The following is a 57671-nucleotide window of genomic DNA, read 5'->3' as shown; positions in this document are numbered from 1 at the left end:
ACTTTTAAATCAATGATGATCAATATGGATATTGAACGCTTTTCTGCTAATAGTTACACCACCGTACCTGGCGTACTGACCGGCCAACCAACAACCATTGAAATGACCGGATTTAGTGATAGCCGTTGTTACCTTGAACAACAAACCGGATTACGTCGTTGCCCTGCAGATGAATCAGGTGTTTGGGGTTCACCGCTCGATAATTAATTTAAATTCTAAACAGCACTCATATAATGCAGTGCTGTTTTCTATTCTTCGAGACTTGATCCTATGAAGTTAAGGTTCATCTTTTAACTGTCCGTACTTTCAAATATCTTATTTGCTGAAGCTGTAACAAAGCCTAAATATAACTCACCATTAGGTTGCGGATAACGTTTAGCAAATTCATAAAAACCACCCGGAATCTTATGAATACCATCTCGAAAACTGACACCAACGACATCTGCCATCGTAGCTGATTGCTCTAACATTACTTCTGCATTACCTTTTATCTCGCCGCCTGATTGATTAATCACAAACTGGTTATGACGTAATAAATGATTAACCTCTTCAAGATTAGAGAACTGTTCTAATTGATTAATACTCACCGTGAAATGATTGGCCCCAAAACCATGGGCTGCCACCCATGCCGCATATTCACTTTCAGCAGCTAAAAATTGATAAGTTGCAAAGTCAATTTGCCATGGACGCCCACCATAAACAAAATCAGGCTGGCAAAAATAATCATCATCCACCTGATCTAGCAATCCTCGTATCGCACGCTGTAATTCAGCCGAACACCCTGCTAATTGTAATTCACTAATAAACACTTTTGGCAGTAAAGGATTAGCATGAATAAATGACTCGGCATACAGCTTCTTAGCACTGAAATGATATTTTGCTTGCGGTTGATAGCCCAAAGCAATAAATGGTGCGGCAAGCACTGCTAACCCACACTTAGGCAACCCAAAACTACGCAACGCAATATGGTCATTGAGCAACGCGGTATCTTCAGTTAACAACTGCTGTATTTGAACTGCAGAAGGGCATAAACGTCGACTATAATCATGCCATAAGCCATCAAAAATTTGTGTAATAGATTCCATAATCAACCTGCTTATTAAAAGCATTATCAGTCATTAAACCTTAGCTCAAGCTCACTCCTGGCGCTAATTGAGCCGGCAACTGTAATTGCTCCCCCTCAATCGATGCCATCGGATAAGCACAATAGTCTGCAGCATAATAAGCACTTGGACGAAGATTACCTGATGCACCAGGACCACCAAAAGGGGCATCGCCACTCGCGCCTGTTAATGGTCGGTTGCGATTTACAATTCCAGCACGAATATGCTCAACAAAATAGTGCCATTGTGGTGTATCAGTTGATATTAACCCTGCAGCCAAGCCATAACGGGTTTGATTTGCACTGACCACCGCTTGAGTAAAATCAGCATAACGACTGACCTGCAATAATGGTCCAAAATATTCTTCATCTGCAAGTTCACTGATCGCACTCACATTAATAATCGCAGGCGTAACAATGGCACCTTGCCCACGGGTCGCCGTTAATAAAGCCACACCACCAGCCAGCAATAATTGTTGTTGATGTTCAATCATTTTATCCGCTGCCACAGAAGAAATTAAAGGTCCCATAAAGGGGGCTGGCGTTGCAGAAGGATCACCAACCAGTAATTGTGAGGTAACAGCAACTAAGCGAGCTAACAGAGCGTCCCCTGCTTGTCCATTTGCAATATATAATCGGCGGGCACATGTACATCGTTGTCCCGCACTTAAGAAAGCCGATTGAATAATGGTATATACCGCGGCCTCAATATCACCATAATTTTCACCAATAACTAATGGGTTATTGCCTCCCATTTCTAATGCCAACATTTTTTGAGGCTGCCCTGCAAACTGCTGATGTAATAGATGTCCGGTTTGTGCACTACCAGTAAACAATACTCCATCAACACCTGCAGCCATCGCTAACGCCGCACCCGTTTCTTTTCCTCCTTGAACAAGATTTATAACGCCATCAGCAATACCCGCTTGTTGCCACAGCTCACACATTAATTGTGCTGTGTTAGGCGTTAATTCAGAAGGTTTGAAAACCACGGTATTACCGGCTAGTAAGGCTGGAATAATATGTCCATTAGGTAAATGGGCAGGAAAATTATACGGTCCAAACACCGCCATAACCCCTAGCGGACGATGACGAACAACCATAGTCGTTGCACCTTGCTGGCGCTGGCGAGTCCCCGTACGCTCATGATATGCGGTAATTGATAAGGCAACTTTACCCATCATTGCTGCGACTTCAGTGGTGCTTTCCCATAAGGGTTTTCCGGTTTCTGCGGTAATAATTTGAGCAAGCTGAGATTGGTGTTGATGCACTAATTGAGCAAACCGTTCTATCACTACGAGACGTTCACTAAAGGTTGTATTACGCCACATTAAAAACGCATCCTCTGCAGCAGCAACCACAGCATTAACTTGCCAATTCGTCGCGGCATTACCTTGCCAAACCACAGTACCATCATAAGGATTAAGTGATTGAAACTGCTCACCATCGCCAACTAGCCATTGATTATTAATCCATAAGCTCATTTGATTCTCCTGTTATGATTGCGCCACTAACCGCACTTCATCACCAACATCAACATTCAGTGCAGCAGCAACATCGGTGGTCATTAACACTTGCCCTTGAGCATTTACCGCTAACGGTGCAGCAACTGCGCGAAATCCTGCTAACTGGCAATTAGAGACTAAATAACATTGCTTGTTGGTATGTTCACCAATCTCAACACGATACCGCTGCGAATGACGTACAGTTTCAATATTACGAACATCACACTCCACGCTTGGACCTGCATCAAAAATATCAACATAACCGCGACAACAAAATCCTTCTTGTTCTAATAGCTGTAATGCTGGGCGAGTATTTGTATGCACTTGTCCAATCACGGCCTGTGCTTCTTTACTGAGTAAGTTGACATAAATCGGTAATTTCGGCATTAAATCAGCAATAAAACCTTTATGACCAATCCCCGTTAAATAATCTGCATAAGTAAAATCAATTGAAAAAAAGTGCTCTTTAAGCCATTGCCAAAAAGGAGAATTCCCCTGCTCATCAGAGACACCTCGCATCTCAGCAAAAGCAACGTCTGCAAATCGCTGCCGATGATCCGCCATCAATAAAAAACGCGACTTCGACAGTAACCGTCCATTGACACCTTGGCGCCACTCAGGCAATAGAAATAAACTACATAGCTCAGTATCACCGGTATATTGATTGCCCAACGTCAATACTTTCACTATGTTATGTACCCCTAACTGCCGTGAAGCATGAGTTACGGTACTTAAATGGTAATTATAAAAAGGCACATCAAGCCCAACAGTGGCTTCAATAGCTGTAGTACCGACAACTTGGCCGCTGTCACTATCAACAGCCACCAGCAAATAACTTTCTTGCCCAGCCGAGGTTACATGAGTATTAAAACTCACTTGAGAATGTTGAATTCGAGTACGAAGTAAATCTTCATTGATAGGAAGTGAGGTAAAACCATGACCTGATGCTTCAGCACACTGCATCAGTGCTGGATAATCAGCATTAGTGATAGGACGAATAATGAGCATGACATTTCCTCCTGATATAGGCAATGGCGACCACCATTGCCTTGGCATAAATCAGCGGTTACTTTTGAGCATCAATAGCAACCGATAATCATTAAAGCTCTGCGTGATATAAGGTTGCTATTGCGGCCTCTAGACGTTGCATTCCTTCGTCAATATCAACTTTATCAATCACTAATGAAGGAGCAAAACGCACCACATCAACACCAGCGACTAACACCATTACTCCTTGTTTACCTGCTGCAACCAAAATATCTCGAGCCCGCCCCTGCCATTTAGGAACAAGTACCGCGCCAAGTAATAATCCTTTACCTCGAATATCACTAAAAATAGGATAGCGATGGTTAATTTGCGTTAATCCCTCTCTAAACCATTGTTCACGCTGTTTAACACCCGCTAATACTGCTGGCTGACTAATGGTATCAATCACCGCCTCAGCAACAGCACACGCAAGGGGATTACCGCCATAAGTTGAACCATGCGTACCAACTTTAAGGTGAGCAGCAAGCGCTGTGGTTGTAAGCATGGCAGCAACAGGGAAACCGCCACCTAATGATTTTGCAGTGGTTAGAATATCAGGTATAACCCCAAGGCCTTGGTAAGCAAACAAGTCTCCTGTACGTCCATTACCCGTTTGAACTTCATCAAAAATCAATAATGCTTGATGCTTATCGCACAGTTCACGCACTCCTTGCACAAACTCAATCGTTGGACTAATTACCCCACCCTCACCTTGTAAAGGTTCCATCATCACGGCACAGGTTTTATCTGATATTAATTCAGCGATCGCCGCTAAATCATTATAAGGAAGATGGGTAACAGCTTGCGGTTTAGGACCGAAACCATCGGAATAACTGCTTTGGCCACCGACAGTAACGGTAAAAAAGGTTCGCCCATGAAAACCATGATGAAAGGCAATAATTTGGTCTTTATCAGCGCTGAAATTATCAACCGCATAACGACGCGCTAATTTTAATGCCGCTTCATTTGCTTCTGCACCCGAGTTGGCGAAGAAGACTTTATCAGCAAAGGTGAGTTGGGTTAGTTTCTCAGCCAAACGCAATGCAGGCTCATTAGTCATCACATTACTTAAATGCCATAGCTTTTGCGCTTGTGCTGTTAATGCTGTCACCATTATTGGATGGCAATGGCCTAAACAACTAACGGCAATTCCACCAGCAAAATCAATATATTCACGTTGCTGTTGATCCCACAACCGTGAGCCTTGCCCTCGAACAGGAATAATCTCCATTGGCGCATAGCAAGGTACCATAACTTCATCAAACAATGATCGTTGTCGTTTTTCTTCAGTTGCCATCACACTATCCTTCTGTGTTTGATGCCTTATTATTAGTATTTACATTTTATTAACCTTTGCCAACAATAACAGCTATTTTTATTAAAACTAAGGTGTTAACTAATAAATACACCTGTAATAGTTATGCATTATTAACGAAAGATTATTGACGACTATCTATTATCTGTACGCTTTTCGGTATGGATAAAGGCCACTAAGTGCATAAGGTTGCACTATAGCGAAAAAATCGAATCTAATAGTGAAGACGTGATGTGATAAAAACGGAAGAAACGTACTTATTCACACAGTAATTAAGTACGCTAGCAAAGCAATAACAGCGGTATTAACGGCGAAGAAAATTAGCCAGCAATTGATGACCTTGTTCAGTCAAAATGCTTTCTGGATGAAATTGTACCCCTTCAAGTGCCAAAGTTTTATGTCGAACACCCATAATCTCATCAAACTCACCGTTTAATTCTGTCCAAGCGGTGATCTCAAAACAATCAGGTAATGTTGCTGCTTTAACGACCAAGGAATGATAACGCGTAACTGTTAATGGGTTATTGAGCCCTTTAAACACGCCACAATCAGTATGGTAAATCGGAGACGTTTTACCATGCATGACTTGTCGTGCCCGTACCACATCACCACCAAATACTTGCGCTAGCGATTGGTGACCAAGGCAGACGCCAAGAATAGGGAGTTTACCGGCAAAATATTCAATGGCTTGTAAAGATATACCCGCCTCATTAGGCGTACACGGTCCAGGAGAGATAACCAAATGTGTTGGTGCTAAAGCCTCAATGGTCGCAATATCAATCTCATCATTACGCACGACAACGACTTCAGCGCCTAATTCACAAAAATATTGATAAAGGTTATAAGTAAACGAATCGTAGTTATCAATAATTAATAGCATATTACAACTAAGCTCTTATTTTAGCTGTCTGTGACAGCCATTTTCTCGCTACAAAAAAGCAGAGCCTAAGCCCTGCTTTGTTATAATAATAATTGCTAACGCTTATGGGCGCGCAACAAAACCTACGGCATGGTAGGCTTTTTTCAATACTTCAGCAGCACGAGCAGAGGCTTTATCAGCACCGGCTTTCATGACGCTATCAAGATAAGCACGATCACCACGAATACGATGATATTCAGCTTGTACTGGCTCTAGCATTGCCACTAACGCTTCACCCACATCTTTCTTAAATGGGCCATACATCTCAACCCCAGCATACTGCGCTTCAATTTCAGCAAACGTCTTGCCCGTTGCGCCAGAATACAACCCCATTAGATTTGAAATACCTGCTTTTTGCTCAATATCATGTGCAATACGTGGTGGCATTTCAGCATCAGTTTGGGCTTTATTAATTTTCTTAAGAATTGACTTTGGATCTTCAAGCAGCGTAATAACATTCTTACGGTTATCATCTGACTTCGACATTTTCTTAGTCGCATCTTGCAAGCTCATTACACGTGCGCCTACCGTTGGAATGTACGGTTCAGGTACTTGGAAAATTGGGCTTTGTTCTGTGCCATAAAGATTATTAAAACGGGTTGCAATATCACGAGCTAACTCTAAATGTTGCTTTTGATCGCTACCCACTGGCACTTGATGTGCACCATATAATAAAATATCAGCCGCCATCAGTACTGGATAACCAAATAAACCTGCATTAACGTCATTGGCATGACGAGCTGATTTATCTTTAAACTGAGTCATACGACTTAGCTCACCCATTTGGGTATAGCAATTTAATAACCAACCTAGTTGTGCATGCTCAGGTACATGAGATTGTACAAACAAAGTACTTTTCTTGGGATCAACACCGACAGCTAAACAAATCGCAAGAGCGTCTAGAGTAGCTTCATGAAGAGCTTTAGGATCTTGACGAACAGTGATGGCATGTAAATCAACCACACAGTACTGACAATCATAATCATCCTGCATCTGTTCCCACTGACGCAGCGCGCCAAGGTAGTTGCCAATACTCAATTCACCAGAAGGCTGTACGCCACTTAATACAATGGGTTTACTCATGATCAGGTTGTCCTGTTAATATCTTTAATTGCATTGACGAAAGGTACTAATAACGCGGTTATCAGTACCTAATGTTGTTTTTTTTAGTGTACACCGTAATGTACTAGCAGCCTAGTTTAACCACATCAAGTAATTGTTTGAAGTGATCACAGACAACATCGGGCTGACTGTCACTGATCGGTTGACCATAGTTATAACCATAAGTCAGCCCTAATGAACGACAACTAGCAGCTTGAGCGGCTAAAATATCATTACGCGAGTCACCGACCATCAACAGTTCAGCAGCTGCAATATGATGTTTTTCCATTAACCAATGCAAAGCGTAAGGATCAGGCTTTTTCAATGGAAAAGTATCACCACCGATAACATCAACAAAATAGGTACTCAAACCATGTTCTTCAAGCAAATGTGGCACAAATTGTGACGGTTTATTAGTCACAATAGCCATTGGTACACCTGCTTGATGTAAGCTTGCTAATGTTGTTTTAACTTCAGCATATAATGCACTTTTTTGGTGGCCACCAATAGCATAATAATGATCAAACAATTCTCGAGCTTGACGCTGTAAAGCGGGATCTAACTCTGGGTCAATATCAAAACTACGGCTTAATGCACGACCAATTAAAATATCAGCGCCATTACCAATCCAAGTGATAACTTGCTCAACTGTCACACCTTCACGACCAAGATGACGCATGGTCAAATCAGCCGCTTCAGCTAAATCAGGTACGCTATCTAATAACGTACCGTCTAAATCAAATGCAATAAATTTAATATTTTCAATCATATTTTCAGAAACCATTAACGCTTAGCCTCAGCTAACTGTGCTCGCATCTTATCAATCGCGACTTTATAATCAGGCTCATTAAAAATAGCAGAGCCAGCAACAAACATATCTGCACCTGCAGCTGCAATTTCAGCAATATTATTTACATTAACACCACCATCCACTTCTAAGCGAATATCACGACCAGAAGCATCAATACGCTGACGAACTTGACGTAATTTATCTAGCGTAGCAGGAATGAAAGATTGACCACCAAAACCTGGATTAACCGACATGATCAAAATCATATCTACTTTATCCATAATGTAATCAAGATGATGCAATGGCGTTGCTGGGTTAAACACTACGCCCGCCTGACAGCCGTGTTCTTTGATCAATTGTAATGTGCGATCAATATGGTCAGTCGCTTCAACATGAAACGTGATCATACTCGCTCCCGCTTTAGCAAAATCAGGAATAATACGATCGACAGGTTTTACCATCAAATGAACATCTATCGGTGCTGTAATACCATAATCGCGTAACGCTTGACAGATAGGCGCTCCAAACGTCAGATTAGGGACAAAGTGATTATCCATAACATCAAAATGAACCACATCAGCACCCGCAGCTAATACGTTTGCTACATCTTCACCTAAACGGGCAAAATCAGCAGACAAAATAGATGGAGCGATCAAAAAGTCCTTCATGTTTAGCCTCTCTACACTAGCGATAAAAAACAACAGGCTCGGCTTACCAAGCGTCTCAATTGTTGTCAGTTTACCCGATCCCCTAAGTGTTGTCTTAATGGATTTATCTATTGCTGTTGTTAGCCATAATTATCAGTACGGCTATCAACATAACCACTACAATCAAAAATAATATGAATCACAAATAAGAAAAGCTGATGGATAAAAAGAAAATTACCGTATGGGGAATAATAAAAAGTGTATTGGCGGCATTATTTGGCGTGCAATCACAACAGCAGCGCCAGCAAGACTTTAACTATTCAAGTCCATGGCCATTTATTGTCATCGGGGGGATTGTTATTGTGCTCTTGGTGATCATAATGATTGCTATCGCTCATCAAGCAATAGCAATCTAAAATCAGAATTATTAGTTATCTGTCGCGACGGGAGTTTTAAATAACGCCAGTAATTCATCGACTTTATTACGACCACCACCATTACGACTAATGGTACGTTTAACTCTAACGACTGACAGATCAGCCCCAGTGTATAAACGGCGGGTTAACGGCGTATCATGATTAGAGATTAACACTGCAATATCACGTTCAGTAGCTGCCTTCTCGGCAATATTTGCTAATGTTGCCTGATCATCCAAACTAAAACCATTACCAGAATAAGAGGTAAAGTTAGCTGTCGTCGATAATGGCGCATACGGTGGATCGCAATAAATTACGCTACCTTTACGTGCCCGCGAAAAAGTTTGACTATAACTTTCACAAATAAACGTCGCACGTTTGGCTTTTTCTGAAAAATAATACATTTCAGCTTCAGGGAAATACGGTTTTTTATATGAACCAAAAGGAACATTAAACCCACCCTTTTTATTATAACGACACAAACCATTAAAACCGTGGCGATTTAAATACAGAAAATAAATTGAACGCTGGTAAGGATCAGTACTGTTATTAAAATCTTCTCTAATACTTAAATAAGCCGCTTTAGTATTATATTCAGGCGTAAATAATCGGCGTACATCTTCAATGTATCGCTCAGGCTCTTGCTTAATAATATTATATAAATTAATCAGATCTGGATTGATATCTGCCAGTAAGTAATGCTCATAATCTGTATTTAAAAACACAGAACCAGCACCTACAAAAGGCTCAACCAATTTACGCGCAGGCGGTAGGTGTCGTTTGATTTCCTCGACCAGAGAATACTTACCTCCAGCCCACTTCAGGAATGCACGATGCTTTTTCATTAAGCTTACCCACCACCACTTACAAGAATGTCACGAAAGGTCGCGGATTGTACCTCATTTACACCCTATGCTGATACCAATTCACAGAAATAACTCACATTAATGACCTTATTTTAAGCGATCTATTTCTTGTGCAATCTTACGATAAGATTTTAACCATGGTTTTAGCTGTTGTAACGATGGGGCTAATTGACGCTTTGCAGTACGAGCCAGACTAGCTGTCGCATAATTCCCCGTAACCACAATAAACCATGACTGCTGATTACGTTCAGTTTGATAGAGCATAACATCTGACAAATTATGTGTTGTTATAAACGCTTTCGCAACAGCCAAACTTTGAGTAGCAGCCAGTTGTATCGCATAATGTTTAGGGCTAGCTAATAACAATTGTTTTTTATCCGCCGCTAATTTGAGTGACCAATCTAATTTAGATGTCGATGATGACATATTTTTTATTGCTTTATTCACAATACCAGTATCTTCGGCTGTGACAGAATGCTCATCTAACATATGATCATCAATAATGGCATCAATTTGCTGATCTGAGATGACTATTCGCTCTTGGCCTTTAATATCATTTTGACGTCCTACGGTTAACCCTTGTGGATTAACTTTAAGTTGTGGTGGTAAAGGATTTTTATCCATCGTGACCACTGTTGATACTGCCGCTGAAGGTACAGCTATAGATGTAGTCTTACTACTCGAACTCGGTGCCATAAAAAGATAACTACCCGCAATTAAAACAATAACCCCCCCACCAATCACAATCGGTAATAATGGCTTCTTGTTTATATTTGAATTCATGGTTATTCCTTCTACTTGTGGTAGATTATGTAAAATAATATTTTGATGACAAGAATCATCAATATCTAATTCTACTGGTACTATTCCTGAACCATGTGCAACATGGGTTAAGGTTTGATTTAATTCATTGCGATTTGCAAATAACACAATATTAATTTGTAACTCAGAATGTTGATTTGCATACAGTGCTAACGCCCATAATTCAGCAATTAAAGTTGAACTCAAAAGATGAGCATCATCAATCACCACCATTAATTTATGTGGTTGATGTGCTAACAAATGTTCAACACTTTGGCATAAAGAATCATGTTCATTAAACATCGCTTGATCAACAAATTGTTGTAGCAATAAAGTACGATGTTGAATATCAGTTTGTCCACGCTGGCACATCAATAATACTTGATGACAATCGGTGGCATAATCTTCAAGAAAAGTGTGCGCAAGCCAAGTTTTACCTGAACCTTGAGCACCAGAGAGGTGAATAAGATGGGAGCTAAACCGCGTAATAAATTGTACTCGAGTCAGCAACTGGATCTGGCTTTCCAGATCCAGACTTTTTCGTTTTGTCATGCGAGAATCATCAATTGGTGGCAGCTTAGCAACCAATAACGTCCTGAAGCACATCAAAAGGAACATCAGCCACAACCTCAGCACGACCAATTGATGTTGGTAATACTAAGCGCAGCTGACCTGACAATACTTTTTTATCTCGCATCATATGCTTAATAAAATCGTCAAAAAACATCGTTTCAGGCGCAACAACGGGCAAATTAGCTCGTTGATGTAATGTAATAATGCGCATTACATCAGCATCACTGATTAATCCCTGCTTTGCGGCAGTCTGTGCTGCGAGAACTGTACCTGCTGACACCGCTTCGCCATGCAGCCAATTACCGTAGCCCATTTCTGCTTCAATAGCATGGCCAAAAGTATGACCAAGATTAAGTAATGCTCTTACTCCTGATTCTTTTTCATCAGCAGCAACAACATCAGCTTTAATTTGACAGCAACGGCTAATGGCGTAACACAACGCCTCGTTATCCAATGCATGTAACCGCTCAATGTTGTTTTCTAGCCAAACAAAAAAATCATGATCGGCAATAATGCCGTATTTGATAACTTCTGCCAATCCTGCTGCCAACTCTCGTTGCGGCAAGGTCTGTAAACAATGATTATCAATAATCACCGCTTTAGGTTGGTAGAAAGCACCAATCATGTTTTTACCCAGACGGTGATTAACCGCAGTCTTTCCACCCACCGATGAATCAACTTGTGCTAACAGCGTGGTTGGCACCTGAATAAAATCAACCCCTCGTTGATAACTCGCAGCAGCAAAGCCGACGATATCACCAACAACGCCGCCACCTAAAGCGACTAAAATCACATCACGACCATAATTACCTTCCAATAAAAATGTCATAATCTGATTAAACGTATCAAGGGTTTTGTACTGTTCACCATCAGGTAGAGAAAGTAGTGCCACTTGGCACGATAATGAACTGATGGTCGCCATTACCTGATCCGCATATAACGGGGCAACAGTGTCATTGCTGACCACAACTACTCGCTTGCCTGCAGATATCACAGATGCAAACAACGCCGAGTTGTCGAACAACTCGGCGCCAATTGAAATAGGGTAGCTTCTGTCATCTAAATTGACATTGATCCGTTCCATGGTCAGCTTCTCTTTTTAATTAATTAACGCTCTTCCAGCATCTTGATGATTTGGTTAGCAACTACTTTCGCACTTTGATCATCAGTACGAACTACGTAGTCAGCAACCTCTTCATACAGTGGATTACGCTCAGCTGCTAGTTCTTCAAGTACTTCACGAGGAGTGTCAGTTTGAAGTAATGGGCGTTTTTTATCACGTTGAGTACGAGCTAATTGCTTTTCAATAGTCGTCTCTAGATAAACAACAATACCACGAGCAGAAAGGCGATTACGGTTCTCTTTATTAATAACAGAGCCGCCACCTGTTGCCAGAACAATACCTTGCTCTTGTGTTAGGTCATCAATTACAGCTTCTTCGCGAACACGGAAACCGTCTTCACCTTCCACATCAAACACCCAACTAATATCAGCGCCAGTACGTTCTTCGATCACAGTATCTGAATCAAAGAATTCCATATGCAGCTGTTGTGCAAGGTGTCTACCAATAGTGCTTTTGCCGGCTCCCATAGGGCCAACCAAGAAAATATTTCGTTTTTCAGCCATTTTTAGCAATTTACGCGCGGTTAATAAAACGACACCACCCGCAGGCTCTATTTAAAATAAGCCCGAGGCGCCAAGTTCCTCACATATAATTCGTGATAAGACATAAAATTATCTCAGGACTGACTACTATTTTGCAATAGCTAGTCGACATCAATCGATATTTTATTAATCCTGTCTTACCCACAGAGGTTGCCATAATGGCTTACCCGAGGTCAGAGGTCAATCGTATTAAGCTCGTAAATATCCTAATAATTGTCAAATAACATGCTTAACACCCACAGAGCAACTCAAGATAAGCCATAGAAATTAAAAGATTTTTACCTACATCAAGTCTGCTGGAGCATTGTTTATAAGCACTATCAGCAAAGTGTTAAGCTTAGTGAAAAATTATTGCATCACAATTTTTGGCGTCACAAAAATCAATAATTCACGTTTTCCAAGTTCTTCCATTTTATGTCTAAATAATGCGCCAAGCACTGGAATATCACCAAGAATAGGCACTTTACGAACGGTATTATTAACTTGGTTTTGATAAATACCACCTAATACGACTGTTTCGCCATTATTCACTAACACTTGCGTACCGATACGTTGCGTTTTAATCGCTACCGCTGTACCAACCCCTGTTGGCACCTCTTCCCCTTTACTGTCTTGAGTGACTTCTAGATCAAGTACCAGCTTATTATCGGGGGTAATTTGAGGTGTTACCATAAGGCTTAATACTGCCTTCTTAAAATCAACGGATACTGCACCACTTGATGATGCCTCTAGATACGGTATTTCTGTGCCTTGTTCAATATAAGCGGTTTTTTTATTGGTCGTCATTAAGCGTGGGCTTGAGATAATTTCAGCTTTACGCTCTGACTGTAACGCTGATAATTCTAAATCAAGTAACACATTACCTAACTTTGCTACTTGAAAAGCAATACTTGCAGCTCCCGCTTGAGTTGCCCCTAAGTTAACGTTAAGAAAATCATCAACAGTGGTGTCATCTAATAATCCAGAACTACCAAGGTTACCTTCAATCGAGCCACCGATCGTTGTGTTACCATCAATGCTAGATACCCCCCAACGAACCCCTAATTCATCGATATTACCTTCATCAATAGTAACAATTCGAGCTTCTATTTGTACTTGCTTAATCGGAATATCAAGCGCTAACACGATATCCTTAATACTGGCAATATTTTCTGGTGTATCTTTAATTATCAATGCATTAGTTCGATCATCAACATGTAACGACCCCCGTTCAGATAACATTCCAACACCATCACTTGAGCCACTTAACAACTCTGAAATATCTGTCGCTTTTGCGTAATTTATTTGAATCAGTTCAGAGCGTAGACTCGCTAATTCTTGCTGTTTCCGCGCGGTTTCCATCACTTGTTGTTCATTAGCCGCGAGTTCAGCCTTAGGGGCAACCAAGAGTACTGAACCACGCACTCGCTTATCTAACCCTTTTGCTTGCAGAATAATATCCAGCACTTGCGGCCATGGCACATTATCTAAACGAAGCGTGACGTTACCACTGACAGTGTCTGCAACGACCAAGTTAAAATCATTGTAATCGGCAATAAGCTGTAAAACATTACGCACGGGAATATCTTGAAAGTTAATTGAAATTGGCTTGCCCTTGTAAGAGACCTTACTTTTGTGTGTCGTTGATGTCGCTTTAGGGGGCGTTCGTTTAATTAAAGTCACTTCCAGATTATTACCTCGAATACGGTAATCGTAGTCATAACGACCCGTCATATTAAATACAAACCGTGCTCCACGAGGCACGTTGCTGGTATCAATGCTATTTACAACTGTCGCAAAATCAGCCACATCTAAAGTATGTATTTGTTCGTTGGTTAATTGAGTATCAAAAATATCCAACTGTAATTTTTTACCTTGGCGGCGAATATCAACTAATGATTGCGGCTGTTTTAAGCTAACAGTAAATATGCCTCGATCTTTACCATCACGATGGAATTTAATATCTTGAACTTGATTAGTAATACCACTTGCTGGCGTAGCTGCTGCGCTCGTTACCGTCAGTAATCCCCAGCATATTAACCATACACTGACGAAAATCTGGCGGCTAAGCCCCCATGTCTGCCCTTTCATAACTCATCCTTGATTAATGCTGAACTAAAGCCAGCTTTGCAGGCCGTGTTAGCCAACAACCTTTGCCATCGGGTAATGTTTCTTCTATTTCAATGAGCTTATCACTCACCTTTATCACCTTGCCGCGATTAAGCCCGACAAATTGTCCTGGCTTAATTTTCACTAATTCACCTTTTGGAGTGTAAACCAAACCCCATAATTGACGCTGATGTCCAATCACCCCTTTCATTGACAATTGTTCTAATGGAAACGTTTCTAACTGAGTCGGTTTATGATCAAATAATGGTTGCCAACAGCTACTATTCGCTTGCTTCGTTAATAATAACTCTGGCCTCGGTCGTAAAAATGGCACTCGTTTACTGGTCATCACAAACGACTCAGCAACAAAAATATAAGGCTCTGCTAATGGTTTTACTTTTGCTTTAGCGTGAGTGTGTGTTTGAGCAATAAACTGCTCAACTGAATCAGTATTAGCCTGACACCCCATTAAACCGAACCCTAACGGTAACAGCCATAATAGTGCTCTCATAGAATCCTCATTTACTGCGGTGTTTTAAAACGATAAGTGGTTGCAGATACAGTCAGAGACAACAACTCATCAAAACCTTGATTATCTGCTCGAGCTAACTCTACATTACGTAAATTAACAATCCGTGGCAGTTGTGCTATCGCTTCGGCAAACTGACCAACTTGCTGGTAAGATCCGGTAATCTGCATATTAAGCGGCAACTCATAATACAAATCATGCTCTATCCGTGAAGCCCACTTAATAGACTGAAAAATCAACCCATTTTTGACACCAATATCATTAATGCTCGCGAGTAAACTGGCTAATTCTTGTTCTTCCGGTAACTGTTCTATCACCTCTTGATAACGACGATTAAGCTCTGCAACTTGTTCTTTAACTCGTGGTAAGGCTGCCACCTGAGCGGCACGGCTAACTAACTGACTTCGAAGGGTCATTTCCTGTTGTTTTTGCTGTTCTAGGGTCTCGGTTAATGGTGTTAACCAATACCAATAACCAAATGCTGATAACAATAATGACAACACTAAAGCAATCAAACACTGTGGTAACAGTGGCCATTCAGTGACTTCATCCAGTTCTAACTCACGCCAATCAATCATGGGTTTTCTCCACTATTGCAGTAGTAAAGGTTGGCTTTGTTGGCTGCTTATTAATAGCTGGCGCGGTTAAATCAAAAGAAGCATTAAATTGTGATTTTGGTTGTTTATCTGCGCTTTTGGTCGTGACTAAAGAGTGCATTTCAATATTATTGAACCATGGTGATTGCTCTGCTTTTCCAAGCAAGGCGGCTAAGTGGCCATTGGTATCACCAAAACCATTTACTCTCACTCGTTGAATGGCAAGATTAACCTCATCAAGATATACCCCCGCAGGTACCACTTCAGGTAATTGATTAAGCAGTTGTGTAACTCGATTGCGCGATAATTGAATATCAGCAATCACTTTTAATCGCAGTTCAATAGCATGTCGCTGCTTATCTAATTCAGGCAAAAAGGCCAACCGCTGCTCTAAACTGGTTAGTTCTTGTTGAAGTTGATTATTGCGGCTTTGTTGCTGCCATTGCTGATTTTCAATATATTCACCAATTGCAGCATTTCCGACAACAGCCACAGCAACACTCGCCATCAACAAACCAACAAAACGCTGTTTATGTTGTTTCCGTCGTAGCTCTCGCCATGGCAATAGATTGAGTTTATCGATCATGCTAGCCCTCGTAATGCTAATCCGGTAGCAACGGCATATTGACTTGACATTAAGTGGGGTAATTCAACCTTCTTAGCACAACTAAAGTGCTGAAATGGGCTCACCCACACCACATCCAGACCAATCAAACGTTGTAATAATGATTCAGACACTAAATGTTGGCTACCACCACATAACCATAACCCTTTGATACCACTACGAGGATGGGTTGAGTTATATAGTTGAATTTGGCGCTTCAACTGTTCTGCTAATTGTTTAGTAAATTGTTCGGCATGATTACAACCAAAATCAACAGCTCCATCTTGATGGTCAAACATAACCGTACCAAATCGAATCTCACGATGATAAGCCGCACTACCTTGTGGTTTCATGCAAAACTCAGTATGCCGTTTTCCAATATCGACAACACCCCATTGGTTATAATGGCTGCCCATCTCAGCCAAATATTCTGCCAACCATAATAATGCATGGGTTTGTAACTCCATGATTTTAGTTTTAAATCCCAGTTTCAGTAACGTATTAATACGGTTATCTATTGTTTCTCGGCGTGAAGCAAATACTTGGAATGGTGTCGTTGACGCTGAATCACTAAAACGATCACTGATCAAAGGAAAGTAATCAAACCATAACTCTTCAACCGGAAATGGCGACGCCGCACCCAATGCTTGCACAATGGCAAACTCAGCCTCCTCTTCACTGAGACTGGTACCTAATTGAACAACCTTGCTGATCACTGCGCTATCAGGTAAGGCCAAAGTGACGGCTTTGGCTTGCCATGGTAATTGCTTTTTAATTTGACGCATTGCTGACAACAGCTCAGCATTATTCACACTATGCTGATCATTTATGACTGTTTTAGTCAATTCAACTTCAACAAAGGCAGTTAACTCAAACTGCTCTTTTTTTTGTTGCAGCACCACAGCTTTTATACTGTGATTACCAATATCTATCCCAACACTTAATGGGTTCCGAAACATCCGTGTTATGCTCCCATGTGGCGAAAAAACAAACTATTTCGAATAAACATCATCAACGGCATTATTAAATTTTTGTTATCTTTATACCTAAAGGTAAAAGATAATAGATAATGACCGTCAGAACGATGGCGTAACGGGAAATCTCAAGTGAAGTTCATAAAGCGATTACTAATACTTGCAATAATTTGCATCACTCTTGGAGTGGGTACAATTTTTGGTTTTTATTTATACCTAAAACCAGACCTACCAGATGTTGCTAAATTAAAAGATGTAGAACTGCAAACACCATTAAGGGTATATAGTGCTGATGGTGAATTGATCTCACAATTTGGTGAGAAACGTCGTATACCATTAACACTAGAACAAATACCACCACTGCTAGTCGATGGTTTTATTGCGACCGAAGACAGTCGTTTTTATGAGCACCACGGTGTTGATCCCATTGGTATCGCTCGCGCCGCTTTTGTGATGCTAACCTCTGGTCATGCTCGTCAAGGTGCCAGTACAATCACACAGCAACTTGCACGTAACTTTTTCTTATCCAATAAAAAGACATTTTCTCGTAAAATTCGAGAAGCTTTTATTGCGATTCATATCGAGCAAATTTTAACAAAAGATCAAATTCTTGATCTTTATCTAAATAAAATTTATCTCGGTTACCGTGCTTATGGTGTTGGTGCCGCGGCGCAGGTTTACTTCGGTAAAAGTGTTGATCAGCTAACATTAAGTGAGATGGCTGTGATTGCGGGGTTACCTAAAGCGCCATCAACTATGAACCCAATTTATTCCATCGATCGCGCGACAACTCGTCGTAATGTGGTTCTTGATCGTATGCTTAAAGAAGGATATATCACTAAAGCACAAATGGATCAGGCACGTTCAGAGCCAATTGTTTCCCATTACCATAGTGCCGAAATTCAACTTTATGCACCTTATGTTGCAGAACGTGCTCGTGCATGGATGGTTAACCGTTACGGTGACGATGCGTACACCAAAGGTATGGACGTCTACACCACCATCAATGCGAAACTACAGCATGCTGCTCAGCAAGCTGCCGTTGATAATTTACTAAATTACGATGAACGTCATGGTTATCGTGGAGCAGCGGCAGTGATTTGGAAGCCGGGTCAAACACCACTTAATGCAAATCAAATCGTTGAGAAACTAAGTAGTCAGCCAACCTATGGTGAATTGATTCCAGCGGTCGTTACTAACGTTAGCCAACAAACGGCAACAGTCGTTACTAAGCAAGGTCAAACGGTCACCTTAAATTGGAATGGTATGAAATGGGCGCGTAAGTTCCAGACCAATAGTTCTCAAGGACCAGCACCAACAACAGCGGCTCAAATATTAACAGCCGGTCAACAGATCTGGGTTCAAAACAAAGCAACAACAGTGGCAGCAACAGCAGATACTGCCGCAGTAACCACTGACCACTGGGTATTGAGTCAAGTACCAGGTGCCAATACCTCGTTTGTTGCGATGTCACCAAACAACGGTGCAATATTGGCGATGGTCGGTGGTTTTAACTACACCCAAAGTAAATTTAACCGTGCGACTCAATCTATTCGTCAAGTAGGTTCGGGGATTAAGCCGTTTATTTACTCGGCAGCCATTCAAAAAGGAATGACGTTAGCAACCCTTATTAATGATGCGCCAATCACTAAATGGGATAAATGGCAAGGCACCGCATGGCGACCAAAGAATGCCGATGGTCGTTATGGTGGCCCTACCCGTGCGCGTATTGGTCTGGCTCGTTCTATCAACGTAATGGCAATTCGAGTATTACGACTCGCTGGTTTAGATTACACCATTAATTATCTAACCCGTTTTGGCTTTAAACGTGCTGATCTTCCTCACGCAGAACCATTAGCATTAGGTGCAGGTAGTTTAACACCACTAGAGTTGGCACAAGGTTATTCTGTATTTGCTAATGGTGGTTATGCTGTTAAACCATTCTTAATCAATAAAGTTGATAATAGTGATGGTGAATTAATTTACAGTGCTAACCCTAAAATTGCCTGTAATGATGTTTGTCAAAGCCAAAATCCACAAGCAAAAATGCAAGTGGCATTAGCAACAGCAGCAGCCACTGCGGCTGAAAATACACCTGCAGATCAAAAACCAGTAGCACCTGTAACAGCAAAACCGACCTTAGCAGAACTTGAGCAAGTGATCACACCACCAGCAGTACGTTATGCGCCGGAAGTGATCAGCGAGCAAAATGCGTTCCTTGTCCGTCAAATGTTAAACAGTAATATTTGGGGTGAACCTGGTCATCTTTACGGTACAGGCTTTAGAGCTCGCGTATTAGATCGACATGATATTGGTGGTAAAACAGGTACCACTAACGACTCAAAAGATGCTTGGTATACCGGCTTTGGTCCTAATATTGTCGCTACAACGTGGGTGGGTTTTGATGATCACCGCCACACACTTGGACGCACGAGCTTTAATAAAAACCTCGGTAAAAACCAAGTGACGGGCGGTGAATACGGCGGTAATGCAGCCCAACCAGCATGGATCAGCTTTATGCATACTGCACTGAAAAATACACCAGAGCAGCCTCCGCAAATTCCAGCTGATATCGTTAAAGTACGAATTGATCGTGCGACAGGTAAATTGTCTGATAGTGATGGCTCAAACTCAATGTATGAATACTTCATCAAAGGCACAGAGCCTACGCAATCAGCAAGCCAAATCAATTCTGAACAGAAATTTGATACGGAAACAGCAGAAGAGCTATTCTAATTACGGTTGCTAATCACAATCAAAAAGAGCGCCAAATCGGCGCTCTTTTTTTATGTAACTATTATGATTAATCGTCACTATTTAATATTATTGTTGTACATGCTTCTCAAAAATATCAGGCATCTTAGATTTTATCACTGCGGCTAATTTCTCATAACGAGATTTCAGCGGTGAACCAGGGCGATAAGCTAACGTAATTAGCCGTGTTGGTTGCGGATGTTCTGCCGCAATATAACAAACACCATCACGACAATGCTCTTTCGGGGTTGCCAACTGAGGTAATAACGTGATGCCACTGCCTGCAGCAACCATATTACGTAAAGTTTCAAGACTGGTCGCTTTAAAACGCCCATCATCACGCGCTCCCGCAGCAAAACAAAATCCTAATGCTTGGTTACGTAAACAGTGACCATCTTCTAACATCAGCAATGTTTCACCATGCAAGCGTGACATATCTATTTCTTTCTCTTGTGCCCATAAATGAGTTTCAGGTACGGCAAGCATCATCGGTTCATCATATAATGGCAGTTCAATAAACGGTTCACTTTCTTTTACCGCCGCTAAAATCATACAATCTAGCTTACCTTCTTCTAACTGCTGCACCAATTGATGAGTTTGTGCTTCATGTAAAAACAGTTCTAGATCAGGAAACGCTTCTTTTAAGGTAGGAATAATTTGCGGTAATAAATATGGACCTACTGTTGGAATAAAGCCAATATGTAACGGACCGGCCATGCTTTCTCCTTGTAAACTAGCAAGTTCGGTCAGTATTTTGACCTCAAGCAACACTTTTTGCGCTTGGGCGACTAAACTCAATCCCGCATCGGTAAAAAGTACGCGACGACTGGTTCGTTCTAATAGTGATACGCCTAATTCATCTTCTAATTTACGAATTTGACCACTTAGGGTTGGCTGGCTGACGTAACATGCTTCAGCTGCTTTACGAAAATGCTTATGTTCAGATAGGGCGACAAGGTACTCAAGATCTCGAATATTCATTAGCTATGGGTTACCGATAGGAATTAACTATTAAAACCATAGCAGTAAACGATTAGAACTATCAAGCGTAAAGTTACATAATTACTTCATCAATATGGAGAACATATTTACGAAGCTCCGATTGCATTAAATTAATTTATATTTTTTAAGGAATCACATTATGTTCGCATCTAAAGAAGGTCAGCCAGTTCCTCAAGTTACTTTCCACACTCGTCAAGGTGATCAGTGGGTAGATGTAACAACTGATGAGTTATTTGCTAATAAAACTGTGGTTGTATTTAGCCTTCCTGGCGCATTTACACCAACATGTTCTTCTAGCCACCTACCTCGTTACAACGAGTTAGCACCAGTATTTGCTGAAAATGGCGTTGACGACATTCTATGTGTATCGGTTAACGATACGTTCGTAATGAATGCATGGAAAGCAGATCAAGAAGCAGAAAATATTACTTTCATTCCTGATGGTAATGGTGAGTTCACTAACGGCATGGGCATGTTAGTTGAAAAAGATGACCTAGGTTTTGGCGCACGTTCATGGCGTTACAGCATGCTAGTGAAAAACGGCATCGTTGAGAAAATGTTTGTTGAAAACGAAGAACCAGGCGACCCGTTCAAAGTATCTGATGCTGATACAATGTTGAACTACATTGCACCTGACCAAAAGCTACAAGAATCAATCACTGTATTCTCTAAGCCAGGTTGTCCTTTCTGTGTGAAAGCAAAACAGAATTTAATCGACAAAGGTCTACAATATGAAGAAATCGTATTAGGCAAAGATGCAACCACGGTTTCTCTACGTGCAATTACAGGCCGTAGTACGGTTCCTCAAGTATTCATTGGCGGTAAACACATTGGTGGTAGCGAAGAATTAGAAATTTTCTTAGGCTAATTTGTCACCACAAAAATTGCCAATAAAAAGCCCTCACTTTAGATGAAGTGAGGGCTTTTAGTTTTCTTATAGATGATACAAATCAGCAGTAACACTCAATTAAGCGACATTAATCGCCTCTATTCGCTGCGCTTGATCAAGCCATACCTCTAATGCCACTTCATCACAGGCATGCTGTCGAGGGCAGCGCTCACAATCTTTCATCACTTTTTCTGGCAACAATGCTTTTGAGGTTGGCGTAAAACTGTGCTTCATAAAGAATTCAGGTACTCGCGTTAACACAAACACTTTTTTAATCGCCATTTGAGTCGCTTTTTCTAGCAAGTGTTCAACAATCGCTTTTCCTTGACCTTGCTGTTGCCATCCGGCTTCGACGCCTAAAGATCGAATTTCAGCGAGCCCAGAGTCATAAACATACAGTGACGCACACCCTGTAACCACACCGTGATTTTCTGCTACTGCAAATGAGCCAATATCACGCACTAACTCATTACGGTTGCGCGGTAAATTCTCACCTAATCCAGCCCAATAGACCACCATCCCCTCTATCGCATCGAGATCCGTTAGCCGCGCACCACGTACCTTCACATTTGGTGAATAACGCTTATCAAGCCGCTTTTCAGCCTGTCCAATCGCGTAATCAACTTGGTTTGGCGCAACACCACCTAGGGCGCAACGTTTATCTAAACATGACTCAATAGTGAGGATTGGATACACATCAGCTTCAATAACCGCTGAGAATTGTTTCATTTCATCCAGCGACAATTGTTCCAATGCACAGCCTTTAGCAATTGCCGCCACCACCGCAACACCAACAATATGGTGCGCTTCACGGAATGGAATGCCTTTCGCTACTAAATAATCAGCAAGCTCTGTAGCGTTAGAATAGCCTTGCATTGCAGCTTCTAAAGTACGGTCTTTATTAACCTGAATACCGTCAAAACAAAGCGCCGCCATTTCCATGCAATCATGCCAACTATCTAACGCATCAAATAAGCCTTCTTTATCTTCTTGCATATCTTTATTGTAAGCCAGCGGTAATGCTTTAACCGTCATCATCATCGCCGTCATCGCACCATACACTCGGCCACACTTACCACGAATAAGCTCAAGGGCATCCGGATTTTTCTTCTGCGGCATCAATGACGAGCCCGAAGTCACCGCATCATCAAGTTCAATGAAATTAGATTCACCAGAATTATAGAAAATTAGATCTTCCGCCATTCGCGATAGGTGCAACATTGAAATCGAGGCTGTGGATAATAGCTCCATCACATGATCACGATCAGACACTGAATCAAGACTATTACGGGTTGCGCGCTGAAAACCAAGACTATGAGCTAACACTTCACGATCTATTGGATAAGCCGTTCCAGCAAGAGCACCAGAGCCTAATGGACAGGTATCTAACCGCGTCATGGCATCATTTAAACGTGAATGATCACGCTCTAGCATTTCAACATACGCTAAACACCAATGGGCAAAAGTAACTGGTTGTGCCCGTTGCAAATGGGTATAGCCAGGTAATACCGTCGCTTGATGCTGGCGAGCAACACAAACTAATTGCTGTTGTAATTTATCGAGCATTAATAAGAGTTGCTGCCCTTGCTGACGACACCAGAGCTTTAAATCAGTAGCCACCTGATCATTACGTGAACGACCAGTATGAAGTTTTTTACCCAGATCACCCACTTTGGCAATCAACTGTTGTTCAACCCAACTATGAATATCTTCAGCATCAGAAGCCAGAATTTGCTCAGGATCTTCCATTACTGCTAATTTGAGCTCATTTAATGCCAATTCAAGCTGCTGTTGCTCTGTTTCAGTAAGCACATTCACTTGGCGCAGGGCTTTTGACCAAGCTATTGAACCGACAATATCTTGCTCTGCGAGTCGATAGTCAAAACGCAACGAATCATTAAATTGTTTAAATCTGATGTCAGCTGCCTGACTAAACCGCCCACCCCATAATGCCATGCTGAATCTCCTGTTACTGTCTAAACGAAGTCATATTGAGAGGCTTACGTTGCAATGAATAGCGCAATCATTACAGCGTAAGTAACAATATTGATTGAGTTATTTATTTTTGACTATTAAGCGCACGAATACGGCTCGCCAAAGAATACAAACGAATAAAACCACCAGCATGGCTATGATCATAAACATCATCTTCACCAAACGTCGCAAACTCTTCCGAGTACAAACTATTAAGTGAACGCTTTTGAATAACGGTAGCTTGGCCCTTATACAATTGAATCACCACTTCACCAGTTACATCTTGTGCGAGTGTGTCTGCAGCAGCTAATAACGATTGGCATAATGGTGTAAACCAGCGGCCATCATAAATAAGGTGTGATGCTTTAAGTCCCAATGTTTGACGAAATTCAAATGATTCTTTATCTAGCACCAATTGCTCAACCGCACGTAATGCTTCCATCATGATGGTGCCACCAGGGGTTTCATAGCAACCACGTGATTTAATTCCTACGAGGCGGTTCTCAACAATATCAATCCGTCCAATACCATGCTCTGCCCCTTTTTCATTGAGGTAATTTAATGCGTTATAAGGCGTCATTGGTTCACCATCAACCGCAACCACTTCACCATTTTCAACTAAAATCGATACTTTTTCCGCGACATCAGGTGCTTGTTGTGGATCTTTAGTCCATACCCAGCACAAGTCATTAGGTGCATTCCAGGTATTTTCAAGCACACCACCTTCAGTTGACACATGCCATGCATTAGCATCACGCGAGTAAATTTTCTCTAGCGATGCAGTACAAGGAATGTCACGCTCAGCCAAATAATCAAGTAGAGCTTCACGGCTACGTAAATTCCATTCACGCCATGGTGCAATGACTGTCAGTTGTGGCGCAAGTGCAGCAAAAGCCCCTTCAAAACGCACCTGATCATTACCTTTACCCGTACACCCATGACATAACGCATCGGCGCCAACCTCTAATGCACATTCAACTTGTGCTTTGGCAATAATTGGACGCGCCATTGAGGTTCCCAATAAATATTTACCTTCGTAAATAGCACCTGTTTTAAGCGATGGATAAATATAATCTTTAACCATCTCTTCTTTTAAATCTGCGATGTAACACGCCGATGCACCAGAGGCGAGTGCTTTAGCTTCAATGCCCACCAACTCTTCTTCACCCTGACCAACATCTGCCACAAACGCGATCACTTCGCAGTCATAGTTTTCTTTTAACCATGGAATAATGGCTGAAGTATCTAAACCACCGGAATAGGCCAATACCACTTTATTAATCTTGCTCATCTGCTGCTCTCCTTTTCAGCCTTGTCGCGGTCATCCCGTTTAGGCACTATTTTCAAAAATATTAATTCGTCGTAGTCAATCAATCAGTTTTTATCAATACCGCTTTAATCGCCGATAGCTGACGGTGTAAATCGAGTCCCAATACTGTCGCCACCTAATAAGGCATTAAGCTTGTCGGGATAACGCCAACTCGCTACTTCAATCGCACGCCCTAGTGCTTTAGCCGCCGTAAATGCCGCACGAACTTTGACGATCATGCCATCAGTGATCACAGCTTGTGCAATTAACATTTCAGCTTCAGCTTCTGTTAACCGCTTAATTAGATTACCTTTACCATCCAACACCCCCGTCACATCGGACAGTAATACCAACTCACCATCAACCGCTGCAGCAACTGCAACTGCGGCTTGATCAGCATTAACATTCATCATTTCACCCTGAGCATCGAGCCCAATAGAACTGATGATTGGCACAAAACCTAACTGCATTATTTGATGAACTAAAGCACCGTTATTAGGTTCAGCATGACCAACAGCACCAAGCTCAGGATCTAATTGACTGACAGTACACAAACCACCATCAGCTAAACTTAGCCCTACAGCAGCAACCCCTGCTTTAACGGCTTGCCCTTGCAGCATTTTATTAGCAGTGCCTGCTAGTGCGCCGGTAATCAGACCGATTTGGTCAGTTGGTGTAACCCGTAACCCTTGTTTTTTAACTGTCGGTAATTGCAATTTTTTCATAAGTTCATCAACGAGATACCCTCCACCGTGAACAAATAATATTGGTCGTTGTGAGCGTGATTGATACGCATTGATGGTTGAAAACAATCGCTCTAAGGTGACATTACATTCCAATGCTGCACCGCCAAGTTTGATCACTAAAGGGACTTGACTCATTGTATTACTCCTACACCAACGCGGTTAACTGAGGAAAACCATTACGAATATTTATGCACTGAACTGCTTGTGACGAAGCCCCTTTCAATAAATTATCAATCGCGGCAGTTAAAATAATATGCTCGCCTTGCACCTGCCAGCCGATGTCACAAAAGCAACTACCGACAACGTCATCCAGTTTAGCCGTGTTATTGTTAAGCAACCGTACCGCATGTTGATCCGCTGTATTTAAATAAGCAGATTCCATTGCCGCCGTTACTTCTTCAGCAGTCACACCAGGCGCTAACTTCGCAGTAATAGTCGCTAAAATTCCGCGTTTAAAATTACCCAAATGAGGCGTAAAAATAACATCACAGTTAAGATGATGAGAAATTTCAGGCTGATGTCGATGAGTAAATAATCCGTAAGCCTGTAAGCTCACCTCACAAAAACTATTGGTCATGGTGGCTTTTCGTCCAGCACCAGAAACACCACTGACCGCATTAATTACTGGCCATTGATGGCTATCAAGCAGACCAGCCATAAGTAGCGGTTTTAGCGCTAATTGAGATGCGGTGGGATAACAGCCAGGAACCGCGATTAACTGTGCTTGACGAATTTGATCATGATTCCATTCCGCTAAGCCATAAACAGCACGGTCTAGCAATGCGTCATATTGGTGCTTAAAACCATAATATTGATCATAAAAACCATCCGCTTTCACTCTAAACGCACCTGATAAGTCAAACACCTGACAACCCATATTTATAAACTCAGCAGCAATATCATGACTCACTTCATGGGCGGTTGCTAACAACACAATATCGATATTCGTCGCAGCCGTTTTAATATCCGTTAACGGCTGTAACGGTAAATCCACCACACCGTACAGTTGACCATGCAACGCACTTAATGGTTTTCCAGCATCAAAACTGGTGGCTGAAACATATAAACCGCTAAGCGTTAACTGCGGATGACGACTCACTATTTTTGCTAGTTCTGCGCCGGTATAACCACTAGCGCCAACAATAACCGTGTTTAACATTGCTAATTCCATATCGTAGTAGTGTTATTGAGCCGTCATTAAAAAATTGGAGCTATGGCTAAATAGAGATAATTGTCATAACGGCTAACAGAGGTGTGCTGTAAACAGCATAGAAAAGGCACGTAAAAGCACCTAAGGCTAAAGAATTAGCGTCGTCGAAGGGAGATAAAGGCAGATGTATAGATTTGGTTCATGATAATAACTTCCTGCATTAAACAATAAACCCAGAGCGTTCCGTTGCTCAAGGATAAATAAACAACCAATGGCATTTATTCATAAATTTGAATTAATATGTTTACTGGTTAAATTACATACTGTCAATAGAATATTGATAAAAAAATATATTTCGTTAGCATTTGGTTAACTTATTTACACGTAAAGTATAACACATGTGATTATTTAAACAGCAAAAACAATCTTTAAGTTATTAATAATAAACAATAATTTCAAAAAACACTGCCAGAACTGGAACAAAATTACAAAATTCAAGCAAGATTATGACCAAAATCAATATCACTCGTTTTTATTGACTATAAATACAATCCCTGTTGACCTGTTACTAACTTCACAGCTAGATTGTGGGGTAAAGGTTAAATTGGATGTAACAAAATTACGAGATGGATACGATATGAACGAGAAATACAGTGCACTAACAAGTAATGTCAGTATGCTTGGTCATTTGCTGGGCAATACAATCAAAACAGCCTGCGGTGATGAACTATTAGAAAAAGTAGAAACTATCCGCAAACTGTCTAAATCAGCAGGTAGCGGTAATCAAGATGATCGTGAAAAACTGATTGCCGAATTACAAAATCTACCAGATAATCAATTACTTCCTGTAGCTCGAGCTTTTAGTCAATTCCTTAATCTCACCAATATTGCTGAGCAATACCATACAATTTCACGCCAACGTGAAACGACATTATGTAGCCCAGATGCGCTCGATGAGTTATTTACTAAATTAGTCCAGCATGATGTTAACCCTGCCGATTCTTTCGTGGCGATTAATGAATTAAACATTGATTTGGTTCTCACCGCTCACCCAACAGAAATTGCACGTCGTACCATGATTCATAAATTGGTACAGATTAATAAATGTTTATCACAATTAGAATTAAGCGAATTATCAACCGCAGAACGCGCTCGCATTGAACAACGATTAGAGCAACTGATTGCTCAAGCATGGTATTCCGATGTTATTCGTCAACAACGCCCAACGCCAATTGATGAAGCAAAATGGGGTTATGCGGTAGTTGAAAACTCATTGTGGCAAGCCGTACCAGAATTTGTACGCCTGTTTGATGAAAAACTGCAACAGCATCTAGATAAGAAATTACCATTAGATGCCGCCCCTGTTACCTTTTCATCATGGATGGGTGGTGATCGCGATGGTAACCCATTTGTCACCTCTACTGTTACCCATGAAGTTTTGCGTCTTTCGCGTTGGAAAGCGGCTGAACTTTACCTTGGTGATGTTCAAGAGCTCATCAATGAATTATCAATGATTCAATGCAATGATGAGGTACGTGAACTGGCAGGTGAAGAACACGAACCTTATCGTGCAATTTTAAAACAACTGCGTACCAAGCTAATCCTCACTCGTGATAGCTTAGAAGCCCAAATTAATGGCCATACCCCTCTCACTAAGAACATTATTAATGATGTAGCTGAACTATGGGATCCACTGTTTGCGTGCTACCAATCATTACATCAATGTGGCATGGCTATTATTGCTGATGGCTTACTGCTTGATTCATTACGCCGCATAAAATGTTTTGGGGTTCATCTGGTTAAACTTGATATTCGCCAAGAAAGTACTCGCCATGAAAATGTAATTTCAGAGCTAACGCGCCACCTTGGTTTGGGTGATTACAGTCAATGGTGTGAGCAGGATAAGATCGCGTTCTTAGTCCGCGAATTATCATCAAAGCGTCCATTACTGCCACGTAATTGGGAACCATCAGCTGACGTAAAAGAAGTACTAGAAACCTGTAAAGCAATTGCAGAGCAACCCCGTGAAGCCTTAGGTGCGTATGTCATTTCAATGGCACGTACAGCATCAGATGTATTAGCAGTACACCTATTATTACAAGAAGCAGGTTGTCCTTTTAGAATGGATGTTTGTCCATTATTTGAAACACTTGAAGACTTAAATAATGGTGCCGCGGTTATTGAACAATTGCTAAACATTGACTGGTACCGAGGCTTTATTCAAAACCACCAAATGGTGATGATTGGTTATTCCGACTCAGCAAAAGATGCCGGTGTAATGTCTGCAGGTTGGGCGCAATACAGTGCCATGGAAAAATTAGTCGACGTTTGTGAAAAAGCAGACGTAGAAATCACCTTATTCCATGGTCGTGGCGGTAGTATTGGTCGTGGTGGTGCACCAGCACATGCGGCATTATTATCTCAACCACCACGTAGCCTAAAAGGTGGCTTGCGAGTAACAGAACAAGGCGAAATGATTCGCTTTAAGCTTGGACTGCCTGAAGTTGCCATCAATAGTTTAAGTCTTTATGCAAGTGCGACATTAGAAGCGAATTTACTGCCGCCACCAGCACCGAAACAAGAATGGCGTCAGATTATGGACCAACTTTCTGATGTTTCATGTGAGGCGTACCGTAATATAGTTCGTAACACGCCGGAATTTATTCCCTATTTCCGTGCCGCAACGCCAGAATCGGAACTGGGCAAATTACCGCTTGGATCTCGACCTGCAAAACGTAATCCAAACGGCGGTGTTGAAAGCTTACGTGCTATTCCATGGATTTTTGCTTGGAGTCAAAATCGTCTCTTATTACCAGCATGGTTAGGTGCCGGTGAGGCGATTCAGCACTCAATTGATAATGGCGATACTGCACAATTAGAAGAGATGTGTCGCGAATGGCCATTCTTTTCTACGCGATTAGGCATGCTAGAAATGGTATACAGCAAAACTAACCTTGGCATTGCAGAGTACTATGACCTACGTCTAACCGATGAAGCCTTATGGCCATTAGGCAAACAATTACGTTCGCAGTTACAGCAAGACATTAAAACAGTCTTAACCGTTGAAAATAATGACCATTTAATGCAACAAGATCCATGGGGTGCTGAATCTATTCGCTTACGTAATATTTATGTCAAACCACTTAATATGCTGCAAGCTGAATTACTTTACCGTACCCGTCAGCAGAAAGAGTTACCAATAGAGCTTGAAGAAGCATTAATGGTCACTATTGCAGGTATTGCTACAGGTATGCGTAACACTGGTTAATCAACAAATACTCATCATAAGGCTATCTTCGGATAGCCTTTTTTTTGACAGTTATTTATAAAATTGTTAAAAAATATGAGTTAGTCTCACTTTTGATACAGCATTGCATTGCCTATAAAGACTAAGATAGAAAAGTATCAATATGAGAAAAGATGAATATATTTCAATCAAATTATTATTTTTTTAGTGCTAAATCAATGTCGCTATTATTCACAAGATAATAAATTGAAACGCCTCAGTAACAGATAATTGAACTAGAAGTATCGATATTGAGCAAATTAATGATATTCTATGCGACCGCAATTAGGTAGTGCAAAAGCACGATTATAAATTAAAAACGTCATTTGAAGCGTTACATAATCTAAGCCCTATTGTGTTTTTTTATTTTATATATTTAACGGATAGAAGAGATGTCACTACCACATGTAATTTTAACAGTGCTTAGCACTCGAGAAGCAACTGGTTACGATATAACCAAAGAATTCTCACACAGTATCGGTTATTTTTGGAAAGCGAGTCACCAGCAGGTGTATCGTGAACTTAATAAAATGGCAACTAACGATCAAGTAACCTGTCGTCTTGAACCTCAAGACGGTAAGCCTGATCGAAAAGTATATTCAATTACCGATCTTGGTCGACAGGCATTATTTGAGTGGTTCCAAGAACCGGCTCGTAATCCCACAACTCGCGATGAGTTTTCTGCAAAATTACTGATTTGTGGTGTCCACAATTCATTACCAATGCAGCAGCAACTTGAAGCTTTAATTGATGAATCACACATTTTGATTGGTCATTATCAAGAGCTAGAACAAATTCATTTTGGTGATTACAAAAACATGGATCGTCAACAACGTCTCGACCGTTTAACCTTGCGTCGTGGTCTTCATAACCGCCAAGCTTGGATATTATGGGCAGAAGAAGTATTAGCTGAACTGAAAGATATGGACAGCGAAGGTAGCTCAGTCGCTATCAACTAAGTTTATATTCTATAAAAAACCGCAGTTCAAACTGCGGTTTTTTATTAAAATCAGATCAATATATTCATACCAAATAATAAATAGCAGCATTTAATCGTAATATTATCGACTACAACATTGTCGCTAAGCGATTAATATCAGAAATAAGAGCGCCAGCAGTGATCTCTCGCCCAGCCCCAGGACCACGAATAACTAAGGGATTCTCCCGATACCACTGACTTTCAATCGCAAAAATATTATCGCAGGGTAATAAATTTGCCAACGCATGTTCATTCGGCAATGCTTCTAATCCAACATATGCTTTACCATGGCGATCTAATCGTGCCACATAACGTAATACTTTCTCTTCACGAACAGCACGAGCTAACTTTTCCGCTAATAACAAATCAAGATCAGCCGTATGTTCAAAAAAATCATCAACACTTAGGTTCTGCAAACTTGGTGGAACTAATGATTCAACTTTTACCTGCTGAGGTTCAATCTCAAACCCAGACTCACGTGCTAAAATAACTAATTTCCGCATCACATCAGTACCATCGAGATCATGACGAGGATCCGGTTCAGTTAGCCCCTGTTGCCACGCTTGTTCAAGCAATTCAGAAAACGGCAAACTACCATCAAATTGTTGAAACAACCATGATAACGTCCCTGAAAAAATACCAGAGATAGCTAAAATACAATCACCACTTTCACGTAAATCACGCACAGTATAATTGATAGGCAATCCCGCCCCGACAGTGGCATTGTATAACCAATGACGGCTACTTTTAGCAAAAGCATCAACTACGGTTAGGTATGTCGCTGTGGCTGCCGAACCTGCAATTTTATTTGCTGAAATAAGATGTAGCCCACTCGCGGCTATCTGTGGATATAACGCCGCTAAGTCGTGACTAGCGGTTACGTCAAGAATAACAACGTCATCATAATCAACCGCCGCAAGCTGAGATAATAAGTGTGGTTGCTGATAATCAGTCGCATGCTGCTCAAATTGTATTAATGCAACAGCAGGATCGATACCCTGACTGTCAATCCAACATTGTTGCTGGCCAACAACGCCAATTAAACAAAAATGCATTCCATGACGCTGCTCAAGCGCCGCTTTTTCACGACTAAACAAGCTTAACCAATGTTTGCCAATATTACCTTTACCGCACAGAACAATACCCACACTTTTTTGTGCTTGAAATAATGCTTGATGGATATCATTAACAAGTTGATCAGTTTCTGCTCCCCGTAGTACGGCAACTAAACTAAGATCCGATTCAGATTCTGTCATAAATTCAACGGGAAAGCCTTTTAACTGCTGATAAAACCCATGACAATGATTAGGGTTATTCAACACTCCAGCACCAACGGCTGCAACCATTGAAAAACCTTCACGTAATCGAAGCTCTGCTGCAACCCCACTATCTTGTAATAACCCAAGCACGCTATTTACCATCTCTTGAGTATAAGCCAGAATAATTCGCCGCTTTCCTTTATCAATGGTTTGAGCTAGCGGTTGAAATTGAGCTTTATCTAATAATAATTGCACATCACGCTGAATAGCTAACAGCCCTATCCCTTGTGGTATTTCAAGTTCTATTAAACATACGTCATTTAATGATGAAATAATTTTAGCCCCACGACCGGATGCTAATACCCGTTCAACCCGTGTTGAACCAGACTCTGGTTGATGACTACAACGTAATGTTAAATCAAGAGTACTTTGGGCAACAGGCTGTAATGTACGGCTATGTAAAACAGGGGCAGCAAGACGAGCTAACTCATTTGCTTCATCTAAGCGTAATAAAGGAAGTAAACACGCATTAGTCACTTTATGCGGATCTGCACTGTATACACCAGCGACATCACTCCAAATGGTCACTCGCTCAACCTTCGCTAATGCACCGATCATTGTTGCTGAATAATCAGAACCATTACGACCGAGCAATACTGTTTGTTGATGTTGATTCGCAGCCATAAAGCCGGTGATCACTAATCGCTGCTGCTGATATTGTACAAATAACTGCTCAAGCAATGGCTCTGATAATCGTGTATTAATTTCAGGCTGCACAGCATGCTCTGCGCGTAAAAATAACCGCGAATCAATCACTGCTGCGGCTAATTGTTGTTGATTAAGTAATGCGCTTAATAAGCGGGCTGACCATAACTCACCATGCCCCAAAATCGCATTTTTCATCTCAAGGGTTAACGTTGATTCACCCCATTTAGCTATTAACGCCAAATCTACAGATAACTGTTGCTGTAATAACTCGGCTTGATCAGTTGTTAATAATTCAGTGATCAATTGTTGTTGAAAAGCTCGAATAGACTGTAATGTTGCATGAGCTACCCGTCCGTCAGTAACTAACTGTTCTAACCATAACAATAATTGATTGGTTGTTTTACCTGCAGCGGAGACCACGACTAAATCGTTAGTATTAGAATAAGCACTTAAAATTTCAACAACTCGACGATAACAACTTGAATCAGCAAGGCTACTCCCCCCAAATTTATGTAACTGGCGTCGTTCTTTTTTCATCAACATAACTCCTCAGCAGCCGCAAATGCTTGAGTAAGATCAGTAATTAAATCACGAGGATCTTCTAACCCAACCGATAACCGTAATAAAGACGTTGAAATTCCAGCCGCGTGTTGTGCTTCATCAGTCATCGCACGATGAGTCATTGATGCCGGGTGAGCAATTAAACTCTCCGTTCCCCCTAATGATTCCGCCAATGAAAACAGCTGAAGTGTTTTAACAAACTGTTCCAGTTGCGAATAACTTCCCACAAACTCAAAACTCATCATTGAGCCAAAACCACTTTGTTGACGCTTAGCGATCTCATGCCCTGGATGGGTAGGTAAACTTGGGTGGTAAATAGTGCCAACTAATGGTTGCTGCTGCAAATAGGCTAATACCGCGGCACCATTTTCTTCATGCATTCTCATTCTCGGTGCTAAAGTACGTAAACCACGCAACGTCAAATACGCATCAAAAGGAGCCCCGGTGGCACCAATACAATTAGCCCACCACGTTAAATTTTCTGCGGCTGATTGTGCTTTAGCAATTAAAACACCACCAACAACATCTGAATGGCCATTGATATATTTAGTGGTTGAATGCACCACAAAATCAGCACCAAGTGATAAAGGTTGTTGTAATAACGGCGACAAAAAGGTGTTATCGACAGCAACTTGGCAACCAACAGCCTGTGCTTGCTGACTGATAGCCTTAATATCTATCACTCTTACCAAAGGATTTGATGGCGTTTCAAGCCAAAGTAAAGTTGGTTTTTGAGCTAAAGCAGTCGCTAGCGCGTCGGGATCAGATTGGTCAATGAACAGTACTTTAAAATCCCCTTTTTGAGCGCGCGTATTAAATAAACGATAACTACCACCATAACAATCATGGGGGGCAACAAGCAGATCATTTGGTCCCAACAATGCTGACACTAATAAATTCATCGCAGCAGTACCGCAACTTGTCACCACTCCACCCGCGCCACCTTCCATCTCACTCAAAGCATCGGCTAAGGTATTTCGAGTTGGATTACCTGAACGAGAATAATCGTATTGAGGTAACTCACCTAAAGCCGGAAAACTGTAAGTCGAGGTAAGATAAATAGGAGGAACAACAGCATTAAACTGTGAATCAGTATCAATGCCCGTACGAACCGCAATAGTTGCAAGCTGCTTATCACTCATAATAACGTTCCTTGTTATAAAGGGGTGAACCCTGTAAATAAATAATGGTCGTTGTAAACAACCTTAACCACATCAAAATAAGACGTCAACACTTCTAGACATCTATATGTCTTTGCTTATAGCAGTAAATCCCGCTAAAATTCAGTCATTGAAAAAAATAGTCGTGATCTAACAACGGTTGTATGCCACGGTAGAGGACAAACTAGCGATGTTCACGTAATATCGCCGCCTATCATGACTATGTACTAACAACCGTCATCGCGACATTGTTATTATTATTAATTAAACATCGCTGAGAAGGTAAAACATGGCAAAGTGGAATGGCGAATATATTAGCCCTTATGCAGAACACGGTAAGAAAAATGAACAAGTCAAAAAAATTACAGTGTCTATTCCATTAAAGGTTCTCAAAATTCTTACTGATGAACGTACTCGTCGTCAGGTCAATAACCTGCGCCACGCTACCAATAGTGAACTACTTTGTGAAGCTTTCTTACATGCCTATACAGGCCAACCACTACCTACAGATGATGATATCCGTAAAGACCATCCCGACGATCTTCCTGCAGAAGCTAAATTATTAATGGAAGCGATGGGTATCAGCTACGAAGACATTAATGAATAATATGTACATGAAATAGCAAAAAACCAGCATCAATGCTGGTTTTTTTATATCTTACAAATTTAAACAATAAAAAAAGGGATGCTTGCGCATCCCTTTTTTTTTAAATTCAGCTGGCAAGTAATTACTTGCTAGTAAGCGCACCAAAACGCTTGTTGAATTTATCCACACGACCGCCAGAGCTAACTTGACGTTGCTTACCAGTGTAGAATGGGTGACACTTATCGCATACATCAAGGTTGATGTCTTTGCTCATAGTAGAGTTAAATACGAAAGTGTTGCCACAAGAACAACGTGCGTTTACTTCTTTGTATTCTGGGTGGATACCTTGTTTCATGGGGAAACCTCAAGTTAAGGCCGTGTCGCTCTCCCGATCCAAAGCCGGGCACCACACGTGGTTAATAAAATAGTCTATCGTAAAATTACGACAAATCAGGCGGCGTATAGTAATCAATCATTACTCATAGATCAACTCAGACACTGTTTTTTTATTGCTCTTTTATTCATCGTTAAAACAGTCAATAATGATTGCGGCATCGCAGTACTTATTCCCTATCCTGCGATCTGTTACTATTTAGTGCAAGCTCAATTAAAGCGATAAAATATGACCCCCTCAATAGCACGCGTTGCTTTACCTGTCCCACTTGATAAAACATTTGATTATTTAATCAAACCTGATACCACCCCAGTTATCGGTGGACGCGTGCTAGTGCCTTTTGGACGCCAACGATTAGTTGGAATCGTTGTTGCTATTGGTCATGATTCTGATTTTCCCATTCAACAGTTAAAGCCTATTCAACACGTTTTAGATAACCAGCCGTTATGGCAACCCGCTTTATTTGCATTATTAAAATGGGCCAGTCGTTATTACCAATATCCATTAGGTGACACTCTCGCCAATGCGATGCCCGCTTTACTGCGGAAAGGACGTGAAGCCTCAACCGCAAGCCTAAAATTTTGGCACCTTACCGAGACGGGTCGAGAACAGCCCTTAAATGGTTTAAAGCGCGCACCTAAACAAGCTCAAATTCTAAATCTATTACGCAATGGTGCACTCAGTCACGAAAGTTTACTCGCGCATGACGTTAGCAGCGCAACACTAAAAGCTGTCATGCAAAAAGGCTGGATAAACCAACAACAACAGCAACCAAAACAATATCAATGGCAGCCAAAATTTGCCATCACAGAACAGAAACCACGCTTAAATGAAGAGCAAGCATTAGCAATTGCAACGGTTAACAGTAACCCAGGATTTGGCTGTTATCTGCTAGATGGTGTTACTGGTTCGGGAAAAACTGAGGTCTACCTAAATTTACTTGAGCCTATTTTAGCGGCAGGTAAGCAAGCGCTAATTTTAGTACCCGAGATTGGCCTTACGCCACAAACAATCAATCGCTTTAAACGCCGCTTTAATGTTCCTTTAGAAACCGTTCACTCAGGTCTAAATGATAGCGAACGTATGACAGCATGGCTTGCTGGACGTGATAATCAAGCCGGGATTATTATTGGAACACGCTCAGCATTGTTCACCCCATTTGCAAACCTTGGCATTATTATTGTTGATGAAGAGCATGATGCGTCTTATAAACAACAAGATAGCCTACGTTATCACGCTCGAGATCTTGCCGTGATGCGAGCCAATAAAGAAAATATTCCTATTATCTTAGGCTCAGCAACCCCTGCACTTGAAACCTTACATAATGCGCAAACAGGTAAATACCATTATCTCACCCTATCAAAGCGCGCAGGTAATGCCAGTGCTGCCCGCCATGGGGTGATTGATGTTAAAGGCTTATATTTAAATGCGGGATTATCAGCACCACTGATCGCTGAAATGCGTAAAAATCTTAATGCTGGCAATCAAGTAATGCTATTTCTGAATCGACGTGGATTTTCACCCGCGATGATGTGCCATGAATGTGGCTGGATTGCAGAATGTGATCGTTGTGATGCGTATTACACACTACACCAACAATCGGGTGAATTACGTTGCCATCATTGTGCGACTCAAAGACCAATAATGCATCAATGCCAACAATGCGGATCAACGCAATTATCACCTGTCGGTGTTGGTACCGAACAACTAGAAGCGCAATTAGCCACGCTTTTTCCTGAGTTTAAAACCGTACGTATTGATCGAGACAGCACTCGCCGCAAAGGCACATTAGAAAACTATTTAGAAGCAATTAAGAATAACGAATATCAAATTTTAATCGGCACTCAAATGTTAGCCAAAGGCCATCATTTCCCTAATGTCACATTAGTGGCATTAATTGATGTTGATAGCGCATTATTCAGTAATGATTTTCGAGCATCAGAGCGACTCGCACAACTTTTTATACAGGTAGCAGGTCGAGCAGGACGAGCGAGTAAGCCCGGATCAGTATTATTACAAACGCATCATCCCGAGCACCAGTTATTACAATCATTACTGCATAAAGGCTATGGCGTTTTTTCTCAAACAGCATTAATTGAACGCCAACAAGCATTATTACCGCCATTTACTCACTTAGTATTACTGCGGGCAGAGGCCAATGACAGTGATTTAGTGTGTCAGTTTTTACAACAAATTAGAGCTATTTTTGAAGCAAGCCCAGTTTATGATCAAGATTGTTGTGTCTTAGGACCTAACCCCGCACCACTTGCTCGACGTGCTGGGCGGTTTAGATGGCAATTAATTTTACAAATTCCTAATCGAAATAAACTTCAACAAATGCTTACTATTGCCAAGCCTGCTATCCAACTATTACCGCTTGCTAAAAAAATTCGGTGGTCAATTGATGTCGAACCACAAGATTTAACTTAAACTAGACAATGCGATGCATCTCACATAGCGAATGTAATTTATGCTATTGAAAGCAAGTTTCAGCTAATGCATCCATTCTACAATATGCTTATGAATTGACTTTTTTCAGTCAGTTACGATTAGCTGGTAAGTCTATCTGTCTATTTTCGTCATCACAGATAACCAGCTGTACACTAGAAAGATATAGCAAAAGAGGAAAGCACTATGGCGACAATGAAGGACGTTGCCCAGCTAGCCGGGGTATCAACCGCGACGGTTTCGCGCGCACTAATGAACCCGGAAAAAGTATCGGCATCAACAAGGAAAAAAGTTGAGCAAGCCGTAATGGAAGCTGGATATTCACCAAACTCACTGGCACGTAACCTACGCCGCAATGAATCGAAAACTATCGTGACAATTGTTCCGGATATCTGTGATCCTTATTTCACTGAGATTATTCGTGGCATTGAAGAAGCCGCGATGGAAAATGGTTATTTAGTGTTACTCGGTGATAGCGGTCAACAACAGCGTCGAGAAAATTCATTTGCTAATTTAGTGTTTACTAAACAAGCTGATGGCATGTTGTTATTAGGTAATAATTTACCGTTTGACGTCAGCAAACCTGAACAAAAAAATCTACCGCCGCTGGTTATGGCATGTGAATATGCACCTGAACTTGAATTACCAACTGTGCATATTGATAACCTAACCGCCGCCTTTGATGCAGTGAATTACCTGACTCAAATGGGCCATAAGCGCATTGCTCAAATTACTGGCCCCGATAAAGCAGCCTTATCGCAATTCCGTCAACAAGGCTATCAACAAGCACTGCGTCGTGGAGGCATCACTCTAAATCCTGCTTACACCATTAAAGGTGATTTCAGTTTTGCGGCAGGCGCACGCGCAATAACTGCCCTGCTTGCTTTACCAGAGCCACCAACAGCATTATTTTGTCACTCAGATGTGATGGCAATTGGCGCGATGCAACAAGCTAAACGTCTTGGCTTACGTGTTCCGCATGATATTTCGATTGTCGGTTTTGATGATATCCAATTTGCAGAATATTGCGATCCACCCTTAACGACGGTCTCACAACCTCGTTATGAGATTGGCCGTCAAGCTATGATCATGTTACTTGAATTACTCAAAGGTAAAGATGTTCAGGCTGGTTCACGATTATTAGATGCAAAACTGGTTATTCGCGAAAGTGCAGCGCCACCAAGTCGCTAATTGATTATCCCCATATTCGATGTGTTACCGCACGAAGATCATAAAACTGATCATCTTTATCGTAATATGGGGCTAATTATCAATGAAACCGCGATAATAACTAGTCAGGATCAATCCAACTTTGTAACATAGTATTCTATCTATCTTCCCTATTAATTTGTCGATATTGTGGCCACTAAAGATTATGTAAAACGCGGGCGCTCACCGAAACCAGCGCCAATAAAGGCAAAAGCCAGCCATAAGGGCAAAAAAACACCATCAACCAGTTTTCCCACAAAATGGGCGGCATTGGCTGTTATATTAGTGTGTGGACTCATTGTGGGGTTATTTTTCCTTTCCGGTACTGATGTACCTGAAACCGCACCGGTGACCCCTGCGGCAATTATTGTCAAACCGCAGCCAGCAAAAACCAATACCAATGCCTTACCGCCAAAACCTGAAGAGAAATGGCGCTATATTCAAGAGCTAGAAAATAAAAAAGTCATTGTGCCAGCATTAACGCCAAAACAAGTTATTGCTGAAAATAAGCCAGCGAAACCTTATCTTTTACAATGTGGTGCTTACCATAGCCAATCCCAAGCGGATGAACGTAAAGCAACCATTGCATTTCAAGGCTTAAACAGTCAGATAAAAATATCAACCAATGATAAAGGCACTTGGTATCGTGTCGTACTCGGCCCCTATAAAGATAAGCGTTTAGCTATGGATGATCAGAATAAATTACAAAAAAATGGGATTAGTCCTTGTGCCATTTGGTTCTGGGAATAATCCGTACCATACTAAATAACAATCAAGGATGCTCAACCAGCATCCTTTTTTATTAATGCAATTGTTCGTATATCACCGCAGGCAATTGTTACACCACACCTTGAAAATCTACGCTTCTATCCCCAGATCTAAAATATTAAAGATACCGGCTAACGTCGGAGCTGAATCAAAGAGGGTTTAACGTGACAACTATTGTATCTGTTCGTCGTAACGATAAAGTCGTAATTGCTGGTGATGGTCAAGTGTCACTAGGCAATACAGTTATGAAAGGCAACGCACGCAAAGTTCGTCGTCTCTATAACGATAAAGTACTCGCTGGTTTTGCTGGCGGTACTGCTGATGCCTTTACTTTATTTGAGCGTTTTGAACGTAAATTAGAAATGCATCAAGGCCATCTATTGAAATCAGCCGTTGAGTTAGCCAAAGATTGGCGTACCGATCGCGCCCTAAGAAAGTTAGAAGCTTTATTAGTTGTTGCTGACGAAACTGGCTCATTAATTATTACTGGTAATGGTGATGTAGTGCAACCCGAGCACGATTTAGTCGCGATTGGCTCTGGTGGTAACTTCGCTCAAGCTGCAGCGATTGCACTATTAGAAAATACTGATCTTAGCGCCCGTGAAATAGCAGAAAAAGCGTTAAATATTGCGGGTGATATTTGTGTGTTTACCAACCACAATCACACTATTGAAGAACTAGAAACTAAGTCTAAGTAAGGAAGTTGCAATGTCTGAGATGACTCCTCGCGAAATCGTTCACGAGCTTGATCGCCATATTATCGGTCAAGACAAAGCCAAGCGAGCGGTTGCGATTGCACTGCGTAATCGCTGGCGTCGTATGCAGCTTCCTGAAGAGCTGCGCGTAGAAGTAACCCCAAAAAATATTCTGATGATTGGTCCTACCGGTGTCGGTAAAACTGAAATCGCACGCCGCTTAGCAAAATTAGCGAATGCGCCATTCATTAAAGTTGAAGCAACTAAGTTTACTGAAGTTGGTTATGTTGGTAAGGAAGTCGAAACCATTATTCGCGACCTTACTGATGTCGCGGTGAAAATGGTACATCAACAAGCAACAGAAAAAGTACGCGCCCATGCTGAAGAGTTAGCAGAAGAGCGTATTCTTGATGTGTTATTACCACCAGCACGCGATGCATGGGGACAAAACGAAGAAGCACCAACGGAATCAAACACCCGTCAATCTTTCCGTAAAAAATTACGTGAAGGTAAACTTGATGATAAAGAAATCGAGATTGATGTAGCTGCACCACAAATGGGCGTTGAAATTATGGCGCCTCCTGGTATGGAAGAAATGACCAACCAGCTGCAAGGTATGTTCCAAAATCTTGCAGGTAACACCAGCAAAAAACGCAAGATGAAAATCAAAGATGCGTTAAAAGCAGCAACGGAAGAAGAAGCCGCTAAACTAATAAACCAAGAAGAATTAAAAGAACAAGCAATCTTTGCTGCAGAAAACAACGGCATCGTATTTATCGATGAGATCGATAAAATCTGTAAACGCGGTGAATCATCAGGTCCTGATGTGTCACGCGAAGGTGTGCAGCGCGACCTATTACCATTAGTCGAAGGTAGCACAGTATCAACTAAACACGGTATGGTGAAAACAGACCACATCCTGTTTGTTGCATCCGGTGCATTCCAAGTTGCTAAACCATCAGATTTAATTCCAGAACTGCAAGGTCGTTTACCGATCCGCGTTGAACTAGAAGCACTGACTAGCCATGACTTTAAACGTATTCTTACTGAGCCTAAAGCCTCTTTAACTCAGCAATATGTCGCACTAATGGCAACAGAATCAGTTGATATCGAATTTACAGCAGATGGCGTTGATAGTTTGGCTGAAGCAGCATGGCAGGTAAATGAGCGCACTGAAAATATTGGTGCCCGCCGTTTATACACCGTGATGGAACGCTTAATGGAAGAAATTTCTTATGATGCTAGCGAAAAAGCAGGCGAGAAATTCCTGATCGATAACACTTATGTACAAACGCGTTTAGGCGAATTTGTTGCAGATGAAGATTTAAGTCGTTTCATTTTATAATCGAATTTAAATCAATTATTTTTAGTATAAACGGTGCGTTTTATCGCACCGTTTTTTTTGTTTGTTAACTAACATTAATGGGATAAATTTGCGCATAACCAAATTTACGCCATAATACCTTTTCAGTATTCACTTTAAGTATCTAATTTATGAACTCACCCTCTTCACTGACAATTTGGTTAGATGCCGCAAGACCAAAAACGTTACCCCTTGCTATCGCCTCTATTGTCTGCGGTAGTGCTGTGGCAAAATGGCATGGCAGTTTTTCTGCAAGTATTGCAGCACTCGCGTTGTTAACCGCCCTTCTATTACAAATCCTTTCTAACCTTGCCAACGATTATGGCGATGCCGTTAAAGGTACCGACAATGATGATCGTTTAGGTCCACAACGGGCAATGCAATCAGGTTTAGTCACAGCAGCAACAATGCGTAAGGCGATGATTATTAATATCATACTTACTGCAATTAGTGGTTTAACCTTGATTTTAATCGCCTGTAAAAACCCCCATGATATTGTTGGCTTCTTAGTGCTCGGATTATTAGCGATTGCCGCATCAATTGCGTATACCGTCGGTAATAAACCTTATGGTTATCGTGGTCTTGGGGATCTATCAGTATTGATCTTTTTTGGATGGCTTGGTGTTGCAGGCACTTATTATTTACAAGCAGGACAAATTGATTCGTTGATCATGTTACCAGCAACAGCTTGTGGGTTATTAGCTGTCGGTGTGCTCAATATCAATAATCTACGTGATATCGATAATGATAAAGCATGTGGCAAGCAAACCTTGGTAGTGCGTATGGGTCCACAATGGGGACGTAAATACCATTTAGTATTACTGTCTACTAGTGTGATCTTTTTTAGTTTATTTGCCCTATTAGAAGTAAAGTCGCTCTTTGGCTGGTTATTTATTTTAAGTTTACCACTACTGATTAAGCACGGTCGTCAAGTGTATCACTCAACAGATGGTGCAGCGTTAAGACCCATGATGGCAACCATGGTTAAATGCGCTTTAATCACTAATTTATTATTTGCAGTTGGTATGGTGTTAGCATAATAGCTAAAATATCGGCTCGGTATCTCACTCTATTTTAGGTGTTATACCAAGCCGATAGTCATATTAAAATAAATGCGCGATTATTCTACGCTATCCATTTTGCCTAGTAGCATACGTACACGTTCTTGCCATACGTTATGCTCACCACGTAGCTTTTCGTTATCTTGAACAAGACTCTCACGACCAGAACGTAGTTCTTGTGCTTCCATAGCTAGGCTATCATTTTTTTCTTTTAGTTCATCAATTTCCATTTGTAGCAAAGAAATTGAATCCACAGCCATTTGAACTTTGGCTTCCAATTTTTCCAACATTTCTAGAGACATATTGTTCACCTGATCTATGCCCATATTATTACCTTAACAATTGAAGGTAATCTCTACGGACAGGGTTATATACATTCAGCCACTATTCTAACGAGGCAATGGCTTGCTGACATCTACATTTCCATTGCATTAGTGCAACTGACGGAAAATCATACAAGTCTGATGTAATTTTTGCAAAGTAAGCCGATATCGTTCCAATTTAGCAGTTAAAAACCGCTAAACCCAACAACATTACGTCCCTTTTCCCCGCTTTAATACCATCAAAATCAACTTGTCACATTCAACTATCAATAATGTGATAGCGACAAACTTTCTCAAATTATGCCTGACATTACCATGATAATTTAGCATCGCCATTTTATATTGCATCACCGTAGCCTATGGCTTCTGCAACAATATAGCTTAAATGCCATTATCGATGATCTCCCCTTGGTTTACCCAACAATAAAAAGCCACCAAACGCTCATTTTAGAAAATAGTCTATGCTCGAACGCACATTTCTGACGCGTTATTATTTAAAAAAAAAACAACTATTGTAAATTACAGCGCATAAGAATAATGAATACCCTACATACTCACAAAAGGACTGACACTATGGCAAGTTCCAAACCTAATGCGCTCGTCGGAGAATGTTTTGCGGAATTTATCGGTACTGGACTACTGATATTTTTTGGCGTTGGCTGTGTCGCTGCAATGAAATTAGCAGGGGCCGATTTTGGTCAATGGGAAATAAGTATTATGTGGGGTCTTGGCGTAGCCATTGCTATTTATGTTACTGCTGGCGTTTCTGGTGCCCATTTAAATCCAGCCGTTACCATTGCGCTTGCCAGTTTCCATGGTTTCAATAAGCGCAAAGTTTTACCGTATATTACAGCACAACTATTAGGTGCTTTTACCTCTGCTGCTTTAATTTATGGGCTATACAGCAATTTATTTACTGATTATGAAACCAGCCATAACATTGTTCGTGGTACAGCTGCGAGCCTTGATACCGCTTCTATTTTTTCAACATTCCCTCATCCATCATTAAGTTTTAGTGGTGCATTTGCAGTTGAATTTGTCATTACAGCAGTATTGATGTTTGCCATTTTAGCTATCGGTGATGATAAAAATGGTGCGCCTCGCGGTGCAATGGGTCCTCTGCTTATCGGTATATTAATTGCTGTTATCGGTGGCTCATTAGGTCCACTGACGGGCTTTGCCATGAACCCAGCGCGTGATTTTGGCCCCAAATTACTGACCTTCTTTGCGGGTTGGGACTCGGTTGCCCTAACGGGAGCAAAAGATATTCCTTACTTTATCGTCCCTATCCTAGCACCAATTTGTGGCGCATTATTCGGTGGTTGGGCATATCCTAAATTTATGAGTGTTTATCTACCAGGTAACAAATGTACGCTACCTAATAAATGTGAAAACAAGACAGATACTCCAGCGGTTGAAGCATAAAATTTGATCTTCCAATAAGTCTAAGGGGTATTAACCACATACTCCTTAGTGACACCTACTCAACAATTATAAAGATAACGAGGAACTCATCATGACTACTGAACGAAAATATATTGTGGCGCTAGATCAAGGAACAACCAGTTCTCGCGCAGTGGTACTCGATCACAATGCCAATATCGTTTGTTCGTCACAACGCGAATTTACTCAAATCTATCCTAAAGCAGGCTGGGTTGAGCATGATCCTCTTGAAATTTATGCAACCCAAAGTTCAACCATGGTTGAAGCATTAGCCAAAGCAGGTATTCGTAGCGATCAAGTTGCTGCTATTGGTATCACCAACCAGCGTGAAACAACCATTGTTTGGAATAAAAAAACCGGTAAACCTGTTTATAACGCTATCGTATGGCAATGTCGTCGTACTGCTGATATGTGTGAAGAATTAAAACAACAAGGGTTAACGGATTATATTCGTGAAGCCACAGGTTTAGTGGTTGACCCATACTTCTCAGGCACCAAAGTAAAATGGATCCTCGATAACGTTAAAGGCGCTCGTGAACAAGCCGAAGCGGGTGAACTATTATTTGGTACCGTTGATACATGGTTGATTTGGAAAATGACTCAAGGTCGTGTTTTCGTGACGGATTACACCAACGCATCTCGCACTATGTTATTTAATATCAACACATTACAATGGGATGAGAAGTTATTATCGGTATTGGACATTCCACTATCAATGATGCCAGAAGTAAAAGCATCATCTGAAGTATATGGTCAAACCAATATTGGTGGTAAAGGCGGTACTCGTATTCCTATTGCAGGTATTGCAGGTGATCAACAAGCGGCTTTATTTGGTCAAATGTGTGTTTCTGCCGGCCAAGCTAAAAACACTTACGGTACTGGTTGTTTCTTGCTAATGAATACAGGCAAAGAAAAAGTCACCTCCCATAACGGTCTGCTAACAACGCTTGCTTGTGGCCCTAAAGGTGATGTTGCTTACGCCCTTGAAGGCGCGGTATTTATGGGAGGCGCATCGGTTCAATGGTTGCGTGATGAAGTTAAATTACTCAGTGATGCCAATGATTCAGAATACTTTGCAGAGAAAGTCGGCAGTGCTAACGGAGTTTATGTCGTGCCAGCCTTTACCGGTTTAGGTGCACCATATTGGGACCCGTATGCTCGTGGGGCAATTGTTGGGCTAACTCGAGGAGTTAATTCTAACCATATTATTCGCGCCACCCTTGAAAGTGTTGCTTACCAAACTCGTGATGTGCTTGATGCAATGCAAGCCGATTCAGGCATTAAACTTGATATCTTACGCGTTGATGGCGGCGCGGTTGCTAATAATTTCTTAATGCAATTCCAATCAGATATTTTAGCCACTGAAGTTCATCGCCCCGTTGTGACAGAAGTAACGGCACTTGGCGCGGCTTACTTAGCAGGTCTGGCAATTGGTTTTTGGGATAGCATTGATGAGCTTCAACATAAATCACAATTAGATCGTAGCTTTACACCGTGTGAAGATGACAAAAAACGTAACCGCCGCTACCGTGGCTGGCAACGTGCCGTTGAATGCGCCAAAGGTTGGGCATTTGATGAAGAAGATGATGAATAATCCTTATTAGCCTCATCACAGGCCTGCTTATAATAGCAGGCCTTTTTCATTTATCTGCGACGACATAATACTGATTCTATTGCGTTAGATCATCAACCGATACCGTTGACAATCGAATTTCTCCCCGTGCTAACACCTCAATTATGCTAAAATTTACGCTGATTTTTTAAACCTTTAACCTACCGATTTCTATATCTGGAGTTATCATGAAAGGCGATTTAGCAATAGCATTTGCTCGTGTTACCGAAGGCGCAGCCCTTGCAGGTCATAAATGGTTAGGCCGTGGTGATAAAATTGCAGCAGACAATGCCGCAGTTGAAGTTATGCGTACCCTGCTTAACCACACCAATATCAATGGCGAAATTGTCATTGGTGAAGGTGAAATTGATGAAGCACCTATGCTTTATATTGGTGAGCACGTTGGTTGTGGTGGTTGTGCGGTTGATATTGCAGTTGATCCTATCGAAGGTACACGCATGACAGCTATGGGACAAAATAATGCCCTTGCTGTACTTGCCGCTGGTGAAAAAGGTAGCCTGCTAAAAGCACCAGATATGTACATGGAAAAATTGGTTGTTGGTCCACAAGCTAAAGGCGTTATCGATCTTGATAAACCATTAGCTGATAACTTTGCAGCGATCGCTAAAGCGCTTAATAAGCCATTGAGTGAACTTGTTGTTACTATTCTAGCTAAGCCTCGTCACGATCAACTTATCACTGAAATGCACGCTATGGGTGTACGTGTATTTGCTTTCCCTGATGGTGATGTTGCAGCCTCTATTCTTACGTGTATGCCAGAAAGTGAGGTCGATGTGATGTACTGCATTGGCGGCGCACCAGAAGGGGTTGTTTCAGCTGCAGCTATTCGTGCTCTTGGTGGTGATATGCAAGGTCGTTTACTGCCACGTCATCATGTAAAAGGTGATACGGAAGAAAACCGTCGCTTAGGCGAAATGGAAATTCGTCGTTGCGCTGAAATGGGTATTGAGCCAAATACATTGCTGCGCCTTGAAGATATGGCACGCAGTAATGATGTGATCTTTGCAGGCACAGGCATCACTAAAGGCGATTTAGTTAAAGGTATTCAACGCCAAGGTGATATCGCAACCACTGAAACCCTATTAATCAGTGGTCAATGTGGCACTATGCGCCGTATTAGATCAAATTACGATCTTACTCGTCAGCCTGAAGCCGTTAAGCAACACACGCTATAACCTACCAGCTTTTCCAATAAAAAATGCACTACGGTGCATTTTTTATATCTACGATTAAACTCATCATGTTTACTTTCCTCACGGTGCTAATTTTATTCCTAACACTAAGAAGTCCTACTTTTAACTCATTATTATATTGTAAAGATATTGCTTTATTTAATCAGCTGATCCCATAATATAATAAGAGCAATAACGATAACTGATTATGAAAACTATTGAAAAAATCCTCTATCACATCAAATATGATGGTCCAGTTACCGCCAAAGTATTAGCTGAAAAATTTCAGTTAACTACCATGGGAATTCGTCAACATTTACAGACAATGGAAGAACAAGGTTTAGTTGAGTCTTATGATGTAAAGGTCAAAGTTGGACGTCCGACACGCCATTGGCAACTCACATTCCAAGGCCATCAACACTTTGGTAATCATCATGGCGAACTTGCAGTACAAACCTTACATGCTGTTAGTGATTTATTTGGTCAACAAGGGCTACAGGCCATTATTGCTAAACGAGAACAGCAAACGTTAAGCCACTATCAAACAGCTATTGCTCATTGCTCTGATTTAAAAAGTAAACTCACCACATTAACTGAATTACGCCAACATGATGGCTATATGGCAGAACTTATTTGCGATAATAACGGCTTTTTATTGATTGAAAATCATTGCCCTATTTGTCTTGCAGCAACACATTGCCAATCACTTTGCCATTCTGAATTGACTGTTTTTCAACAATTATTAGGTGAAAATACGCTCATTCAACGCCAAGAACACATTATTACAGGTCAAAGGCGCTGTGCTTATCGAATAACATCCAAATAACGAGGAGGCCATTATGGCTGATTGGATCCCTGCACAAGTTATTGCGAACCGTCACTGGAACCAAGATTTATTCAGTTTATCGCTACGGGCGAACATTGAACCGTTTAAAGCGGGACAATTTACTAAACTTGGAATAGTGATCGGTGATAACTTGATCCAACGTGCCTACTCGTTTGTTAATTCGCCTCAGCATGCTGACATTGAAATTTATGCAACTCGTGTTGTAGATGGTTTGTTATCACCACGATTACATGCTTTAAAAGCAGGTGATACTGTCCAAATATCAGCGCGAGCCAGTGGCTTTTTTACCCTTGATGAAGTTGCCAGTAGTCAGCACTTATGGCTATTTGCAACAGGTACCGCTATTGGTCCTTACCTGTCTATTTTAGGGCAAAAAGAGGTGTGGCATAAATACCGCAAAATCATTCTAATTCACGCTGTACGTTATGCGGCAGATCTCAGTTACCAAGCAGAAATCAGCGCCCTCAAACAACAATATGGCGATCAATTGATTGTACAGCCATTTGTTAGTCGTGAACCCGCCCCGCTGTGTTTAACTGGCCGAATTCCACAAGCGATTGCTGATGGTTTATTAGAACGACATGTAGGTTTATATCTCACCCCAGAACACAGCCAAGTTATGCTTTGTGGTAACCCACAGATGGTACGTGATACAAAAGCGGTACTTGAAGCTAAAGGCTTGACCAAAAATCTACGTCGTAAGCCAGGACAAATTACCATGGAACACTATTGGTAATCACCAGCAGCTATTGACGAATAATGTCATGAGCCTGAACGATCAGGCTCAATCTCAACGGCGATACTAACGCTAACAACCATCATCATCTATAGTTACCAATAGCGATGATAGAAGGAATAGCGAATGCAATCACTGCCTGATTTTGATCAACTCGTGCACCTTGCCGCCACCAATCCCAAACAATTCACATTATTACGCCAACGGTTAATTGAACAAACCATCGCTCAAGCCAGCTCTAGTATGCAACCACGATTACAAGCCCAACAAAGCCATATTGATCGACTGATTAATCATGGTAAAAATCCATTACACACCAATATTCTGTTACAACAAGAATTACAACGCCAACTACAACGATTCAGCCAAATACTCCAATCCCACTCTTCGCAACAGCAGGCAATAATACTGCCATTAAAACGATAAAATCACTCACCTACATTGGCAGATGATTGAGCCTAAATGTTATAAAAAAACGACAAAAAACCACATATATTGAAATATTTTTCTATTTGTAGTTCACTTTTTGTCTCGAAAAGGGTACAACCAAGCACATTAATGATTTTAAACAGTAAAAATTCAGTTCTGGCTGGTATATTTTTACGCAGTTAATTAATTACATCATTTAAATTTGGAGAAAAACTATGCGCCATCCTGTAGTTATGGGTAACTGGAAACTAAACGGCAGCAAAGAAATGGTTGTTGCTCTACTAAACGGTCTTAACGCTGAACTAGAAGGCGTTACAGGCGTAGACGTTGCAGTTGCTCCACCAGCACTTTACATTGACCTTGCAGAGCGTACGCTTACAGATGCAGGCAGTGCGATCATCCTAGGTGCTCAAAACTCTGACCTACACAACAGCGGTGCATTCACTGGCGATATGTCTCCAGCTATGCTTAAAGAATTTGGTGCTACTCATATCATCATCGGTCACTCTGAGCGTCGTGAATACCACCACGAATCAGACGAGTTTGTTGCTGAGAAATTCGCATTCCTAAAAGAAAATGGTCTAACACCTGTTCTTTGTATCGGTGAATCAGAAGCACAAAACGAAGCTGGCGAAACATTAGCAGTTTGTGCTCGTCAAATTGACGCAGTAATCAATACTCAAGGTGTTGAAGCTCTTGAAGGCGCTATCATCGCTTACGAACCAATCTGGGCTATCGGTACTGGTAAAGCGGCTACAGCTGAAGATGCACAACGCACTCACGCTCAAATCCGTGCTCACATTGCAGCTAAATCTGAAGAAGTTGCTAAGAACGTTGTTATCCAATACGGCGGTTCTGTTAAGCCTGAAAATGCTGCAGCTTACTTCGCACAACCAGACATCGATGGTGCACTAGTTGGCGGTGCTGCACTTGACGCGAAAAGCTTTGCAGCTATCGCTAAAGCAGCAGCTGAAGCAAAAAAATAATCTTTCTTACTGATTGATTGCATCAAGGTCACCTGCGGGTGGCCTTTTTATTGTCACAAATAAAGCACAGTATCAAAAAATGACAGCATAAAAAAAGGCCGATATAAATATCGACCTTATTCTTTTCAGTATTTTTATAACGTAATTTTAGAACAACTTTTCAGCCAATTCATATAAATCGTTACGTACTGGACGACGCATATTTTCAATCGCATCGATAATATCGTGGTGAACCAGTTTTTCACACTGAATACCCACACAACGACCGCCTTCACCTTGCTGTAAAAGCTCAACTGCATATGCACCCATACGTGATGCTAATACACGGTCAAAGGCTGTTGGTTGGCCACCACGTTGAATATGACCTAATACCGTTGCACGCGTTTCACGACCAGTTTCAGCTTCAATGAATTTAGCCAATGCATTAACATCAGTCATTAATTCAGTGATTGCAATAATTGCGTGCTTCTTACCTTTCGCAATACCTTCTTGAATGTGCTTAATCAATTGGTCTTTATCAAGACCCCTTTCAGGCGTAATGATATATTCACAACCACCAGCAATTGCTGACATTAGGGTTAAATCACCACAATGGCGACCCATTACTTCAACAATTGAAATACGCTGATGAGAAGATGACGTATCACGTAGACGGTCAATCGCATCAATAACCGTGTTCATTGCTGTCATATAACCGATAGTGTAATCAGTACCTGCCACATCGTTATCAATCGTGCCAGGAAGACCGATACATGGGTAACCCATCTCAGTTAACTTCTTCGCGCCCATGTATGAGCCGTCACCACCAATAACAACTAATGCATCAATACCGTGCAACTTCAGGTTTTCAATCGCTTTTTCACGAACTTCCACTTCGCGGAACTCAGGAAAACGTGCTGAACCTAAAAATGTGCCACCTTTGTTGATAACATCAGATACACTTTGACGATCAAGCGGTTTAATGTGGTTGTTATATAGGCCTTGGTAGCCATCATAAATACCACAAACTTCTAGACCTTCTGTCAACGCTGCACGAACTACGCCGCGAACCGCTGCATTCATACCAGGTGCGTCACCACCACTGGTCAAAACACCAATCTTCTTAATCATGGTTACCCTCTGACTTTGGGAATTGAAAAATCAAATCCAACACGATATACCAAGGTTCCCCCACTCGGTATCACAATCGATAACTATCGAATTATGTTCGTGAAAACTGAAACTTTCCTACTTCTGTAGAAGTATTACAATTTTAATGAAATATTTTGTTGATTCATATCACGCTAGCTCGTCACTTTTTTATCTGCCAATGCTTATCAGCGGTCATTATTATTATGATTTTTCAAATAAACCGATCATTACTCATTATAGGCAATGACAGTAATCATTAAAAAAGTGCTGGCAATAATTAATATCACGCAGTATAGCTGTTTTATAATAAAAATTAATAACAAAACCTACCATAAAAATACAATCACTGCCTTGTTCTCATACAGTTTCGAAGTGAAAATTTCTTAAAACGCACTAAATATTAAACTTAATATCAAAAACAAAAAAAGCCATAGTAATGACTATGGCTAATGGACGTCTCATAACACTTAACTCACCATTATTAATGGTGTTTTTTATTTTCTAAACGCATAAGGTATTTTTCTGATTGCTGTTGCTTTAACTCTGCATATTTTTGCTTTTGCTCTGGCGTTAAAATACTCAGCATTTTGTGGCGCTGCTCTAACATCTTAACTCGACGCTCAACCTGCTGCTGTGACATTTTTTCAGCCACAGCACGTACAGCTGACTCATCAAAATTGCTGGCTAATACTAATTTTTCAAGTTGCTGACGATCTGCTTGCATTGCTTTATGATTTTCAACGCGTTGCGCTTTATATTCACTACGGTTAGCTTGACGTAATGTTTTCATTTCTTGCTTTTGTGTCGCCGTAAGATCTAACTGACTAAAAAGCTTACCGCCATGATGGGCTTTATGCATACCCCCATTGTGATCTTGATATTCCTGACCTGCAAATGCAGACATAGAACCCAGTACTAATGGCAATGCCATCGCGATAACAATTGTTTTATTAAATATTTTCATGATTATTTCTCCAGCACTATCCTGTAATGATTCGCCATTTTATCTGGCTTGTTAGTTATCATAGCGGCTATAAAGTAAAACGCTGTCTAGCAAACGTAAACTAGCGTAAAGCTACTACAGCTTAACTTGGCGTATAGACAAAGATTAGCGATACTAAACCAACTTTATTGAGCGACCTTCCTTACATTGCAGGATATCATTATGGCAAAAATTCTCTTAGTTGATGACGATATAGAACTAACCGCTCTTCTTAAAGATATTCTCGAATTAGAAGGGTTTGATGTCGAGGAGGCCAATAATGGCATCGAAGGCTTATCTAAAATCGACAGTAGTATTGATTTGATTTTACTGGATGTGATGATGCCAAAAATGAATGGCACTGAAATGTTACGTCGTCTAAGAGAAAAGCACTCGACACCAGTGATGATGTTAACCGCCAAAGGCGATGAAATAGATCGTGTCCTTGGGCTTGAACTTGGTGCTGATGATTATTTACCAAAACCATTTAGTGATCGTGAATTATTAGCACGCATGCGGGCGGTTCTTAGACGTACTCAATCAAATACCAAAACTAAAACCAATAATAGTGAGTGTCTTGTGTATCAAGATCTGACTATTTACCCGGGTAGACAAGAAGTATTGTGCAATCAACAACTGATTGAAATGACAGGAACCGAACTGGCATTACTGAGCTACTTTGTACAGCATCCCGGTAAAATAATTGCCAAAGAAGAACTCAGCCTTGAAGTATTAGGAAAACGCTTAGCCCAATTTGATCGCGCAATTGATATGCATGTTTCCAATTTACGCAAGAAATTGCCAATACGAAATGATGGTAAACCGCTAATAAAAACCTTACGTGGTAAAGGTTATTTATTGGTTGAGGCGATGTAATGAAGATCCCTGGCTTTACTCATCTTTATGGACGTATCTTTGCTATATTCTGGACAACACTGCTGGTCGTGGTAGTAATGTTAGTACTGATGTTTCAATATGATCCTCGCTCAATACAAGCTATTCCTGACCATCACCTAAAACGACTACAATCACAAGCCACACAAGTTAATCAACGTTTAAACCAGCAGCATAGCACCCATAAGACTGATCTCATAAAGCGAGTTAAAGCTCTAACCCAACGCAGAGATAACCAGAATAATCAGCTTTATTTTACTACTGTAAATGGCGAAATTATTGCACCACAAAAACACACTAAAGCATTACGTAATTTTATTACTATTGCCGATAATCCAAATAAACCGCGACAACGACTTTATGGGCGCTGGTTAATGGCTGGCCCCTTTATTATAACCACCAACGACCAACCGCTCTTTATGTATAGCGGTCAAATATGGCGTGGGGCTCCACCCTTTTTTGTTCAAATAATGGATAAACCCTTTAAATTATTATTGGTTACCATGCTCGTCAGCACCCCATTTTTATTATGGTTAGCATGGGCGGTAACGCGCCCAGCTCGACGACTACAACAAGCAGCAGAGCGCGTTGCGCGGGGTGAATTTGAGGCAGATCCCACTTTAGAACAAGGTCCACAAGAGTTCAAACAAGCGGGTGCCAGTTTTAATCAAATGGTCGATGCTTTAAATAATATTATTAGTGGTCAACAACGATTGCTATCAGATATTTCTCATGAATTACGATCACCATTAACGCGACTTCGTATGGCGACAGCACTCGCACAGCGCAAACAAGGTCAAAGCAGTGAGTTATCTCGCATTGATACTGAAGCTGAGCGACTTGAAAAAATGATCAGTGAGTTATTAGAGTTATCACGAATGCAAGTCAATAGCCATCAGCAACAGCAAATCGTTGATGGCCATAGCCTGTGGTATGAAATGTTGGAAGATGCTCGTTTTGAAGCCGAACAACACCATAAAACATTAACCTATCATCACCTTCAAGATTGGCCGATAAAAGGTAATCCAAATTTATTAATCAGCGCATTAGAAAATGTGATTCGCAATGCGATTAAATATGGTGATAACGTCATTGAAATTAATTTCACTCAGCAACAGCAGCAATTACTGATCACAATTGATGATAATGGTGAAGGTGTACCAAGTGATGAGCTTGATGATATTTTTAGACCATTTTATCGTGTATCAACCGCGCGTGATCGTAGCAGTGGCGGTACAGGGTTAGGACTTGCAATAACAGAAAGCGCCCTTCGCCAGCATAGTGGCACTATCAAAGCGACCTCAAGCCCACTGGGTGGGTTGCGAATCAGTATCACATTACCCTTAATCCGTTAAGTGTTAGCCTTGTATATTAAAGATGATTGCTTGTTGCCGTTACGCTTGTCACAATACGGCTTCTTTTTGCACTAAATAAAGCTGAATAACTATGTTTGATATTGCGTTATATGAACCTGAAATAGCCCCTAACACTGGTAATATTATTCGTCTTAGTGCTAACTGTGGTGCTAATTTACATTTAATCGAACCATTAGGTTTTGATTTAGAAGAAAAAAAACTACGTCGTGCAGGTTTGGATTATCATGATTTGACCCATGTTTATCGTCATAAAAACTTTGAAGCTTTTATGGAAGCGATGGCTGGTCGTCGTATTTTTGCTTGTACCACTAAAACAACGAATTACCATGTTAACGCTAAGTTTGGTGAAGGTGATGTACTGTTATTTGGTCCTGAAACTCGTGGCTTACCCGCTGAATTTATTGCAAGTTTACCTTTAGAGCAACGGTTACGTATTCCGATGCAACCCGATAGCCGCAGCTTAAACCTCTCAAATGCTGTTGCTATTATTGCGTTTGAAGCATGGCGCCAATTAGATTTTAATGGTGCGATCTAATATTCTTAACCGAAAGTCACCAAAAAGGCGATCACTTGATCGCCTTTTTAATAATAGTATTAATACGTTATAAATTAATCACACTTACCTAGTCGATATGATCAAACACGTCATCATTACCATTAAACTGTTGATCCATCTCAGTAGCAGGTTTCGCTGTTTTAGGACGACCAATAATAATTGCGGGTACACCTGCCACTGTTGTATGCGGCGGAACAGGATCTAATACAACCGAGCAAGCTCCAATTTTTGCACCAACACCAACTTCAATATTGCCGAGTACTTTAGCTCCCGCACCAATCATCACTCCTTGACGAATTTTTGGATGGCGATCACCACTTTCTTTACCGGTACCACCTAATGTCACATCTTGCAAAATTGACACTTCATCTTCAATAACAGCCGTTTCACCAATCACTATTCCTGTTGCGTGGTCAAACATAATCCCACAGCCGATCTGTGCTGCTGGATGAACATCAACCTGACAAGCAACGGATATTTGATTTTGTAAATACACCGCCAACGCTTTTCGATTTTGCTTCCACAGCCAATTAGCCACTCGATACCCTTGTAGGGCATGGCAGCCTTTTAGATAAAGTAACGGAATAGAATAAGCATCAATAGCAGGATCGCGTTCAACAACCGCACGAATATCATAAGCAGCCGCTTCAACAATATGACAATCGCTAGCAAAAGCCTCTTCTATTACTTCACGTACCGCCATCGCAGGCATCGAGGGGGTGGCCAGTTTATTAGCTAAAATATAACTTAATGCTGACGCTAAATTTTCATGCTTAATAATAGTGGCATGGTAAAAACTGGCGAGCATAGGTTCTTGTTCGGCTTGCTGTCGCGCTTCCAGCTCAATCGCTAGCCATAATTGATGTTGTTGACATTTTTCCACAAGTCCCTCAGCTTCACTCATTATGTTGATCCTATTAACGCGACCATTAATTATTAATAAACAGGTAGTATTAATAGAATAACGTTGCTCAATCAAAACACTAAACGTTATTGTATTTTAGTACAGTTATAAAAAATAACGCGAGCCTAAGCTCGCGTTATTTAATAGATACCAGTTATCACCCTCAACAAGCAATATTATTCGTACTTTTTCTCACGTGCGAGTAAATCTTTTGCTGCTTCTCGAGCATCTTTACCAAGATAAAGCACTTGATAAATTTGTTCAGTAATTGGCATTTCAACTTGATGACGTTGCGCCAACAACCACACTTCTTTAGTGTTGCGATAACCTTCGACGACTTGACCAATATCCTGTTGCGCTTGCTCGACACTACAACCATGTCCAAGAGCTAAACCAAAGCGACGATTACGTGATTGGTTATCAGTACATGTCAGCACTAAA

53 protein-coding genes (1 of these 53 cut by a window edge) are annotated in these 57671 nt (G+C 41.1%); 23 read left to right on the top strand and 30 right to left on the bottom strand.

Annotation, left to right across the window (positions count from 1 at the left end; genetic code table 11):
• The first annotated feature begins 12 nt into the window (after positions 1-12).
• Positions 13-207, top strand: coding sequence for a hypothetical protein (locus OC457_RS01090; RefSeq protein ID WP_235866924.1), 195 nt, complete (start codon positions 13-15; stop codon positions 205-207).
• 83 nt (positions 208-290) lie between these two features.
• Here the strand turns inward: OC457_RS01090 and OC457_RS01085 are convergent, their stop codons facing one another.
• The 8 genes from OC457_RS01085 to rpe form a co-directional block, all read right to left on the bottom strand.
• Positions 291-1085, bottom strand: coding sequence for a DUF1338 domain-containing protein (locus OC457_RS01085; RefSeq protein ID WP_080174380.1), 795 nt, complete (start codon positions 1083-1085; stop codon positions 291-293).
• Between the two features lie 40 nt (positions 1086-1125).
• Positions 1126-2586, bottom strand: a complete 1461-nt coding sequence (astD, locus tag OC457_RS01080) for a succinylglutamate-semialdehyde dehydrogenase (protein ID WP_080174379.1) — start codon at positions 2584-2586, stop codon at positions 1126-1128.
• A 12-nt stretch (positions 2587-2598) separates the two neighbouring features.
• Positions 2599-3615: an arginine N-succinyltransferase gene (astA, locus tag OC457_RS01075; protein ID WP_080174378.1), complete on the bottom strand. Its 1017-nt coding sequence runs from the start codon at positions 3613-3615 to the stop codon at positions 2599-2601.
• A gap of 91 nt (positions 3616-3706) precedes the next feature.
• On the bottom strand, positions 3707-4930 hold the full coding sequence (locus tag OC457_RS01070; RefSeq protein WP_080174377.1) for an aspartate aminotransferase family protein: 1224 nt from the start codon (positions 4928-4930) through the stop codon (positions 3707-3709).
• Positions 4931-5252: 322 nt separating this feature from the next.
• Complete coding sequence (locus OC457_RS01065) at positions 5253-5828, bottom strand: aminodeoxychorismate/anthranilate synthase component II (RefSeq protein WP_080174376.1); 576 nt, start codon at positions 5826-5828, stop codon at positions 5253-5255.
• A gap of 102 nt (positions 5829-5930) precedes the next feature.
• Positions 5931-6950 (bottom strand): tryptophan--tRNA ligase, encoded by a 1020-nt coding sequence (trpS, locus tag OC457_RS01060; protein ID WP_080174375.1) that lies wholly within the window; start codon positions 6948-6950, stop codon positions 5931-5933.
• A 103-nt stretch (positions 6951-7053) separates the two neighbouring features.
• The gene (locus OC457_RS01055) at positions 7054-7737 is read right to left on the bottom strand and encodes a phosphoglycolate phosphatase (protein ID WP_080174407.1); all 684 of its coding nucleotides are present in this window, start codon (positions 7735-7737) and stop codon (positions 7054-7056) included.
• Positions 7738-7751: 14 nt separating this feature from the next.
• A complete protein-coding gene (rpe, locus tag OC457_RS01050) occupies positions 7752-8426 on the bottom strand; it encodes a ribulose-phosphate 3-epimerase (protein WP_080174374.1) in 675 nt (224 codons plus the stop codon).
• Between the two features lie 197 nt (positions 8427-8623).
• On the opposite strand from rpe, the gene OC457_RS01045 reads away from it, so the two are divergent.
• Entirely contained in the window at positions 8624-8821 is a 198-nt protein-coding gene (locus OC457_RS01045) for a DUF2970 domain-containing protein (protein ID WP_080174373.1), read from the top strand.
• 11 nt (positions 8822-8832) lie between these two features.
• Here the strand turns inward: OC457_RS01045 and dam are convergent, their stop codons facing one another.
• The 9 genes from dam to pilM form a co-directional block, all read right to left on the bottom strand.
• Positions 8833-9666: an adenine-specific DNA-methyltransferase gene (gene dam, locus OC457_RS01040; protein ID WP_080174372.1), complete on the bottom strand. Its 834-nt coding sequence runs from the start codon at positions 9664-9666 to the stop codon at positions 8833-8835.
• 108 nt (positions 9667-9774) lie between these two features.
• The gene (locus OC457_RS01035; RefSeq protein WP_262054067.1) at positions 9775-11040 is read right to left on the bottom strand and encodes an AAA family ATPase; all 1266 of its coding nucleotides are present in this window, start codon (positions 11038-11040) and stop codon (positions 9775-9777) included.
• Positions 11041-11065: 25 nt separating this feature from the next.
• Positions 11066-12145: a 3-dehydroquinate synthase gene (gene aroB, locus OC457_RS01030; RefSeq protein WP_080174370.1), complete on the bottom strand. Its 1080-nt coding sequence runs from the start codon at positions 12143-12145 to the stop codon at positions 11066-11068.
• A 23-nt stretch (positions 12146-12168) separates the two neighbouring features.
• Positions 12169-12687 carry a shikimate kinase AroK gene (gene aroK / locus OC457_RS01025; protein ID WP_045035958.1) on the bottom strand — a complete coding sequence of 173 codons (519 nt, stop codon included), beginning with the start codon at positions 12685-12687 and terminating at the stop codon, positions 12169-12171.
• A 387-nt stretch (positions 12688-13074) separates the two neighbouring features.
• The gene (locus OC457_RS01020; protein WP_080174369.1) at positions 13075-14796 is read right to left on the bottom strand and encodes a type IV pilus secretin PilQ; all 1722 of its coding nucleotides are present in this window, start codon (positions 14794-14796) and stop codon (positions 13075-13077) included.
• 13 nt (positions 14797-14809) lie between these two features.
• A complete protein-coding gene (locus OC457_RS01015; RefSeq protein ID WP_080174368.1) occupies positions 14810-15325 on the bottom strand; it encodes a pilus assembly protein PilP in 516 nt (171 codons plus the stop codon).
• Positions 15326-15336: 11 nt separating this feature from the next.
• The gene (pilO, locus tag OC457_RS01010) at positions 15337-15921 is read right to left on the bottom strand and encodes a type IV pilus inner membrane component PilO (RefSeq protein ID WP_080174367.1); all 585 of its coding nucleotides are present in this window, start codon (positions 15919-15921) and stop codon (positions 15337-15339) included.
• The gene (locus OC457_RS01005) at positions 15914-16525 is read right to left on the bottom strand and encodes a PilN domain-containing protein (RefSeq protein WP_080174366.1); all 612 of its coding nucleotides are present in this window, start codon (positions 16523-16525) and stop codon (positions 15914-15916) included. Before OC457_RS01005 ends, pilO begins: the two co-directional genes overlap by 8 nt.
• Complete coding sequence (gene pilM, locus OC457_RS01000) at positions 16522-17502, bottom strand: type IV pilus biogenesis protein PilM (protein ID WP_080174365.1); 981 nt, start codon at positions 17500-17502, stop codon at positions 16522-16524. The genes OC457_RS01005 and pilM overlap by 4 nt, the downstream gene beginning before the upstream one ends.
• A gap of 147 nt (positions 17503-17649) precedes the next feature.
• Between pilM and OC457_RS00995 the strand changes: the two genes are divergently transcribed.
• Positions 17650-20253 (top strand): penicillin-binding protein 1A, encoded by a 2604-nt coding sequence (locus OC457_RS00995; RefSeq protein ID WP_080174364.1) that lies wholly within the window; start codon positions 17650-17652, stop codon positions 20251-20253.
• Between the two features lie 87 nt (positions 20254-20340).
• Here OC457_RS00995 and oxyR read toward each other — a convergent pair whose 3' ends face one another.
• Positions 20341-21252 carry a DNA-binding transcriptional regulator OxyR gene (gene oxyR / locus OC457_RS00990; RefSeq protein WP_080174363.1) on the bottom strand — a complete coding sequence of 304 codons (912 nt, stop codon included), beginning with the start codon at positions 21250-21252 and terminating at the stop codon, positions 20341-20343.
• A gap of 160 nt (positions 21253-21412) precedes the next feature.
• Between oxyR and OC457_RS00985 the strand changes: the two genes are divergently transcribed.
• Complete coding sequence (locus OC457_RS00985) at positions 21413-22141, top strand: glutathione peroxidase (protein WP_080174362.1); 729 nt, start codon at positions 21413-21415, stop codon at positions 22139-22141.
• Between the two features lie 99 nt (positions 22142-22240).
• On the opposite strand, the gene argH is transcribed toward OC457_RS00985, so the two are convergent.
• The 4 genes from argH to argC form a co-directional block, all read right to left on the bottom strand.
• The gene (argH, locus tag OC457_RS00980; RefSeq protein ID WP_080174361.1) at positions 22241-24118 is read right to left on the bottom strand and encodes an argininosuccinate lyase; all 1878 of its coding nucleotides are present in this window, start codon (positions 24116-24118) and stop codon (positions 22241-22243) included.
• A gap of 103 nt (positions 24119-24221) precedes the next feature.
• Complete coding sequence (locus OC457_RS00975; protein WP_080174360.1) at positions 24222-25427, bottom strand: argininosuccinate synthase; 1206 nt, start codon at positions 25425-25427, stop codon at positions 24222-24224.
• Between the two features lie 104 nt (positions 25428-25531).
• On the bottom strand, positions 25532-26326 hold the full coding sequence (argB, locus tag OC457_RS00970; RefSeq protein ID WP_080174359.1) for an acetylglutamate kinase: 795 nt from the start codon (positions 26324-26326) through the stop codon (positions 25532-25534).
• A gap of 10 nt (positions 26327-26336) precedes the next feature.
• Entirely contained in the window at positions 26337-27350 is a 1014-nt protein-coding gene (gene argC, locus OC457_RS00965) for an N-acetyl-gamma-glutamyl-phosphate reductase (RefSeq protein WP_080174358.1), read from the bottom strand.
• A 628-nt stretch (positions 27351-27978) separates the two neighbouring features.
• Between argC and ppc the strand changes: the two genes are divergently transcribed.
• Positions 27979-30609, top strand: a complete 2631-nt coding sequence (gene ppc, locus OC457_RS00960) for a phosphoenolpyruvate carboxylase (RefSeq protein ID WP_080174357.1) — start codon at positions 27979-27981, stop codon at positions 30607-30609.
• Between the two features lie 410 nt (positions 30610-31019).
• Positions 31020-31586, top strand: coding sequence for a PadR family transcriptional regulator (locus tag OC457_RS00955; RefSeq protein ID WP_080174356.1), 567 nt, complete (start codon positions 31020-31022; stop codon positions 31584-31586).
• A gap of 109 nt (positions 31587-31695) precedes the next feature.
• Here OC457_RS00955 and OC457_RS00950 read toward each other — a convergent pair whose 3' ends face one another.
• Together OC457_RS00950 and OC457_RS00945 are read right to left on the bottom strand one after the other, a co-directional pair.
• The gene (locus OC457_RS00950; RefSeq protein ID WP_080174355.1) at positions 31696-34110 is read right to left on the bottom strand and encodes a bifunctional aspartate kinase/homoserine dehydrogenase II; all 2415 of its coding nucleotides are present in this window, start codon (positions 34108-34110) and stop codon (positions 31696-31698) included.
• On the bottom strand, positions 34110-35276 hold the full coding sequence (locus OC457_RS00945) for an O-succinylhomoserine (thiol)-lyase (RefSeq protein ID WP_080174354.1): 1167 nt from the start codon (positions 35274-35276) through the stop codon (positions 34110-34112). The genes OC457_RS00950 and OC457_RS00945 overlap by 1 nt, the downstream gene beginning before the upstream one ends.
• Positions 35277-35583: 307 nt before the next feature.
• On the opposite strand from OC457_RS00945, the gene metJ reads away from it, so the two are divergent.
• Positions 35584-35901 carry a met regulon transcriptional regulator MetJ gene (gene metJ / locus OC457_RS00940; RefSeq protein ID WP_080174353.1) on the top strand — a complete coding sequence of 106 codons (318 nt, stop codon included), beginning with the start codon at positions 35584-35586 and terminating at the stop codon, positions 35899-35901.
• Positions 35902-36022: 121 nt separating this feature from the next.
• Here metJ and rpmE read toward each other — a convergent pair whose 3' ends face one another.
• Positions 36023-36235 carry a 50S ribosomal protein L31 gene (rpmE, locus tag OC457_RS00935; RefSeq protein WP_045035943.1) on the bottom strand — a complete coding sequence of 71 codons (213 nt, stop codon included), beginning with the start codon at positions 36233-36235 and terminating at the stop codon, positions 36023-36025.
• Positions 36236-36502: 267 nt separating this feature from the next.
• Here rpmE and priA point away from each other — a divergent pair, with 267 nt between their 5' ends.
• From priA to OC457_RS00905, 6 genes are all read left to right on the top strand, one after another.
• Positions 36503-38704: a primosomal protein N' gene (gene priA, locus OC457_RS00930; protein WP_080174352.1), complete on the top strand. Its 2202-nt coding sequence runs from the start codon at positions 36503-36505 to the stop codon at positions 38702-38704.
• A 204-nt stretch (positions 38705-38908) separates the two neighbouring features.
• The gene (gene cytR / locus OC457_RS00925; RefSeq protein ID WP_045035941.1) at positions 38909-39913 is read left to right on the top strand and encodes a DNA-binding transcriptional regulator CytR; all 1005 of its coding nucleotides are present in this window, start codon (positions 38909-38911) and stop codon (positions 39911-39913) included.
• A gap of 168 nt (positions 39914-40081) precedes the next feature.
• Positions 40082-40681 carry an SPOR domain-containing protein gene (locus OC457_RS00920; protein ID WP_080174351.1) on the top strand — a complete coding sequence of 200 codons (600 nt, stop codon included), beginning with the start codon at positions 40082-40084 and terminating at the stop codon, positions 40679-40681.
• A gap of 182 nt (positions 40682-40863) precedes the next feature.
• Positions 40864-41397, top strand: coding sequence for an ATP-dependent protease subunit HslV (hslV, locus tag OC457_RS00915; protein WP_045028916.1), 534 nt, complete (start codon positions 40864-40866; stop codon positions 41395-41397).
• Between the two features lie 10 nt (positions 41398-41407).
• Positions 41408-42739 carry an HslU--HslV peptidase ATPase subunit gene (hslU, locus tag OC457_RS00910; RefSeq protein ID WP_080174350.1) on the top strand — a complete coding sequence of 444 codons (1332 nt, stop codon included), beginning with the start codon at positions 41408-41410 and terminating at the stop codon, positions 42737-42739.
• Positions 42740-42888: 149 nt separating this feature from the next.
• Complete coding sequence (locus OC457_RS00905; RefSeq protein WP_080174349.1) at positions 42889-43797, top strand: 1,4-dihydroxy-2-naphthoate polyprenyltransferase; 909 nt, start codon at positions 42889-42891, stop codon at positions 43795-43797.
• Positions 43798-43877: 80 nt separating this feature from the next.
• Here OC457_RS00905 and zapB read toward each other — a convergent pair whose 3' ends face one another.
• Positions 43878-44120, bottom strand: a complete 243-nt coding sequence (gene zapB, locus OC457_RS00900) for a cell division protein ZapB (RefSeq protein ID WP_080174406.1) — start codon at positions 44118-44120, stop codon at positions 43878-43880.
• A gap of 594 nt (positions 44121-44714) precedes the next feature.
• Between zapB and OC457_RS00895 the strand changes: the two genes are divergently transcribed.
• The 7 genes from OC457_RS00895 to tpiA all read left to right on the top strand — a co-directional run bounded on the left by OC457_RS00895 (position 44715) and on the right by tpiA (position 51387).
• Positions 44715-45566 (top strand): MIP/aquaporin family protein, encoded by an 852-nt coding sequence (locus OC457_RS00895; protein ID WP_080174348.1) that lies wholly within the window; start codon positions 44715-44717, stop codon positions 45564-45566.
• Between the two features lie 91 nt (positions 45567-45657).
• On the top strand, positions 45658-47178 hold the full coding sequence (gene glpK, locus OC457_RS00890) for a glycerol kinase GlpK (protein WP_080174347.1): 1521 nt from the start codon (positions 45658-45660) through the stop codon (positions 47176-47178).
• A gap of 206 nt (positions 47179-47384) precedes the next feature.
• Positions 47385-48392, top strand: coding sequence for a class II fructose-bisphosphatase (glpX, locus tag OC457_RS00885; RefSeq protein ID WP_080174346.1), 1008 nt, complete (start codon positions 47385-47387; stop codon positions 48390-48392).
• A 205-nt stretch (positions 48393-48597) separates the two neighbouring features.
• Positions 48598-49215, top strand: coding sequence for a helix-turn-helix transcriptional regulator (locus OC457_RS00880; RefSeq protein WP_080174345.1), 618 nt, complete (start codon positions 48598-48600; stop codon positions 49213-49215).
• 13 nt (positions 49216-49228) lie between these two features.
• Complete coding sequence (locus OC457_RS00875; RefSeq protein WP_080174344.1) at positions 49229-49972, top strand: ferredoxin--NADP reductase; 744 nt, start codon at positions 49229-49231, stop codon at positions 49970-49972.
• Positions 49973-50098: 126 nt separating this feature from the next.
• The gene (locus OC457_RS00870) at positions 50099-50398 is read left to right on the top strand and encodes a DUF3135 domain-containing protein (RefSeq protein WP_080174343.1); all 300 of its coding nucleotides are present in this window, start codon (positions 50099-50101) and stop codon (positions 50396-50398) included.
• 218 nt (positions 50399-50616) lie between these two features.
• A complete protein-coding gene (gene tpiA / locus OC457_RS00865; protein WP_080174342.1) occupies positions 50617-51387 on the top strand; it encodes a triose-phosphate isomerase in 771 nt (256 codons plus the stop codon).
• Positions 51388-51534: 147 nt separating this feature from the next.
• On the opposite strand, the gene pfkA is transcribed toward tpiA, so the two are convergent.
• Positions 51535-52497 carry a 6-phosphofructokinase gene (pfkA, locus tag OC457_RS00860; protein WP_080174341.1) on the bottom strand — a complete coding sequence of 321 codons (963 nt, stop codon included), beginning with the start codon at positions 52495-52497 and terminating at the stop codon, positions 51535-51537.
• A 502-nt stretch (positions 52498-52999) separates the two neighbouring features.
• Positions 53000-53482 carry a CpxP family protein gene (locus OC457_RS00855; RefSeq protein ID WP_080174340.1) on the bottom strand — a complete coding sequence of 161 codons (483 nt, stop codon included), beginning with the start codon at positions 53480-53482 and terminating at the stop codon, positions 53000-53002.
• Positions 53483-53683: 201 nt separating this feature from the next.
• On the opposite strand from OC457_RS00855, the gene OC457_RS00850 reads away from it, so the two are divergent.
• The 3 genes from OC457_RS00850 (at position 53684) to OC457_RS00840 (ending at position 56305) form a co-directional block, all read left to right on the top strand.
• Positions 53684-54376 (top strand): response regulator, encoded by a 693-nt coding sequence (locus OC457_RS00850; RefSeq protein WP_080174339.1) that lies wholly within the window; start codon positions 53684-53686, stop codon positions 54374-54376.
• A complete protein-coding gene (gene cpxA / locus OC457_RS00845; protein ID WP_080174338.1) occupies positions 54376-55749 on the top strand; it encodes an envelope stress sensor histidine kinase CpxA in 1374 nt (457 codons plus the stop codon). The genes OC457_RS00850 and cpxA overlap by 1 nt, the downstream gene beginning before the upstream one ends.
• Before the next feature lie 91 nt (positions 55750-55840).
• Positions 55841-56305: a tRNA (cytidine(34)-2'-O)-methyltransferase gene (locus OC457_RS00840; protein ID WP_065194024.1), complete on the top strand. Its 465-nt coding sequence runs from the start codon at positions 55841-55843 to the stop codon at positions 56303-56305.
• Positions 56306-56393: 88 nt separating this feature from the next.
• Here the strand turns inward: OC457_RS00840 and cysE are convergent, their stop codons facing one another.
• Complete coding sequence (gene cysE, locus OC457_RS00835; protein WP_210436075.1) at positions 56394-57230, bottom strand: serine O-acetyltransferase; 837 nt, start codon at positions 57228-57230, stop codon at positions 56394-56396.
• A gap of 176 nt (positions 57231-57406) precedes the next feature.
• Positions 57407-57671: the 3' portion of an NAD(P)H-dependent glycerol-3-phosphate dehydrogenase gene (gpsA, locus tag OC457_RS00830; RefSeq protein ID WP_080174337.1), read on the bottom strand. 749 nt of this gene lie beyond the right edge of the window; the window shows 265 of its 1014 coding nt (coding positions 750-1014); its start codon lies beyond the right edge, outside the window — the gene reads right to left on this strand; its stop codon occupies positions 57407-57409.

The organism is Photobacterium toruni, assembly GCF_024529955.1.
Lineage (GTDB): Bacteria > Pseudomonadota > Gammaproteobacteria > Enterobacterales > Vibrionaceae > Photobacterium > Photobacterium toruni.
This window is presented reverse-complemented; position numbering and strand designations above follow the sequence as displayed.

Excerpts from the sequence above, each read along its gene's own strand:
- OC457_RS01090 (WP_235866924.1), top strand. The coding sequence starts at position 13 with ATGATGATCAATATGGATATTGAACGCTTTTCTGCTAATAGTTACACC.
- OC457_RS01085 (WP_080174380.1), bottom strand. The coding sequence starts at position 1,085 with ATGGAATCTATTACACAAATTTTTGATGGCTTATGGCATGATTATAGT.
- astD (WP_080174379.1), bottom strand. The coding sequence starts at position 2,586 with ATGAGCTTATGGATTAATAATCAATGGCTAGTTGGCGATGGTGAGCAG.
- astA (WP_080174378.1), bottom strand. The coding sequence starts at position 3,615 with ATGCTCATTATTCGTCCTATCACTAATGCTGATTATCCAGCACTGATG.
- OC457_RS01070 (WP_080174377.1), bottom strand. The coding sequence starts at position 4,930 with ATGGCAACTGAAGAAAAACGACAACGATCATTGTTTGATGAAGTTATG.
- OC457_RS01065 (WP_080174376.1), bottom strand. The coding sequence starts at position 5,828 with ATGCTATTAATTATTGATAACTACGATTCGTTTACTTATAACCTTTAT.
- trpS (WP_080174375.1), bottom strand. The coding sequence starts at position 6,950 with ATGAGTAAACCCATTGTATTAAGTGGCGTACAGCCTTCTGGTGAATTG.
- OC457_RS01055 (WP_080174407.1), bottom strand. The coding sequence starts at position 7,737 with ATGATTGAAAATATTAAATTTATTGCATTTGATTTAGACGGTACGTTA.
- rpe (WP_080174374.1), bottom strand. The coding sequence starts at position 8,426 with ATGAAGGACTTTTTGATCGCTCCATCTATTTTGTCTGCTGATTTTGCC.
- OC457_RS01045 (WP_080174373.1), top strand. The coding sequence starts at position 8,624 with ATGGATAAAAAGAAAATTACCGTATGGGGAATAATAAAAAGTGTATTG.
- dam (WP_080174372.1), bottom strand. The coding sequence starts at position 9,666 with ATGAAAAAGCATCGTGCATTCCTGAAGTGGGCTGGAGGTAAGTATTCT.
- OC457_RS01035 (WP_262054067.1), bottom strand. The coding sequence starts at position 11,040 with ATGACAAAACGAAAAAGTCTGGATCTGGAAAGCCAGATCCAGTTGCTG.
- aroB (WP_080174370.1), bottom strand. The coding sequence starts at position 12,145 with ATGGAACGGATCAATGTCAATTTAGATGACAGAAGCTACCCTATTTCA.
- aroK (WP_045035958.1), bottom strand. The coding sequence starts at position 12,687 with ATGGCTGAAAAACGAAATATTTTCTTGGTTGGCCCTATGGGAGCCGGC.
- OC457_RS01020 (WP_080174369.1), bottom strand. The coding sequence starts at position 14,796 with ATGAAAGGGCAGACATGGGGGCTTAGCCGCCAGATTTTCGTCAGTGTA.
- OC457_RS01015 (WP_080174368.1), bottom strand. The coding sequence starts at position 15,325 with ATGAGAGCACTATTATGGCTGTTACCGTTAGGGTTCGGTTTAATGGGG.
- pilO (WP_080174367.1), bottom strand. The coding sequence starts at position 15,921 with ATGATTGATTGGCGTGAGTTAGAACTGGATGAAGTCACTGAATGGCCA.
- OC457_RS01005 (WP_080174366.1), bottom strand. The coding sequence starts at position 16,525 with ATGATCGATAAACTCAATCTATTGCCATGGCGAGAGCTACGACGGAAA.
- pilM (WP_080174365.1), bottom strand. The coding sequence starts at position 17,502 with ATGTTTCGGAACCCATTAAGTGTTGGGATAGATATTGGTAATCACAGT.
- oxyR (WP_080174363.1), bottom strand. The coding sequence starts at position 21,252 with ATGAATATTCGAGATCTTGAGTACCTTGTCGCCCTATCTGAACATAAG.
- OC457_RS00985 (WP_080174362.1), top strand. The coding sequence starts at position 21,413 with ATGTTCGCATCTAAAGAAGGTCAGCCAGTTCCTCAAGTTACTTTCCAC.
- argH (WP_080174361.1), bottom strand. The coding sequence starts at position 24,118 with ATGGCATTATGGGGTGGGCGGTTTAGTCAGGCAGCTGACATCAGATTT.
- OC457_RS00975 (WP_080174360.1), bottom strand. The coding sequence starts at position 25,427 with ATGAGCAAGATTAATAAAGTGGTATTGGCCTATTCCGGTGGTTTAGAT.
- argB (WP_080174359.1), bottom strand. The coding sequence starts at position 26,326 with ATGAGTCAAGTCCCTTTAGTGATCAAACTTGGCGGTGCAGCATTGGAA.
- argC (WP_080174358.1), bottom strand. The coding sequence starts at position 27,350 with ATGTTAAACACGGTTATTGTTGGCGCTAGTGGTTATACCGGCGCAGAA.
- ppc (WP_080174357.1), top strand. The coding sequence starts at position 27,979 with ATGAACGAGAAATACAGTGCACTAACAAGTAATGTCAGTATGCTTGGT.
- OC457_RS00955 (WP_080174356.1), top strand. The coding sequence starts at position 31,020 with ATGTCACTACCACATGTAATTTTAACAGTGCTTAGCACTCGAGAAGCA.
- OC457_RS00950 (WP_080174355.1), bottom strand. The coding sequence starts at position 34,110 with ATGAAAAAAGAACGACGCCAGTTACATAAATTTGGGGGGAGTAGCCTT.
- OC457_RS00945 (WP_080174354.1), bottom strand. The coding sequence starts at position 35,276 with ATGAGTGATAAGCAGCTTGCAACTATTGCGGTTCGTACGGGCATTGAT.
- metJ (WP_080174353.1), top strand. The coding sequence starts at position 35,584 with ATGGCAAAGTGGAATGGCGAATATATTAGCCCTTATGCAGAACACGGT.
- rpmE (WP_045035943.1), bottom strand. The coding sequence starts at position 36,235 with ATGAAACAAGGTATCCACCCAGAATACAAAGAAGTAAACGCACGTTGT.
- priA (WP_080174352.1), top strand. The coding sequence starts at position 36,503 with ATGACCCCCTCAATAGCACGCGTTGCTTTACCTGTCCCACTTGATAAA.
- cytR (WP_045035941.1), top strand. The coding sequence starts at position 38,909 with ATGGCGACAATGAAGGACGTTGCCCAGCTAGCCGGGGTATCAACCGCG.
- hslU (WP_080174350.1), top strand. The coding sequence starts at position 41,408 with ATGTCTGAGATGACTCCTCGCGAAATCGTTCACGAGCTTGATCGCCAT.
- OC457_RS00905 (WP_080174349.1), top strand. The coding sequence starts at position 42,889 with ATGAACTCACCCTCTTCACTGACAATTTGGTTAGATGCCGCAAGACCA.
- zapB (WP_080174406.1), bottom strand. The coding sequence starts at position 44,120 with ATGTCTCTAGAAATGTTGGAAAAATTGGAAGCCAAAGTTCAAATGGCT.
- OC457_RS00895 (WP_080174348.1), top strand. The coding sequence starts at position 44,715 with ATGGCAAGTTCCAAACCTAATGCGCTCGTCGGAGAATGTTTTGCGGAA.
- glpK (WP_080174347.1), top strand. The coding sequence starts at position 45,658 with ATGACTACTGAACGAAAATATATTGTGGCGCTAGATCAAGGAACAACC.
- glpX (WP_080174346.1), top strand. The coding sequence starts at position 47,385 with ATGAAAGGCGATTTAGCAATAGCATTTGCTCGTGTTACCGAAGGCGCA.
- OC457_RS00880 (WP_080174345.1), top strand. The coding sequence starts at position 48,598 with ATGAAAACTATTGAAAAAATCCTCTATCACATCAAATATGATGGTCCA.
- OC457_RS00875 (WP_080174344.1), top strand. The coding sequence starts at position 49,229 with ATGGCTGATTGGATCCCTGCACAAGTTATTGCGAACCGTCACTGGAAC.
- OC457_RS00870 (WP_080174343.1), top strand. The coding sequence starts at position 50,099 with ATGCAATCACTGCCTGATTTTGATCAACTCGTGCACCTTGCCGCCACC.
- tpiA (WP_080174342.1), top strand. The coding sequence starts at position 50,617 with ATGCGCCATCCTGTAGTTATGGGTAACTGGAAACTAAACGGCAGCAAA.
- pfkA (WP_080174341.1), bottom strand. The coding sequence starts at position 52,497 with ATGATTAAGAAGATTGGTGTTTTGACCAGTGGTGGTGACGCACCTGGT.
- OC457_RS00855 (WP_080174340.1), bottom strand. The coding sequence starts at position 53,482 with ATGAAAATATTTAATAAAACAATTGTTATCGCGATGGCATTGCCATTA.
- OC457_RS00850 (WP_080174339.1), top strand. The coding sequence starts at position 53,684 with ATGGCAAAAATTCTCTTAGTTGATGACGATATAGAACTAACCGCTCTT.
- cpxA (WP_080174338.1), top strand. The coding sequence starts at position 54,376 with ATGAAGATCCCTGGCTTTACTCATCTTTATGGACGTATCTTTGCTATA.
- OC457_RS00840 (WP_065194024.1), top strand. The coding sequence starts at position 55,841 with ATGTTTGATATTGCGTTATATGAACCTGAAATAGCCCCTAACACTGGT.
- cysE (WP_210436075.1), bottom strand. The coding sequence starts at position 57,230 with ATGAGTGAAGCTGAGGGACTTGTGGAAAAATGTCAACAACATCAATTA.